The organism is Kitasatospora setae KM-6054 (genome assembly GCF_000269985.1).
Classification (GTDB): domain Bacteria; phylum Actinomycetota; class Actinomycetes; order Streptomycetales; family Streptomycetaceae; genus Kitasatospora; species Kitasatospora setae.
Genome location: NC_016109.1, coordinates 230,686 through 287,125, shown reverse-complemented (window position 1 = coordinate 287,125; position 56,440 = coordinate 230,686). Strand labels below are relative to the sequence as shown.

Sequence of the window (56,440 nt, the reverse complement as noted above, 5' to 3'; positions counted from 1 at the left end):
CGGCGAGCAGTGCCTCCCGGCCCTCCTCCGGCCGCGCCCACAGGTCGGCGTTCGGCTCGGCCGCGCCCGCCACCCACAGCCCCGGACCACCCTCGAACGGCCGGCCGAAGGCGGCGCCGAAGTACACCGCCTCCGCGCCGGTCAGGTGCTTGACCAGGCCCAGCAGGTTCGTTCCGGTCGGGGTCAGCGGCCGGCGGGCGTCGTACTCCGACAGGCCCGCCAGCTTCCACACCAGCGCGTCCCGGGCGTCCTGCAGGTAGAGCTTCAAGTCCCGCTTGGCGGTGGCGGATCCGTCCCGCGCCGCCGCCTCCGTGTGATGATCCGTCATGGCCGGATTCTGGGCGCCGCCCCGGGCCGCCGACAAACCGTTTTCGCCCCGCGAGCCCGCCCGGTACCGTGCCCGCCATGCCCATCGACCGCGTCCTGGTGGACGCCGCGATCGACCTCACCCGGCGCTGCTTCCCCGGCCAGGACCGGGGCGGCGCGGCCGCGCTGCGCCTGGACGACGGCACCGTCCTCACCAGCGCCGCGCCCCGCGCCGTCAACGGCGCCGTGCAGCTGTGCCACGAGACCGGCGCGCTCTGCGAGGCGTTCAAGCTCGGCCGCCGGGTCACCGCCTCGGTCTGCGTCACCGCCGCCGACGGCGACCGCGGCTTCTGGGTGCTCGCCCCCTGCGGCGTCTGCCAGGAGCGGCTGTTCGAGCACGGCCCGGACGTCGAGGTCGGCGTCCCCCGGCCGGAGGACCCGCGCCGCTGGCGCACCCTGCGGCTGCGGGACGTCCAACCGCACTGGTTCGCCCGGGTGTTCCCCGAGGACGGCATCTGGCCGTACGAAGGCGAGGAGTGAGTGGAGTCGAGGGGGAGTGAAGTGAGGGGGTGGTCGGCCGGGTTCAGGTGGTGACGGCGAAGACCAGCAGCCCCTCCGGCTGCTCCTCGATCACCTCGACGCCCTCGACCACCGCGCGGGACGGGCCGTGCCGAAGCCAGCCGACCACCTGCTCCACCGCGTCCGGGTCGCCCTCGACGACCGCCTCGACCCGGCCGTCCGGCAGGTTGCGCACCCAGCCCGCGACGCCCGCCTCGGCCGCCGCCCGGCGGCAGGAGTCGCGGAAGAAGACGCCCTGCACCGTGCCTGAGACCAACACCCGCCGCCGGATCACCCGTTGCCCGCCTCTCGTCGCCGCCTGCCGGTAGGTATACCGCAACCGGGCGGCGGCACGGCGGCACGGCACGAGGACCCGCCGGTCCGGGCCGCCACCTCCCCGCACCGGCGAACAGGACAGGACGCGAGGCCAACCGGCGCCCCGGCGACCGCGCACGCGGTTTTCCCGCTGGGGCCCCGGGGAAAGCCCCCCGTCAGGCCGGTCCGGTGGGCCCGTCCGCCACCCAGACCATGCCGCGGCCGGACTCCGCCGGGGCCCGGACGCCGTCCGGCTCGATCCGGTCCAGCCGGTAGCCGAGCCGGCGGGCCACCGCCGCGCTGCGCAGATTGGCCTCGTCGCAGTGGATCTCGACCCGCCGCACGGTCGGCAGGCCGGTCAGCAGCCCGGTCAGCGCCCGGGCCGCCCGGGTCGCCACGCCCCGACCGAGGTGGTCGGCGTGGCACCAGTAGCCGATCTCCACCGCGCCGCCGCCCAGGTTGTCGTGCAGCCCCGCCATGCCGAGCAGCGCCCGGTCGTCGGCCGCGAAGACGCCGAAGGAGTAGCTGCCCCCGGCGTCCGGCCAAGCCAGCGCCCGGGCGAACCGCTGCGCGTGCTCCCGCTCGGACGGCAGCCGCGCCGCCCACCCCATCCACCGGTGCAGGTGCGCGAACGAGGCCGTGATCGCCGCGTACCGCACCCCCGCCTCCTCGGCCCGGAACCGGCGCAGCACCAGCCCCTCGGCGTCCAGGCGCTCCGGGACGTCGCCCGGCCGGAGGACGGGAGCGGGGGGAGCGGAGGGGACGGGGGGAGGGGAGGTGCTCATGGGGCGGATGATCTCCGACGGCCGGCCCGGGCGTCCATCGGATTTCGGCCGATCGCGGCCGTCACCCGGGCGTAACGCGGGCGCAGCGGCGACGACAAGAGCCGCGGCTACGGTCGGGGGGCGGACGGCCACGAGGTGAGGAGTTCCCACGAACAGGCCCACGAACAGCAGGCGTACGGACCGGCAGGCGGACCGGCGGCAGGCGCGGCCCGCCTGGCTGACCCACCCGCTGCGCTGGCAGCGCGGACCGGTGCCCTGGGCGGCGACCGTCCGCGGCGCCGCCGGGATGGCGGTGCCGCTCGGCCTCGCGGTCGCCGCCGGACGGCCCGCCGAGGGCGTGCTGGCCGGGCTCGGCGCGATGTTCGCGGGCGTCAACGACCGCCCCGCCGGACGGCGCACCGGCACCCTGCAGCAGGCGCTGCCCGCGCTGGCCGGCGCCCTCGGCCTGCTGATCGGCGCCGCCGGCGGCTGGTGGGCGGTCCCGCTGCTCGGCGCGGTCGGCCTGCTCGGCGGCGCGATCAGCGTCACCGGGCCGATCGCCTCCGCGGCCGCCGTCCAACTCGTGGTGCTCACCGTGCTCGGCTGCGGCATGCCCGTCCCGCTGCCCGGCTGGGCCAAGGCCGGCTGCTACCTGGCCGGCGCCGGATGGCTCCTGCTGCTCCGCCAACTCACCACCCACCCAAGGCCGTTGCACGTCGAACGGCAGGCCGTCGCGGACGTCTTCGACGCCCTCGCCGAAGCCCTCGCCGCCACCGGCACCGACCGCGCCGAGACCGCCCGCCGCCGCCTCACCGCCGCCCTCGACCGGGCCGGCGAACAGCTCCGCACCGACCACGACCACACCCTGCGCACCCGGCTCGCCGCCGCCTCCGCCCTCTGCGAGGCGAGCGTCGCCCTGCTCCGCGACGCCCGCCCGCTGCCCGCCCGGCTCGCCGCCGGCCCCCGCCGACTGGCCGCCGCCGTCCGCGCCGACCGGCTGCCCGGACCGCTGCCGGTGCCCGCCGCCGAGAGCCCCGCCACGGCGGCCTTCGACCGCGCCGTCCTGCACGCGGCCCTCGCCTTCGGCGAGCGGTCGGCACCCCTGCCGGACGGGCGGGGACACGGCCGCGGCCACGAGGTGCGACCGCTGCTGGCGGCCGCGCGGCGGCGGCTCGCCCGCTGGGTGCTGGGGGTGCGCGGCCGGGGCCCGGCCGGGCGCGGGCTGCGGCCGTGGGGACGGGCCGGACGGGCCTACGGGCTGCGGGTGGGGGTGTGCGTGGCGGCCAGCGCGGCACTCGCGCTGGGGCTGCGGGCCGGGCACTGGTACTGGCTGCCCGTCACCGCCGCGTTCCTGGTCAAGCCCGACCTGGGGCCGCTGTTCTCCCGGGTGGTCAACCGGTTCGCCGGGACGGTCGCCGGGGTGCTGCTGGTCGGCGCGCTCGCGCCCGTCCTGCCCGGGGCGTGGTGGCCGGTCGCCGCGGTCGCCGCGACCGGGGCGCTGATACCCGTCGCCCAGCGGCACTTCGCCGCGCAGACCGCCGTCGTCACCGTCACCGTGCTGGCGTTCGTCACCGCCGGCGGCGACCCGGGCGCCGCGCCCGGACGGCTCGCCGACACCGCGCTGGCCTGCGCGCTGGTCCTGCTGGTGGGCCACCTGCCCGGACTCGCCGACACCCGGGCCCGGGTCGGCCAGCGCGCCGCGCACGCCCTGCGGCACACCCAGCGCTACCTCGACCACGTCCTGCGCAGCGAACCCGCCGGGCCCGCCGGGACGGCCGCGCACCGCGCCGAACTGCGCCGCACCGCCTACCGCACCCTCGCGCAGGCCCGCGCCGCCGCCGAGACCGCCGCCGCCGAACTCCGCCCCGGCGGCCCGGCCGGACCCGACTGGCTGCGGCTGACCGTGCACGCCGAACGCCTCGCCGACGCCGCCACCGCGTACGCCGTCGAACGCGACCACGGCGCCCCCGCCCCCACCACCCCCGCCGCCCGCACCCTCACCCGCACCCTGGCCGCCGCTGCCGACGCCCTCGACCGCCCCGGGCCGGTCCCGGCGGTGTCGCTTGAGGGTGCCGGGCTGCCGCCGGAGCTGGACGGGGTGGCCGCCGAGGTGCGGCGGATCCGGGTGCTGGCGACGGGCTGAGGCGGGGTGGGCGGAAGCGTGCCGGCGGTGCTGCCAGGGGACGGTGGTCCAGGCGGTGGTGAGCAGGGTGGCGAGCGTGGTGCCGCCGCTGACGCCCTCGATCGTCCCGGCCTGGTCCCGGTGGTGCCGTCGGCGAGTGCGGGGCTGCCGCCGGAGCTGGACGGGGTGGCCGCCGAGGTGCGGCGGATCCGGGTGCTGGCGACGGGCTGAGGCGGGGTGGGCGGAAGCGCGGTTGGCGGCGCGGGTCAGAGGGGTTGCCAGGGGACGGTGGCCCAGGCGGTGGTGAGCAGGGCGGCGAGTTCGGGGTCGGCGAGCGCGGTGCCGTCGACGGCGGCCAGCGGCTGGGCCGGGCAGTGCGAGTTGACGGCGGCGGCGGCCCGCAGCGCGGGCAGGCCGGTGACGGGCAGCGGGGTGACGGACCAGGGGACGCCGGTGGCGGTCAGCGCGGCCCGCAGCAGTTGCATGGTGACGCCGGGCAGGACGGGCGCGGCCGGCCAGTGCACCCGTTCGCCGTCCCAGAACGCCGCGTTCCAGGTGGAGCCCTCGCGGACCAGCCCGTCCCGGCCGACGAACAGGACGTCGTCGTAGCCGGCCCGCCGGGCCGGCAGCGCCTGGTGGGTGAGTCCGAGCGTCGCGGCGTGCTTCAGGTGCGGCAGTTCGCGCTCGTACACCGCCGTGCGGACCCGCAGCGCGGGCCGGGGCAGGTCGGGGACGGGGTCGGAGACCGAGACCACCAGGTCCGTCCGGGTCGGCGATCCGGCGGACGGGACGACGCTCACCCGGACCGAGGCGTCGGCCCGGCCGGCCAGCGCCCGGCGGACCAGCGCGCGGATCCGGGCGCCGTCGTCCCCGGCCGCGTCCGGATCCGCGTCCGGGGCCGTCCCGAGGAGGTCGCCGAACAGTTCGCGCGAGGCGTCGGCCAGCCGCCGCAGGTGCAGGTCCAGGCCGCGGACGGCGCCGGCGCGGACCTGGAGCGAGGTGAAGTGCCCGTAGTTCCAGGTCGTCATCCGGTGGACGTCCTCGACGCCTGCGGGCCGTCCGTTGATCTCCACGTTCAGCATGCGGGCGATGCTGCCAGACGGCGGTGGCGGCGGGGGCGGGCGGCCCCGGAGAACTGCCCGCCCCGCCCGCCCGGTGCGGCAGGGGCGCTGGTCAGGCGCCGGCCTCCGCGAGCGTGGGGTAGTCGGTCAGGCCCTTGCCGTCGCCGCCGAACAGGGTGGCGAAGTCGGGCGCGTTGTAGGGGCCGCCCTGGGCGAGGCGGGCCGGCAGGTCGGGGTTGGCGAGGAACATCGCGCCGTAGGCGAGCAGGTCGGTGGTGCCGTCCTCGATCAGGGCGAGCTCGTCCGGGCCGGTGGGGGCCTCGCCGGTGAACGGGTTGAGGATGTAGGTGCCCGGCCAGCTCTTGCGGAGCTTGTCGGTCAGCTCGCGCTGCCCGGCGGCCTCCATCTGGTGCAGGTAGGCCAGGCCCAGCGGCGCGAGGGCCTCGACCAGCGCGGTGTAGGTGGCCTCGGTCTCGGCGGCGTCCGACTCGTCGATGTCGTTGAGCGGGTTGCCCGGCGAGAGGCGGAAGCCGACCTTGTCCCCGCCGACGGCCTCGGCCACGGCGCGGGCGGTCTCCACCGCGAACCGGATCCGCGCCTCGGGGCTGCCGCCCCACGCGTCGGTGCGCAGGTTGCTGTTCGGCGCCAGGAACTGGTGCACCAGGTAGCCGTTGGCGCCGTGGATCTCGACGCCGTCGAAGCCGGCCGCGATCGCGTGCCGGGCGGCGGCGGCGAAGTCGGCGACGGTGGCGTGGACCTCGTCGTCGGTCAACTCGCGCGGCACGTCCCGCTCCTGCGGGCCGGCGGCGGTGTAGACCTGGCCGACGGCGGTGACCGCGGACGGGCCGACCGGCTGCAGGCCGGCGATCGACACGTGCCCGGCCCGGCCGACGTGCATGATCTGCAGGAAGACCACGCCGCCCGCCGCGTGCACCGCGTCGGTCACCTGGCGCCACGCCTCGGACTGCTCGGCGGTGTGGATGCCCGGGGTGTCGGGGTAGCCCTGGCCGATCACGGACGGCTGGGCCGCCTCGGTGATGATCAGGCCGGCCGAAGCGCGCTGCGCGTAGTACTCCGCCATCAACGGAGTCGTCGTCTGACCGGCACCGTAGGCGCGGGCGCGGGTCATCGGCGCCATCACCAGACGGTTGGCCAGGCGCTTGCCGCCCAGCTCGTAGGGCTCGAAGGCCTTCGACATGCTCGTTGCTCCTGTGGGTGGAGGGGGCCGTGTCACGCGGCTGCGCGGTGCCCACGCTATCCATCCCGGTCTGAACAGAGAAGCGATTCCCTGATCTTTTCCACCGTCACATCCCTTGCCCCGCAAGAGTGTTGGGCCCGGTAAGCGAAGCGGGCACGGGAGGGCGAACGGCCGGCCGGCGGCAGGCGCCCGAGCATCCCGTCCCCGGACGACTCCGGGCCCGCTGACACCCCGGGGCGGTAACCTGCAGACTTCGAACAGCGCGCCGCCACCGCCCGCCCGGGCCCGTCGGCGCGGGAACCGGGCGGAGGGGGCGCAGGTGCAGCGGGACGCGGGGACGGGGAACCGGCGGCCGACCCTGGAGGCGGTCGCCGCGCACGCGGGGGTCGGGCGCGGCACGGCCTCCCGGGTGATCAACGGGTCGGACAAGGTCAGCGGCAAGGCCCGGGAGGCCGTGCTCCGGGCGGTCGCCGAACTCGGCTACGTGCCCAACAACCTGGCCCGCGGCCTGGTCCGGCGGCGCACCGACACCGTCGCCCTGGTGATGGCCGTCTCCGAGGACGCGGTCTGGGACGAGCCCTACTTCTCCGTCCTGGTGCGCGGCATCAAGCGCGGCCTCGCCGGCACCGGCCTGCAACTGCTGCTCGCCATCGCGCAGTCGCAGCCCGAGGAGGAGCAGCTGCTGCGCTACCTGACGGCCCAGCACGTCGACGGCGTCCTGCTGACCTCGCTGCGCGGCGACGACCCGCTGCCCCGCCGGCTGGAGGCCAGCGGCATCCCCACCGTGGTGATCGGCGCGCCCACCGGCTACGACCCCGTCCACTGCGTCGACGTCGACAACCGCGACGGCGCCCGCCGCGCCGTCCGCCACCTGATCGGCCAGGGCCGGCGGCGGATCGCCACCGTCACCGGCCCGCAGGACACCAGGGCGGGCGTGCAGCGGCTCCAGGGCTTCCAGGACGCCCTCGCCGAAGCCGGACTGACGCCCGGTCCGGTCGCCCACGGCGACTTCTCCGCCGACTCCGGCGTCCTCGCCACGGCCGACCTGCTCCAGCTCGACCCGGAGCTCGACGCCGTCTTCGCGGCCTCCGACAGCATGGCGATCGGCGCCATCCGGGTCCTGAAGGAGCACGGCCGCCGGATCCCCGAGGACGTGGCCGTGATCGGCTTCGACGACTCGCCGATCGCCGGCCACACCGACCCGCCGCTCACCTCCGTCCACCAGCCGCTGGAACGGATGGGCCGCGAGATGACCCGGATGCTGATCGCCCGGATCAACGGCGAACCGGTGGCCCGCCCGGTGGTCGTCTTCGAACCGCAGCTGGTGGTGCGGGACTCGGCCTGAACCGGCCGCCACCAGGAAACCGGAACGGGAAGAGGAAAGAACGTGCAGCACGTGGCAGAGGCCGGGATCGCGGACGCCGGCCACCTCCTGATCGCACCGGCCCGGCTGCGGGAGGACGAGACGGTCCGCCGGTTCCTCGGCACGGTCCTCACCCCGGAGCGGCTCGCCGCCGACCCGCCCGACCTGACCGGCCGGACCGTCTACCTCCACGGCGCCGAAGCGGCCGAGGCGGCCGAGGCGGCCGAGAAGTCGCTGCGCGCCGCCGAACGCGTCTACGCGGTACGGGAGTCCGACGAACCCGGCGACCCCGGTGACCCCGCCGGGCCCGGCGGGCCGCCCCGGGCGGTGATCGGCCCCGGCCGGGTGCCGCTGCGGGTGGGCGACGGCGCCGGCGTTTACTACCGGCGCTTCTTCGACCCCGCCGACGACCACTACGGGCGGATCCGCGCCGAACACGCCTTCCAGTCGCTGACCGAGTCCACCAAGCCCGGCAGCGCCCACCGCAGCGGCATCTACCTGACCCCCGTCACCCGGGACGGCGACGACCTGCACTTCCGCCTGCTGCGCTGCTCCACCAACCTCTCCGGCCCCACCGAGGGCTTCCGCGCCACCGACACCCGCATCGTCGACGCCCTCAACCGCGAGGCCGCCGCCGTCCTCCGCGGCCACGCGCCGCTGAACCACGTCCTCGCGCAGGTCTACCGCAACACCCGCGCCACGGCGGAGCGCAAGCAGGCCAAGGCCAGGATCTCCGCCCACGCCGACAAGACCAAGGACATGCCCGCCAACGGCGTCCTGGCCTTCTGCACCTTCTACGACCGCACCGAGGGCCTGCTGCCGCTCGCCGAGGACCCGTACGACCTCGGCGTGCGCGGCGTCAGCGCGCTGACCAGGCTGCGCTTCCGCCCCAAGGAGGAGCCCGCGGCGGGGACGGCCGGCGGCGGGTTCACCGTCACGCTGCACCCCGGCTCGGTGCTGCTGGTGCCGCTCTCCACCAACCGCCGCCACACGCACGAGATCCGCCCCTCCGCGCTGCCCGCCGACCTGCTGCCCACCCGCCTCGGCTACGTGGTCCGCTGCTCGGCCGCCGAGGCCGTCCACCGCGACGGCCGCACCTACCTCAAGACGCCCGCCGGCCCGGCCGAACTGCGACCGCCCACCCAGGACGGCATGGACGAGCTGCGCCGGCTGTACGCGGAGGAGAACCGCAGCACCGCCCCCGTCGACTACGGCGGCCGGTTCCCGTTCAGCATGAACGCCGGCGACTACACCGCCCCGAGGATCTGACCCGGTGGACGGCGTCCGCACCCACCACCTGCCGTCCGGCCGGGACCTGTTCGCCGAACTCGCCGCCGCCACCCGCTGGGAGGAGGTCGGCCCGGGCCGCCGGGCCGCCGTGCTGGTCCGGCCGGGGGCGGACGGGCGGGTGCCGCTGGTGCGCACCACCGCCCGGTACGCGCAACCGGCGCAGCGCTTCCGGCCGGTACACGCCCGGCTGGCCGACCGGATCCGCGAACTCGCGGGCCCCGGCGAGGAGTTCGACAACGCGCTGGCCGAGGTCTACACCCGCGCCTACACCCGGATGGGCGCGCACTCCGACCTGGCGCTCGACCTGGCCGAGGGCTCGTCCATCGCCGTCTTCTCCTGCTACCGGAACGGAGGCGCCGGGGCCACCAGGACGCTGGTCCTCGAACCGAAGGAGGGGCAGCCGGGGGAGCGGACGGCCGTCCCGCTGGTCCAGCACGGCGTGGTGGTGTTCTCGGTCGAGGCCAACCGGCGGATGCGGCACCGGATCCTGCTGGAGCCGCCCGCCCGGGCGGCCGACGACGAGTGGCTCGGGGTGACCTACCGGACCTCCCGCACCCGGCTGCGCCACCGCGACGGCCGGGCGCACCTCCCGCACGGCGAACTGACCGCCGCCACCGAGGAGCAGCAGCGCGAGTTCCACCGGCTGCGGCGCCGGGAGAACGCGGAACCGGACTTCCGCTACCCGCCGCTGTCCTACACCGTCAGCGCGAGCGACCTGCTGCCGCCGGTCTGAGCCGCCGCCCCGAGCCGCCCGTCGGCCCGCTGCCCGGCCCACCCGCCGGTTCGAGCCCGTCATCCGCGCGGATAGACTCGGCCCGCACTGACAACGTTGACATCGGGGGCGGCGGCGGATCGGTGCGCCCACCACGCCCACCACGCCCACCACGCCCACCACGCCACCGCCCCGACGGGAGTACCCGCATGCCACTGGCGCTCGTCGCCCTCGCCGTGACCGCCTTCGCGATCGGCACCACCGAGTTCTCCGCGATGGGCCTGCTGCCGCAGATCGCCGGCGACCTGGACCGGACCATCCCGCAGACCGGCTGGCTGATCTCGCTGTACGCGCTGGGCGTGGTGATCGGGGCGCCGCTGCTCACCGCCGTCGCCGCGAAACTGCCGCGCAAGACCGTGCTGATCGGCCTGGCCGGCCTGTTCACCCTCGGCAACCTGCTGTGCGCCCTCGCCCCGAACTTCGCCTTCCTCGCCGTCGCCCGGCTGATCACCGGCCTGCCGCACGGCGCGTTCTTCGGCGCCGGGGCGGTCGCCGCCGCCGAACTGGTCGCCCCGCACCTGCGGGCCCGCGCCGTCTCGGTGATGTTCTCCGGCCTGACGGTCGCCAACATCCTCGGCGTGCCCGCCGCGACCCTGCTCGGCCAGCACCTCGGCTGGCGCGCCGCGATGCTCGTGGTGGTCGCCACCGGCCTGCTCGGCGCCGCCGCCATCGCCCGCCTCGTCCCGCGACTGCCCAGCCACCCCGGCGCCGGACTGCGCAGCGAACTCGCCACCTTCCGCAGCGGACAGCTCTGGCTCGCCCTGGCCACCGTCGTGTTCGGCTGCGCCGGACTGTTCGCCTGCTACACCTACATCACCCCCGCCCTCACCGAGGTGGCCGGCTTCGCCGAGGGCTCCGTCACCTGGGTGCTCGCCCTGTTCGGCGTCGGCATGACCCTCGGCAACGCGATCGGCGGCTACGCGGCCGACCGGGCGCTGCGCCCGTCGATCTGCGCCGCGTTCCTGGCGATGACCGGCGCGCTCGGCCTGTTCGCGGTCACCGCGCACGAGCGCTGGGCCGCCGCCGCGACGGTGGTGCTGATCGGCCTGGCCGGCTTCGCGACCGTCCCGACCGTGCAGACCCTGGTGATCAGCAAGGCCCGCACCGCCCCCACGCTCGCCTCCGCGACCTTGCAGGGCGCCTTCAACCTGGCCAACGCGATGGGCGCCTGGCTCGGCGGCCTGGCCATCGACGCCGGGTACGGCTTCACCTCGCCCTCGCTGGTCGGCGCGGGTCTGTCGCTGATCGGCTTCGTGATCGCCGCGCTCTCCTGGACGGCGGACCGCCGCCGCGAGCTGCCCGTCGCCGACCACCCGGCCGCGCTGGAGCGCCCGGTCGCGGCGGGCTGAGCGACGCCCGGCCGACCCGTCCCCACCTTCCCCCCCCCCCACACACACAGGAGCGCTTCCCCATGACGCAGACCGCGCAGACCGTACAGAGCGTGCAGCCCGCGCAGCCGAGTGTCCCGTCCGGCCGGGTCGGCGTGCTGCTGCCCCGCGACCTGCCCGTGCGGCAGCTCCTGCCGTACGCGCGCCGGGCCGAGGAGCTGGGCTTCGACGAGCTGTGGGTGGTCGAGGACCTCGGCTGGCGCGGCGGCGTCGCCCAGGCCGCGAGCGTGCTCGCCGCGACCCGGCGGATCACCGTCGGCATCGGCATCCTGCCGGCCGGCGCCCGGAACGTCTGCTTCGCCGCGATGGAGCTCGCCACCCTCGCCCAGCTCCACCCCGGCCGCCTCACCGCCGGCATCGGCCACGGCATGCGCGCCTGGATGGAGGAGGCGGGCGGCGGCTGGCCGGCCAGCCCGCTCACCCTGCTGCGCGAGTACGCCACCGCGCTGCGCGCCCTGCTGCGCGGCGAGCCGGCGCCCGCCGACGGGCGGTACGTGCGCTGCGCGGGCGTCCGGCTCACCGAGACCCCCGAGACGGCGCCCCCCGTGCTGCTGGGCGTCCGCGGCCCGAAGTCGCAGGCGCTGGCGGGCGAGAGCGCCGACGGCCTGCTGCTCGCCGAACCCGCCCCGCCCGCCTACGTGGCCGCCTCGCTGCGGCGGCTCGGCCGGGCCGGCGCCGAGGTGGTCACGTACGACGTCGCGGCCGTCGACGAGGACGGGGACGCCGCCGTCGAACGGGTCAGGGCCGGGCTGGCCGCGATCGGCGAGCCCGACTGGGCGCCGCACCTCGCGCCGCTGCCGTTCGCGGCGGAGTTCCGCGCCCACCGGGCCGCGAGCGCGGACGGCGCGGAGTCCGCCCGGACGATGCCCGCCGCGTGGGTCCGCGAACTCGCCGTCGCGGGGACGCCCGCGCAGGCCCGCGCCGCGATCGCGGCCCGCTGGGCGGCCGGCGCGACCAGCGTGGTCCTCACCCCGGTCGGGGCGGATCCCCTCGGCGCACTGGAGTCGCTGGCCCGGGCCCTGCCGGGCGGGGACGAGTAGCCGGCCCTCCGCCGCCCGGGGCCGCCCGGACTCACCGGAGGCCCCCGGAGTCCACCACCGGGCCGGTGCCCGGGCCGGGGCGGTCGAGCCAGGACGCGGCCTGGGCGGAGAGGTCGACGGGTTCGTACCAGGAGTCGAGGCCGAGCAGCTTGCGGCCGAGTTCGGTGAGCCGGGCGGTGGGGTAGCGCTTCGACTCGTGCAGGACCGGGTCGCCGACCAGGGTGCGGTTCCAGTGCGGGGTGCGCAGGTGGCGCCAGGAGTCGACGCGGGACTCGCGCAGCCGCTCGTGCTCCTCCAGGGCGGGCATCATCGAGAGGTACTGGACGGCGCGCACGCCCTGCTCGGAGAGGTTGCGGGCGACGCCGTGGGCCAGCAGGCCGTTCCAGATCAGCAGGTCGCCGGGGTGCAGCTCGGGTCGGACCACCGGGAGTTCGGCCCGGTCGAGGTCGGGGCGGCGGGGGTCGCGGTCGGCGGGCTGGGCGAGCCGCCAGGCGTCGAAACGGCGGAAGAGCTCGGGGCTGCAGTGGAAGCCGCCGGTCTCCGGCGCGGTCTCGTTGAGCGCGATGATGCCCTGCACCCGCTGCGGGGGGACGCCGAGCGAGGTGTCGATGTCCCAGTGCAGGCGGACCTCGGTGCCGCGCTCGGCGGGGTCGACCAGGGCGCGGTCGCGGCTGCCGCGGTTGGGCGGGTTGAGGTTGAGCCGGTCGAGGGTGACCCACAGCTCCTCGCAGTCCCAGACGTCCACGAAGGCGTCGTAGACCCGCTGGTCCTGCCGGCTGTCCCAGAGCAGTTGGTGGTGGTACGCCTCGACGAAGCCGTAGACGTGCAGCCGCCGGTCCAGCTCGGAGCGGAACGGCCGGTCGACGAACCAGCCCGCCGGGTCGAGCGGGTCCAGGCCCTGGAACTGCCAGGCGAAGTCGAGCAGCCGGCGGGCGTGCTCGGCGGGCACCGCCTCGCGCACGACGACGTAGCCGTAGGTCTGCCAGTGCGCGAAGTCCTCCTCGGAGAGCACCCGCAGCGGGCGGGACTTGGTGAGTTCGCGCAGGGTGTGCTGGGCGAGGTACGTCTCGCCGTCGCCGCTGAAGTACGGGTGGTCGCCGGCGGCCCGGTAGAGGTGGGCGCGGCGGGGCGACACGGAGATCATGGGGGCGGCCCTCCAGGGCGGGAGCGGGTGGCCGACAGCCCGGCGGCGAACCGGTCGCCGCAGCCGCTCCGATGGCGTCAGATTGGTTCAGACCAAAACGTCTTGTCAAGTTCCTGACCGGCAACCGGACCTGGCGGCCGGTCAAGCCCGCCCCGGCCCCCTGCGCGTATCCGGGCCCCCGCGCGCGTCCGGGCCCCGGAAGTCCGTGCCACCCATGGCCCTGGACGCCCCGGGCCCGGCACACTGGGCCGATGCCCACCCCCCACTGGCCGCTGCCCGACCTGACCGCCCGCACCGGGCGCCTCGAACTGCGCCTGCCCACCGAACCCGAACTGCACGCCCTCGCCGACCTCGCCGCCGCCGGCGTCGTCGTCCCCGGCACCCGCCCGTTCCGCTCCGAGTGGGCCTACGCCGCGCCCGCCGAACGCGCCCGCGCCGTCCTGCGCGCGCACTGGCGGGCGCTCGCCCAGTGGAGCCCCGAGGACTGGAACCTGCCGCTGGCCGTCTTCGCCGACGGCCGGCCGGTCGGCGTCCAGTCCGTCCGGGCCAAGGAGTTCGCGCTGCGCCGCGAGATCCTCTCCGGCTCCTGGCTGGCCCTCCCGCACCAGGGCCGGGGCCTCGGCACGGAGGCCCGCGCCGCCATGCTCCACCTGGTCTTCGCCGGCCTCGGCGCCACCGACGCCACCTCCCACTCCTTCGCCGACAACGCCCCGTCCATCGCCGTCTCCCGCCGCCTCGGCTACCGCCCCGACGGCATCGAGCGCGACACCCGCCACGGCGAACCCGCCACCACCCTGCGCTTCCGCCTCACCCGCGAACAGTGGGACGCCACCGCCCGCACCGAGACCCGGCTGACCGGCGTGGACGCCTGCGCCGAGCTCTTCGGCAACTGAACGACCCGGCCCGCCGCCGCTCGACCGCGACCGCGGGTCGGTCAGGCGCGGGCGGCGGCGGTGATCGTCACCTTCAGGTGCTTCATGATCGGTTGGTCGCTCTGCGCGCTGTAGTCGCCGATCGCGCACAGCACGTTCATCTCCGGCATGTAGCCGGCCGCGCAGCCGCGCGGCAGGTCGTACGGGACGGCGAGGTAGCCGTACAGCGAACGGGTGGAGCCGTCGCGGGCGGTGGCGGTGACGTCGACGGGGGAGAACTCGTCGAGGTGGCGCTCGCGCATGTCCTGGCGGTTCATGAAGACCAGGGTGCGCAGGTTCCGCACGCCCCGGTAGCGGTCGTTGTCGGAGTAGATCGTGGTGTTCCACTGGTCGTGCGAGCGCATCGTGCCGAGCACCAGCGTGCCGGGCGCCGGGATGACGTCCGGCAGCGGGGCGGCCGAGAACTCGGCCCGGCCGGACGGGGTGAGGAAGACCAGCTCGCGGGCGGGCTGGCGGATCCGGAAGCCCAGCGGCAGCCGGACCCGCCGGTTGAAGTCCTCGAAGCCGTCCAGCACCTTCGCCATGGTGTCGCGGATCCGGTCGTAGTCCTCGACGTACCACTCCCACGGCGTCGCGCTGCCCGGCAGCGCCGCCCGGGCCAGCCCGGCGACGATGGCCGGTTCGGAGAGCAGCTGCCGGGACGCGGGCTTCTTCCGCATGCCCACCGACAGGTGCACCATGCTCATCGAGTCCTCCACCGAGGTGGCCTGCACCCCGCCGCGCTGCCGGTCCTGCTCGGTGCGCCCCAGGCAGGGCAGGATCAGCGCCCGCCGCCCGTGCACCAGATGGCTGCGGTTCAGCTTGGTCGACACGTGCACCGTCAACTCGCAGCGCGACAGCGCCTCGTACGTGTAGGCGGTGTCCGGCACGGCCAGCGCGAAGTTGCCGCCCATCCCGACGAACACCTTCACCTCGCCGCGCGCCATCGCCCCGATCACCCCGACGGTGTCCAGCCCGTGCGCGCGCGGCGCGTCGATGCCGCAGACCTCGGAGAGCCGGTCCAGGAACTCCGGCGCCGGACGGTGGTCGATCCCGCAGGTCCGGTTCCCCTGCACGTTCGAGTGCCCGCGCACCGGCGACGGGCCGGCCCCCTCCCGGCCCAGGTTGCCGCGCAGCAGCAGCACGTTGACGATCTCCCGGACGGTGTCCACCCCGTGCTCGTGCTGGGTGACGCCCAGGCACCAGGAGAAGATCGACCGGTCCGCCTCCCGGTACACCCGGGCCGCCCGCAGCAGCTGCGGCCGGCTCAGGCCGCTCTGCCGCTCCAACTCCTCCCAGGGCGTCTGCTCCACCAGCTTCCGGTACGCCGCGAAACCGGTGGTGTGCCGCTCGATGAACTCCTCGTCCAGCGCCCCCGGGTCGTGCGCCGACTGCTCCAGCACCGCCTTCGCGATGCCGCGCAGCAGCGCCAGGTCGCCGCCGATCCGCACCTGCAGGTTCAGCGCGGAGGTGGACGTCGCCCGCCCCAGCGCCATGTTCGCGAACTCGTGCGGCACGATGGTGCGGGTCGCCGCCGCCTCCACCAGCGGGTTCACGTGCACCACCCGCGCCCCGCGCCGGGTCGCGTCGGCCAGCGCCGTCAGCATCCGCGGCGCGTTGGACGCCGCGTTCACGCCCAGGACGAACAGCGCGTCCGCCGCCTCCCAGTCCCGCAGGTCGGCCGTCCCCTTGCCGGTCCCGAGCGAGGCCGTCAGCGCCCGGCCGGACGCCTCGTGGCACATGTTCGAACAGTCCGGCAGGTTGTTGGTGCCCAACTCCCGGGCCAGCAGCTGGTACAGGAACGTCGCCTCGTTGCCGAGCCGCCCCGAGGTGTAGAACGCCGCCTCGTTCGGGTCGTCCAGACCGCGCACCACCTCGCCGAACAGGTCGAACGCCCGCTGCCAGTCGATCGGCAGGTACCGGTCGGTGTCCGGGTCGTAGACCATCGGCTCGGTCAGCCGCCCCTGGTCCTCCAGCGCGAAGTCGCTCCACCCCGACAGCTCGGTGACGGTGTGCGCCGCGAAGAACTCCCGGCCGACCCGCTTGCCCGTCATCTCCCAGGTGACGTGCTTGATCCCGTTCTCGCAGATGTCCAGGTGCAGGCCCTTGTAGTCGTCCGGCCAGGCACAGCCCGGACAGTCGAAGCCCCCGTTCTCGTGGTTCATCCGCAGGACCGCCCGCGGCCCCTCCACCCACTCCCCGGTCGCCGCCAGCACCTTCGCCACGCTCTTCGCGGCCCCCCACCCCGCCGCCGGATGCCGGTACGGCTCGAACGACGGCGGCGCCGACGGCTCCGCCCCGACGCTCGGCTCCACCTGCGGTTCCTCTTCGGCAGCGGTCACGGCACGCCTCCCGGCTCTCGGGCACTTCCCCACGGCAACGGCACCCCCATCGTGCCCACCGCCCGGCCGTTCGCCCGCGAGCCGCGCCGGACGCCCGGGCCCGGTCGGCGGCGGTCGTGTGACGGAAGGCAATTGACAGGCCGTCAATCACGTAACACTCCCCGGTACACGCTGCACCCTCCGCCCCGACTGTGACCTGCCCCACACTGGGCCGACTCCGCCCCGTGCGGAACCCGACCCCCTCGCAGACCCTTCCTGGAGCAGCCCTTGTCCGTCGTCGAGCAGTCCACCGAGACCCACGGGCAGCCGCCCGTCCACCGCCTGAAGGCCGGCTCCGTCGGCCTGGTCGGCGTGATCTTCATGGCGCTGGCGACCGCCGCGCCCATCACCGCGATGACCGGCAACCTGCCGGTCATCATCGGCGGCGGCACCCGCACCGTCACCGCCGACCACACCATCCTCGCCGTCCCGCTGCCGATCCTCCAGCAGCACGTCGACCTCACCCCGCCCGCCCCCTTCACCGATGCCTCCAGCGCCTACACCCGCGACCTCGCCGACCGCCACCTCGCCCAGATCGACACCGTCTGGCCCGGCACCAGGGCCGCCTGGAACGGCCGCGCCACCCTCTCCGCCTGGCACCTCAACCCGTACTCGTACGGCGCCTACTCCTACTGGCCGGTCGGCTACCTCACCGGCTACGCCGGCTACGAGGGCACCGCTCAGGGCAACCTGCACTTCGCCGGCGAGCACTGCTCCTACGACTACCAGGGCTACATGAACGGCGGCGCCGTCGAAGGCGCCCGCGCCGCCGCGGAGGTCCTCACCGCCATCGGCGCCTGACCCCCCCCGCCCGGGTCCGAGCGCGAGACCCGGACCGGACCCGGCGGCACGGGCGTTTCAACGTTTCCACGCAAGGAGCCGACCGTCCTACTGGAGGGGGAACATCCGGATCTGTTGACTGTGACCACCCAGCACATCCACCTGCGAAGACAGGACACACACGATGCGCACACTGTCACGCCTCGCCGTCACCGCCGTGCTCGCCGCCGGTTCGCTCGGTCTGGGCCTCGGCTCCGCCTCCGCCGCGCCGGGCACGGTGAGCTGTAGCGGCCAGCAGACCCAGACCTTCACCCCCGGCCTCACCCTGACCACCCGCCAGATCGCCTTCGCCGCCGACGCCACCCTCGGGACGTGCGCCTCCACCCACGGCGACGGAATCACCTCGGGGGCCTTCCACATCGAGGGAGGCGGCCCGGGCTCGTGCACCGCGGCCTCGTTCTACAGCGAGCTCACCCTGACCTGGAACACCGGTGAGACCAGCAGGATCGGCCTGAACACGCCCGCCGACCTCAAGCCCCTCGGCCAGACCGTCGCCACCTCCTACGGCCAGGTCCTCTCCGGCAAGTACACGGGCGGCACCGTCGTCGAGGTCCTCGAACTGACCCCGGACTCCCTCGCCCTGACCAAGTGCCTGACCCCGGAGGGCCTGCGCGACTCCAGCGGCACGCTCTCGCTGACCATCCAGAACCTCACCTGACCGTCCCCGCGATCCGGCCCCCGCCCGCCCCGACCACCCGCCCGGTGGCGGGGGTCGGGGCGGGCGGGGGCCGGACGCGACTCCGGGGCTGCGACAATGGGCTGCGACGATCTTCGTATCGACGCGTCAGATGCGGCAGACAGACAGTGAGGTTGCCTTGTCCAAGGTCAAGCTGAGCACCAATCACGGCGACATCGTGGTCCGGCTGGACGCCGAGAAGGCCCCGGCGACGGTCGAGAACTTCCTGCGGTACGTCCAGGACGGCTTCTACAGCGGCACCGTGTTCCACCGGGTCATCGACGACTTCATGGTGCAGGGCGGCGGCATGGAGCCCGGCCTGCGCCGCAAGGAGACCCGCCCGCCGATCCAGAACGAGGCCGACAACGGCCTGAAGAACCTCCGCTACACCGTGGCGATGGCCCGCACCGCGGACCCGCACTCGGCCACCGCGCAGTTCTTCATCAACGTCGCGGACAACGCCTTCCTCGACCACACCGCGAAGAGCGGCCCGGGCTGGGGCTACGCCGTGTTCGGCGAGGTCGTCGAGGGCCGGGAGGTGGTCGACGAGATCAAGTCCGTCGCCACCGGCTCCAAGGGCGGCCACGCGGACGTCCCGAAGGAGGACGTGCTGCTGGTCTCCGCCGAGGTCGTGGAGTAGCGGCCGGGAAGACCGACGGGGCCCGCTCCCTCCCCGGGAGGCGGGCCCCGCGGCTGTGTCAGGCCCCGACCGGGAGGGCCGCCGCCAGCGGGAGCTCGCCGCTGTGCGGGCCGACGTGCAGGACGAAGGTGCCCGGCTCGGTGCGCCAGGCCCGGTCCTCGACCGACCAGTGCTGCAACGCCCGCTGCGGCAGCCGCAGTTCGACCTCCACCCGCTCGCCGGGGCCCGCCTCGACGGCGCCGAAGCCGGCCAGCCAGCGCACCGGCCGGTCCAGCTCCGAGTCCGGCCGGGACAGGTAGAGCTGCACGGTCTCCCGGGAGCGGCGCGGCCCGTCGTTGCGCAGCGCCACCCGGACGGTGCGCGAGCCGTCCGCCGCCGGGGCGGACGGCTCGCCGAGCGCCAGGTAGCACCACTCGCCCCAGCCCAGGCCGTGCCCGAACCAGTACGCGGGGGTGCGGCCGGCGCGCAGCCAGCCGCGGTGGCCCAGGTGCGGGCCCTCCGCGTAGGCGAGCCGCCCGCCGCTCGGCGCCGTCGCGTACACCGGGCAGTCGGCCTCGGCGTCCGGCCAGGTGGTGGGCAGCCGCCCGCCCGGCTCGGCCCGGCCGAGCAGCACCTCGGCCAGCGCGCCGCCGCCCTCCTGCCCGGGGAACCAGCAGGTCAGCACCGCGCCGACCCGCTCCCGCCAGGGCAGCAGCACCGGGCTGCCGGTGTTCACCACCACCACCGTGCGCGGGTTGACCGCCGCGACGGCCTCCACCAGCTCGTCCTGCCGGCCCGGCAGCCGCAGTCCGGCCCGGTCGAAGCCCTCGCTCTCGTGCTCGTCGGTGGTGCCGACCACCACCACCGCGACGTCCGCCGCCGCGGCCAGCTCCACCGCGTGCGCGAACTCCCGCTCCAGCTCGGCGGCCGGCCGGTCGGCGGCCAGCACCAGCACCCGCCCGTGCTCCGGCTCCACCGTCCGCCGGGCCAGCAGGTCGACGCCCTGCCCGGCCGCCAGCTCCAGCTCCACCTGCCGGAACGAGGGCGCCACGTGCAGGTACGTCGGGTCGTCCGAGAGCGGCGCGACGTACTCGTCCAGCAGCACCGCGCCGTCCGCCTCCAGGCGCAGCGCGCCCAGGCCCACCACGCCCAGGCGCCAGCGGCCCGCGCTCGGCGCGGTGAACCGGGACGCCACCTCGATGGTGCGCACCGCCGTCAGGTCGACGTCCGCGGACGGCTCCAGCACCCGGCCGGTCGCCCGCGCCTCGGTGTGCAGCGGCGAACCGTCCGCCGCCAGGTAGCGCACCAGCACGCCCGGGCCCGAACCGTCCGGAAGCACGCAGTCCGCGGCCGCCAGCGGCGTCGGGCGCAGCTCGGTGCGGACCCCCGGCGCGTGGGTGACCTCGACGGACGGGTCGAGCGCGGCGCGCAGCCCGTTCAGCGGCGAGACCGGCGCGGCCGGGAACACCGAGGCGCTGCCGCCGCCCTGCACCCGGGCGGTCGCCGCGTTCGGGCCGAGCACCGCGACCCGGCGCAGCGCCGGCTCGTCCAGCGGCAGCAGCCGGTCCGGGTTGTGCAGCAGCACCGTGCCCGCGACGGCCGCGGCCCGCAGCGCGCCCCGGGTCGCCGGGTCGGCGGGCACCGGCGCCCGGCCGGCCGGCGGCGGGTCGAACGCGCCGACCCGGCCGGCCAGCCGCAGCAGCCGCTCCACCTTGTCGTCCAGCGCCGCCGCCGGCACCCGCCCGGCCCGCACCGCGGCCGCCAGCGCCGGGCCCCAGGCCGGGTTCGGCCCGGGCATCGACAGGTCGCAGGCCGCCGCGCCCGGGCCGTCCGCCTCGCGCACCGACCCCCAGTCGGACACCACCAGGCCGTCGAAACCCCACTCGCCCTTCAACGGCTCGGCCAGCAGCGGGTGTTCGACCATCGAGGTGCCGTTGACCCGGTTGTACGCGGACATCACCGCCCACACCCCGGCCCGCACCGCCGCCTCGAACGGCGCCAGGTACACCTCGCGCAGCGTCCGCTCGTCGACCCGGGCGTCCACGGTCAGCCGCTCGGTCTCCGAGTCGTTCGCCACGTAGTGCTTGGCGGTCGCCGCGACGCCGAGCGCCTGCACGCCGCCGATGTACGCGGCCCCGATCCGGGCGGTCAGCAGCGGGTCCTCCGAGAAGCACTCGAAGTTCCGCCCGCCCAGCGGGGAGCGGTGCAGGTTCAGCGTCGGGGCCAGCACCACGTGCACCCCCTTGCGCCGGGCCTCGGCCGCCAGCAGCCCGCCCATCCGGGCCACCAGTTCCTCGTCCCAGGACGCCGCCAGCGCGGTCGCGCACGGCAGCAGCAGCGCGGTGTCCGCCTCGTCCCACCGCTCGCCGCGGACCCCGACCGGGCCGTCCGAGCAGACGATCGGGAACAGGCCGAGCGCGGGTTCCGGGCTGGTCCGGAAGGTGTCCCCGCCGGAGACCAGCCGGGCCTTCCGCTCCAGGTCGAGCACCCGGTGGTCGGTTCCGCTCGCGGGGGTGGTGAGTGAGGAGGGCATGGAGAGCTGGGTCATCCTTTCGTGGCTCCTTGCATGATGCCGTCGATGATCTGGCGGCCCATCAGGAGGAAGGCGACGAGGACGGGCGCACTGGCGACCAGGGCGCCCGTGAGGACCAGCGAGTAGTCCTTGATGTAGCCGCTGGCGAGTTCGGAGAGGGTGAGCTGGACGGTCGGGTTCTGCTGGGTCATCACGACCTTGGGCCAGTAGAAGTCGTTCCAGCTGGCCATGAAGGTGAGCATGCCCAGGACGCTCATCGCCGGGCGGGCGGCCGGCAGCACGACGTGCCAGACCAGGCCGCGGGTGGTGCAGCCGTCCATCCGGCCGGCGTCCAGGAGTTCGTCGGGGACGGCGCCGAGCAGGTACTGGCGCATGAAGAACAGGCCGAAGGCGTTGGCGGCGGCCGGGACGATCAGCGCCTGCAGGTGGTCGGCCCAGTGGAACCAGTTCGCCATCATGATGTAGAGCGGGATGATGCCCAGCTGGGTGGGGACCATCATGGTGGCCACCACCGAGGCCAGCAGCGGGCCCCGGCCGCGGAAGCGCAGCTTGGCGAAGGCGAAGCCGCCCAGGGTGCTGGTCAGCACCACGCTCGCGGTGACGGTGCCGGCCACGACCAGTGAGTTGACCATCGCCAGCCGCAGGTCGGTCTGCGCGAACACCTGGGTGACGTTGTGCCAGAGCCGGCCGCCGGGCAGCAGTACCGGCGGCATCCGGTGGATCTCGGTGTTGGAGCGGGAGGCCGCCACCAGCGTCCAGTACAGCGGGAAGAGCGAGAGCAGCACGGCGACGCCGAGGACGGCGTAGACGCCGCGCCCGGCGGTCAGCTGCCGGGTGGTACGGGAACGCCCGCGGCTCATTCGGCGCCCCGCATCCGGCGCGCGGCCAGGAAGTTGACGGCGGCGACCAGCACGATCAGCAGGAACATCGCCCACGAGACCGCCGCGCCGTAGCCGTACTTGAAGCGGCCCCAGAACTGGTTGTACGAGTACAGCGCCAGGGTCTGGAACTGGTGCTGGGAGCCGCCGGTGGTCGGGTCCTGCTGCTGGCTGAACAGCATCGGCTCGCCGAACAGCTGCAGCGCGCCGATCGTCGAGACGATGACGGTGAACAGGATGGTCGGGCGCAGCATCGGGACGGTGATCGAGCGGAACTGCCGCCAGCGGCTCGCCCCGTCCAGCGCCGCGGCCTCGTACAGCTCGAACGGGACGGACTGCATCGCGGCCAGGTAGAGCAGCGCGTTGTAGCCCGTCCAGCGCCAGGTGACGATCGCGGCGATCGCCGACCAGGAGGAGAGGGTGCCGGCCTGCCAGTCGACGTGGTCGACGCCGAACAGCGACAGGAACCAGTTGACCAGGCCGAAGTCGCGGCCGAACAACTGGACGAAGATCAGCGTGACGGCGGCCACCGAGGTGACGTTCGGCAGCAGCACGCCCAGCCGCAGCAGGGTGCGGCCGCGCATCCGGTAGTTCAGCAGGTGGGCCAGGCCGAGCGCGAGCAGCAGCTGCGGGAGGGTGGCGAGGACGCCGATGCCCAGGGTGTTCTTGACGGCGTTCCAGAAGAACGGGTCGTCCAGCAGCCTGCGGTAGTTCTCGAAGCCGACCCACCGGCCCTGGCTGCCCGGGCGGTCGGCCCGCCAGGCGGTGAACGAGACGTAGCCGGTGTACAGCATCGGGAACAGGCCGAAGACGCCGAAGACCAGGAAGAACGGCGAGAGGTACAGGTAGGGCGAGACGGTGCGGTCGAGCCGGTGCCAGCGGTGGCCCGCGGTGCGGGCGGGGGCCGGGGCGGGTGCGGGGGCGGGGGCGCGGGCGCCGCGGGCGGCGGCGGTCGATGCGGCCAAGGGGAGCTCCCTGGGGCGGAGGCGGGGCGGAGGGAGGGGCGGGGGAGCGCGGTGCCGGTGCGGCGTCAGGTCCGCACCGGCACCGCGGGACTGGGGGAGCGGCGACGTCAGTCGACGATGTTGCCGACGTCCTTGAGGGCCTGCTTCCAGGCGCCCGCCGGGTCGGCCTTGCCCTGCTCGACCGAGGTCAGCGCGTTGCCGAGGGCGGTGCCGATCTCGGCGCCGTGCGCGCCGAGCGGCTGCGGGTTCAGGTCGCGGGCCGACTGGGAGAAGATCCTGCCGGTCGGCGCGTTGTTGAACAGCGGGTCGGTGTGCTCGGCGATGTCGGGCTGGGTCCAGAGCGCCTGGTCGGAGGGGAAGTAGCCCTTCTCCTTGAAGAGCCGGGCCTCCTGCGCGGGCGCGGTCAGCCACTTGGCCAGCTCGGCGGCGGCCTTGGTGTGCTTGCCGGACTTCGGCACGGTCAGGTACGAGCCGCCCCAGTTGCCGCCGCCGCCGGGGATCCGGGCGATGTCCCAGGTGCCGCCGTCGGCCGGCGGGTTGGCCTTGAACTCGTAGCTCATCCAGGCCGGGCAGGCGACGGTGGCGAACTGGCTCTTCTGGAAGCCGGTGTCCCAGGCCGGGGTGAACGCCTGGATGCCCGCCGACTGGCCGTCCTTGATCGCGCCTGCCACCAGGTCGAAGGACTGCTTGACGGCCGGGTTGCCCTCCACCACGACCTTGCCCTGGGCGTCGTAGACGCCCTGCGGGGCCTGGGCCAGGATCGCGCTGAACAGGTTGCCGCCGCTGTCGAACCAGCGGGCGTCCTTGTTCGGGCTGTCGGCCAGGAACCGCTTGCCGGCGGCCAGGTAGGACGGCCAGTCCTTCATCAGCGCGGCGACCTGCTCGCGGTCGGTCGGCAGGCCCGCCGCCTTGAACAGGTCGCTGCGGTAGCAGAGCGCCATGCCGCCCATGTCGGTGCCCAGGCCGAACAGCACCTTGCCGTCCGGGCTGGACGCGGGGGCGGTCTTGGACGGCACCCACTGGTTCTTGTCGACGCCGTTCTCCAGGAAGTCGAGGAACTTCCCGGCCTCCGGCTGGAACCCGGCGACCTGCCCGATCTCGACCGCCTCGATGTCGGCGGTGCCCGAGCCGGCCAGCAGGTGGGCGTGCAGGTTCTGGTGGTGGGCGCCCAGGTCGGCGCGGTTCTCCTTGATGGTGATGTTCGGGTGCGCCTGCTCGTACTCCTTGTAGAGGTCCGCGTAGCCGAAGTCGGAGAACAGGTTCACCGTGAGGGTGATCCTGGCGTTGGGGTCCTCGTCCGCGGACGAGCCGCCGCCGCTGCTGCTGCCGCTGGAGCAGGAGGCCACGGCGGTCAGGGCCAGCACCAGCAGCGCCGAGGTGGCGAGCAGGCGGCCTCTCAGGCCGGTGGGACCGGTGCGGGGCAGGGAAACGGGCATGGGACGGCTCCTCGCGGGGGGATGGCTGTGGGGCCCAGGGGAACGCGGTATTGGAGAGCGCTCTCCCGAGGTGGCAACCGGAGCTTCGTCGCTCCGGCGCCCCGCCGTCAAGGGGTCCGGCAGCGAAAAATCGCTGCCACAGGGGGTCTTGGGTGAAGTTTCGCCGACGAACGGCTGGTTGCCACCCTTGACACGGATGAAACAACGGGGCAACCATCACTGGCGTAGTGAGAGAGCGCTCTCCCTGATCCGGGCACCGGCCCTCGACGGTGCCGCCCCCACCCCACCCGATCGGGAGCACCCATGCCCGCCCCACCCCCGCGCCCGCCCCGGCCCGTGCAGCCGGCCCGTACCGTGAGCCGTACCGCCAGCCCCGCCGTGACCCGTACCGCGAGCTCCGCCGCCCCCCGCACGCTGGCCGCCGCCCTGGCCGCCGCGCTCGTCGCGGCCCTGGTCCTGCTGCTGCCCGCCGGCCGGGCCGAGGCCGCGCCCGTCCTGCTCTCGCAGGGCAAGACCGCGACCGCCTCCAGCACCGAGAACTACGGCACCCCCGCGTCCAACGCGGTCGACGGCGACACCGGCACCCGCTGGTCCAGCGCCGCCGCCGACCCGCAGTGGCTGCAGGTCGACCTCGGCGCGCCCGCCGCGCTCAGCTCCGTCACGCTGCGCTGGGAGGCGGCGTACGCCAAGGGCTACCAGATCCAGCTGTCCACCGACGGCACCAGCTGGAGCACCGCGTACACCACCGCCAACGGCGCGGGCGGCACCGAGACCGTCCCCGTCACCGGCACCGCCCGCTACGTCCGGCTGTACGGCACCGCCCGGGCCACCGGGTACGGCTACTCGCTCTGGGAGTTCCAGGTCTACGGCGCCACCGGCGGCGGCGACCAGGGCTGCGGCACCGCGAACGCCGCCCAGGGCAAGACCGCGACCGCCTCCAGCACCGAGAACTACGGCACCCCCGCGTCCAACGCGGTCGACGGCGACACCGGCACCCGCTGGTCCAGCGCCGCCGCCGACCCGCAGTGGCTGCAGGTCGACCTCGGCTCCGCGCAGAACGTCTGCGGCACCTCGGTGACCTGGGAGAGCGCCTACGCCAAGGCGTACCGGATCCAGCTCTCCACCGACGCCGCCACCTGGACCGACGCCTGGAGCACCGCCAACGGCACCGGCGGCACCGAGACCGCCCCCGTCACCGGCACCGCCCGCTACGTCCGGCTGTACGGCACCGCCCGGGCCACCGGATACGGGTACTCCGTCTGGGAGTTCAAGGTCTTCACCAGCGGCGGGGCCGCCGGCAGCCCGACCCCGACCCCCAGCCCGACTCCCAGCCCGTCGCCGACCGGCACCACCCCGCCCGGCAACTGGACCACCGTGTTCAGCGACGACTTCGCGGGCGGCGCCGGCAGCGCCCCGTCCGCCGGCAACTGGACGGTCCGCACCGGCACCTCGGAGCCCGGCGGCGCCGCCAACTGGGGCACCGGCGAGATCCAGAACGACACCGCCGACCCGGCCAACGTCGCGATCGACGGCAACCACCACCTCAACCTGACCGCCGTCCGCGACGGCGCCGGCAACTGGACCTCCGGCCGGGTGGAGAGCAAGCGCGGCGACTTCGCCGCCCCCGCCGGCGGACAACTGCTGATCTCCGCCCAGGTCAAGCAGCCCGGCGTCGCCGACGGCACCGGCTACTGGCCGTCGTTCCGCGCCGTCGGGGCGAACGACCGCAGCGGCGGCTGGCCCGGCACCGGCGAGAGCGACATCCTGGAGGACGTCAACGGCCGCAGCCAGACCTCCGCGACCCTGCACTGCGGCACCGCCCCCGGCGGCAACTGCGCCGAGTACAACGGCATGACCAGCGGACTCGCCTCCTGCCCCGGCTGCCAGAGCGACTACCACACCTACAGCCAGGTCATCGACCGCACCGTCAGCGACGAGCAGATCCGCTGGTACCTCGACGGCCGGCAGATCTGGCAGGTCAACGAGTCGCAGGTCGGCACCGCCGACTGGAAGAACGCCGTCGACCACGGCTTCAAGCTGGTCTTCAACCTCGCCATCGGCGGCTCCTACCCGGACAGCGTCTGCGGCTGCACCACGCCGACCGCCGCCACCAGCTCCGGCGGCGCGCTCTCCATCGGCACCGTCACCGTCGCCACCACCACCGGCCCCGCCCCCGCGGCGCTCGCCGATCCGGCCGTCCCCACCGGAAAGAGCACCGTCAAGGTCACCGGCGGCCAGGGCAACTGGGCGCTGAGCGTCAACGGCCAGCCCTACCAGCTCAAGGGCGTCACCTGGGGCCCGGCCCAGTCCACCGCCGACGCGCACATGCGCGACCTGAAGGCGATGGGCGTCAACACCCTGCGCACCTGGGGCACCGACGCCGCCAGCAAGCCGCTGCTGGACGCCGCCGCCGCGTACGGGCTCAAAGTGGTCAACGGCTTCTGGCTCAACCAGGGCGCCGACTACGTCAACGACACCGCCTACAAGACCAGCACCCTCGACTCGATCAAGCAGTGGGTGACCACCTACAAGGACCACCCCGGCACCCTGATGTGGGACGTCGGCAACGAGGTCATCCTCACCACCCAGGACCACGCCTACAACGGCGCCACGGTGGAGCAGGAGCGCGTCGCCTACGCCCGGTTCGTCGAACAGGTCACCCAGGCCATCCACGCGATCGACCCCGACCACCCGGTCACCTCCACCGACGCCTACACCGGCGCCTGGACGTACTACAAGCAGTACGCCCCCAGCCTCGACCTGCTGGCCGTCAACTCCTACGGCGCGGTCTGCAACGTCAAGCAGGACTGGATCAACGGCGGCTACACCAAGCCGTACATCGTCACCGAGTCCGGCGACGCCGGCGAGTGGGAGGTCCCCAACGACGCCAACGGCGTCCCGACCCAGCCCACCGACACCCAGAAGCGCGACGGCTACACCAGCGCCTGGAACTGCGTCGCCGGCCACACCGGCGTCTCGCTCGGCGCCACCATGTTCAACTACGGCACCGAGAACGACTTCGGCGGCACCTGGTTCAACCTGATCCCCGGCGGCTGGAAGCAACCCGCCTACTACTCCGTCGCCACGTCGTACGGCGGCGCCGCGCGCGGCGGCAACACCCCGCCGGTGATGCCGAACACCACGCTGAGCCGGACCGCCGACGTCCCGGCCGGGGGCACCTTCACCATCAGCTCGCCCGCCACCGACCCCGACGGCGACCTGGTCCGCTACCAGCTCTACTACAGCTCCAAGTACGTGGACGGCGGCACCGGGTTCGCCCAGGTCCGCTTCACCCAGACCGGCGACGGCCAGTTCACCGCCACCGCGCCCAGGACGCTCGGCGTCTGGAAGGTCTACGTCTACGCCTACGACGGACACGGCAACGTCGGCATCGAGTCGAAGTCCTTCCGCACGGTCGCCCCCACCCCGAGCGGCACCAACGTCGCCAAGGGCAAGCCCACCACCGCCTCGACCTACCAGGCCGCCGGCAACGGCGCGCCCTACCCGCCGTCCAACACCACCGACGGCAACTGGTCCACCCGGTGGGCCAGCGAGTGGGCCGACCCGCAGTGGCTCCAGGTCGACCTGGGCCAGACCACCTCGTTCAAGCACGTGCAGCTCGGCTGGGAGTCCGCGTACGGCAAGGCGTACCAGATCCAGACCTCCAACGACGGCACCAACTGGACGACCGTCCACACCCAGGCCAACGGCACCGGCGGCATCGAGGACATCGACGTCAACGGCAGCGGGCGCTACGTCCGGGTCGCCATGACCCAGCGCGGCACCGCCTACGGCTACTCGATGTACGAGTTCGGCGTCTACACGTGACGCGTGACGTGTCATCAAGTGACGCGTCATCAAATGACCGGGCATCGATGACACGACATGGATGACGCGACGTCGATGACGTGGCACTGATGTCGCGTCATCGATGACGCGACACGGATGACGTGGCACCGATGACGCGACAACGGTTGTCCGGGCATCAGTTGACGCGACACCGATCAGCCAGCGGAGGGCGCCCGGCCCGTTCCACCGGACCGGACGCCCCCGCCCCCCACAGACCCCCGGTGCCGCGCGGCAGGGAGCGCCGCGCGGCACCGGGTCCCCACCCACCCTTCCTCTTCCGGAGGTCCGATGAAACACCGCATGTCGCGCGGGGCGCCCCACCGCTCCGCGCTCGCCGGCACCGCCGCCGCGATCCTCGCGGCCGGCGCCCTCACCGGCGGCGTCCTCACCCAGCAGGCCGCCGCCGCCTCCGACCCGCTGATCAGCCAGTCCAAGCCGGTCACCGCCTCGTCCGTGGAGAACGCGAGCTTCCCCGCGGCGGCCGTCGCCGACAACAACCTCGCCACCCGCTGGGCCAGCGCCTGGACCGACAGCCAGTGGATCCAGATCGACCTCGGCGGCACCGCGAGCATCAGCCACGTCGAGCTGGACTGGGAGGCCGCGTACGCCAGCGGCTACCAGTTGCAGACCAGCGCCGACGCCGCCAACTGGACCACCGTCTACACCAAGGCCAACGGCACCGGCGGCACCGAGCAGATCGACCTGAACGGCAGCGGGCGCTACCTCAGGCTCAACCTCACCAAGCGGGCCACCGGCTACGGCTACTCGCTGGAGGAGTTCAAGGTCTACGGCCAGGTCGCCACCGCCACCACCGGCTACGTCCTGGCCAACCCGCAGGTCACCGGGGCCACCCCGGCCACCGGCAACCCGGCGCACGCCTACTTCCACGAGTTCCAGGCGAACTGCACCGCCACCCACGACCTGCCCGACGACCCGATCGTCTACCCGGGCAAGCCCGGCGCCTCCCACATGCACACCTTCATGGGCGCCACCAACACCAACGCCAACTCCACGCTGGAGAGCCTCCAGGCGAGCAGCACCAGCTGCCTCGCCCCCGGCGACAAGTCCGGCTACTGGATGCCCACCATGTACGACGGCAACACGCCCGTCGACCCGGTCGGCCTGCAGACCATCTACTACAAGAGCTCGATCAACGACTACACCGCGGTCCGCCCCTTCCCGGCCGGCCTGCGGTTCGTCGTCGCCAGCCCCACCGACAGCGCCACCGACTTCACCACCCACCCCGGGTACGTGGCCGGCTGGGAGTGCGGCAACAGCTACCGCACCTCCGACCTGCCCACCGACTGCCCCGGCGGCGGCCAGATCAACATCCGCTTCCAGGCCCCCAGCTGCTGGAACGGCCTCTACCTGGACACCCCCGACCACAAGAGCCACATGGCCTACCCGATCGAGGGCGTCTGCCCGGCCGACCACCCGGTCGCGCTGCCGATGATCGAGTTCAAGATGGCCTTCCCGGCCAACCTGGACCACCTCGCCCAGCTCCACCTCTCCAGCGGGCGGGGCTTCTCCTTCCACTACGACTTCTTCAACGCCTGGGACGCGCCCACCCTGGCCGCACTGGTCGACCACTGCATCGTCGGCGGCCTCCAGTGCAACGCCCGCGGCTACGACGAGACCCAGCCCGGTAGGGGCGCCGCGCTCAACGAGCAGTACCTTCTGCCGTAGGACCGGCCTCCCCCCACCGGCAGGCGCGGGTCCTGAGCCACCAGCCCGCACGCGGAACACCGGCCCCGCCGCCACGGACCCCACATCCGGCGGCGGGGCCGGCCCGCACCCCCACCCCCACGGAGGACCACCGATGAGGCTTCGCCGCACCGCCGCGCCGCTCCTGCTGCTGCTCGCCGCTGTCGGATGTGGAACCGGCACCGCCCCCGTCCCCGCCGCACCGAACGCCGCTCCCCCGGCCGCGAGTTCGCCCGCGAGCCCGCCTGCCGCGAGCCCGTCCGCCGCCCGGTCGTCCGGCGCGCCCGACCGGCCCTCCGACGCCACCTCGATGATCTGCAACCCGTACTTCCGGCAGGAACTCGCCGGCGCGCTCGGCACCGACATCGTCCAACCGCTCGCCCCCACCTGGGAGAAGCGCGTCTACAGCTGCGAGTACCGGTACGCCGGCGGCAGTATGACGCTCTCCGTCAAGGAACTGCCCGACACCGCCACCGCCCTCGCCCAGTACGACGGCCTGCGCGGCAGTGCCGGCGCCGTCACCGACCTGAACGGCCTCGGCGAGGCCGCCTACAAGCGCGCCGACGGCACCACCGTGGTCCGCAAGGACAGCTTCGTGCTGACCGTCGACGTCGCCAGACTGCCCGAGACCTTCGGCACCCCGGCGCGCAGCCGCGCCGACGTCGCCGTGATGACCGCCACCACCGTGATGATCTGCTGGGAGGAGCACAGTTCGTGACCCGGTGGCGGGGGAGCGCGCGGCCGGGGGGACCCCGGTCGCGCGCCCCGGCCTGCCCGCGCGCGGGCAGGCCGACCAGCTCGCGGAACGCACTGGGAGAGCGCTCTCCGAGCGTGCTATAAAGGGCCACATGAGCAGCGAAGCCCTCAAGCGCGCCAGCACCCTGGAGGACGTGGCGCGGGTCGCGGGCGTCTCCCGGGCCACCGTCTCCCGCGTCATCAACGGCGTCCGGAACGTCGACCCCGCCATCCAGGAAGCCGTCCGCCAAGCCATCAGCCGCACCGGCTACGTCCCCAACAGCGCCGCCCGCTCGCTGGTCACCCGCCGCACCGGCGCCCTCGCCCTGGTCATCTCCGGCAGCGACGCCCCCGAGACCCCCGACCACCACGTCGGCGGCGAGATCTTCGCCGACCCGTTCTTCGGACGCGTCGTCAGCGGCGTCTTCACCGGCCTGCGCCCGCTCGACCTGCACCCCGTGCTGATGCTCGCCGACAGCGCCGAAGCCCGCGACAAGGCCCTCACCTACCTGCGGCAGGGCAACGCCGACGGCGCGATGGTCGTCTCCACCCACAGCCGCGACCCGCTGCCCGCCCAACTGCTCGCCGCCGGCATCCCCACCGTCCTGTTCGGCCGCCCCCCGACGCCGCTCTCGCTCTCCTGCGTCGACCTCGACAACCGCGAGGGCGGCCGGATCGCCGCCGACCACCTCACCGCCCGCGGCCGCCACCGGGTCGCCGCGATCTCCGGCCCGCTCGGCGTCCGCGCCGCCCGCGACCGGCTGTCCGGCTTCCGGGAGGCGATGGCCGACCGGGGCATCCACCAACTCCCGCACGTCGAAGGCGACTTCACCCGCGAGGACGGCGAGCGCGCGATGGCCTCGCTGCTCCGCCGCTACCCCGACCTGGACGGCGTCTTCGCCGCCAACGACCTGATGGCCCAGGGCGCCCTCGCCGTCCTCGCCGAACACCACCGCCGCGTCCCCGAGGACGTCGCCGTGATCGGCTTCGACGACTCCTCCGCCGCGACGGCCGGCCGCCCGCACCTCACCACCGTCCGCCAGCCGGTCGAGGAGATGGCCGCCGAGATGACCCGCGTCCTGCTCGACCACCTGGCCCGCCCCGGCCGCGCCGCGACCACCGTCCTGTTCGAACCCACCCTGGTCGAACGCCGCTCCGCCTGACCGGCCGCCCAGGCCGTCCCGGTGGCGGTCGGTGGCGGTCGGTGGCGGTCAGGGGCGGGTGCAGGCGGTCGGAGGCGGGCGCGGGCGAGTGTGGGCGCGGTGCGGAGGGACGGCTTGCGGCGGCGCCTCAGCTGTCGGAGGGCGGTTCCTGCTTGGTGGCGGGGCCGTACTCGCCCAGGGTCAGCGTCGACTTGAACCGGTAGCCGTCGCCGAAGGCGGCGCAGTCCACTTCGAGCTCCGCGAGCCGGCCGGCGGTGTCGACGAGCAGGTCCGTCGCGCAGTCGGCGACGGCGTGCTCGGTCAGCCGCCCGGAGACGCGGTGGGCCTGGCCGCCGCTCCTGGTCCGCAGCCGCTCCGTTCCCCGGTAGGAGGCCGGGGCGGCCGCCAACAGTGCCCGCACCAGCGGCCGGTGGTCCGGTACCGGATCGGCCACCCGCTTCGTCCGCACCCACCGGCCGCTGGTGCGGGCGGAGGTACGCGGCCTCGCGGGTCAGGGTCAGGGCCACGATGGAGAGCGTGCCGTCGTCCAGCGAGGTGGTGGACAGCGAACCCGTCTGCACGTCCGCCAGGGTGACGGTGCCGTTGATCCTCGCGTCTGAGTCGCTGTCCGAGATCCGCGCGGTCAGCGTGGCGGAGAACGGCGCCGTCCGCGCCGCCATCAGCGCCTCCAGCTCCGCCGCCCCCGGCGCCCCCGGCGCGGCCCCGCTGTCGGAGTCGGTCGGCGAGGCGGGGGCCGGCCGGTCGCCTTCGGCGGCGGGGCCGCCCGAGCAGCCCGTCAGGGCCGCCAGGGCGACTCCGGCCGTCCAGCCCCGGAACTTCGAAATCGACACCGGCATCCTCCGCGCAACAATCCGTGCATACGATCGACGGTGGAGATGTTTTCGCAGGTCATCGGCGCAAGGCAAGGTGGTTTGGTGACGAATGGAGAGCGATTGTCTGATGATCATTTAGGGCGGCTCGCACGGAGGCGTTCCCGATGGCCGCCGAGTGGTAAACCGCCATCTGACCAGTTCGGGACGGAGCCTTCCGGACCCGGGCGCGGCGCGGCGGCGGGGGTCGGCGATCATCGGGGTGTGGACGTTCTCGACGTACTGGAGCGCGCGGGCCTGCCGACCGCCGGGGCCTACGACCTGCTGGCCCACGGCGACGACTGGGAGACCGGGCTGGCGCTGCTGGAGGAGGCGGGCGGCGGCCGGCCGCTCCCGGCTGCGGTCTGGGGTGAACTCACCACCGCCGCAGAGCAGTTGTACCTCCCCCGCAGCGCTGCCTGGTGCCGGTGGCGCCACGGCGAGGCCCGGAGTGACCTCGTGGTCCGGGCCGAGCTGGCCCTCCCGCCGGCCGGGGAGGGGCGGCGCGGGACGGCCTTCGACGGGGCCGGGGTGCTGCGCCCGCTGTGGGACATCGGCGACCGGACGCCCGAGGGCGGGCCGGACCTCGCCGTCGCCGCCCTCTGGGTGGAGGGCCGGCCCGCCCTGGGGCCGGGCGAGCTCGCCACCGTCCGCCTGGCCCCGCTGAGCCCCGAACGCTGGCGCGGGCTGCGCCCCGGACAGGTCGTCACCATGCACGAGGGCCGCCCGGTCGGCGGCACGGCCGTCGTCCTGGAGGCGCGCCGCCACGGGTGAGCGGTGCTCAGCCGTCGAGCGAGGCGAGCAGCGCCAGCACCTCGGGCCAGCCGGCGGCCCTGGCGGCGGCGTCGCCCGCGCGGGTGCCGCCGAGCTGGAGCGGCTGGCCGGAGACCGGCTGGACCGGCCGGGTGCCCTCCGGCACGTACGGGTAGGTGCCGACGCCGTGGCCGGAGCCGGGGAAGACCAGCGCCCGGTGCGGGTACGGGTTGTGGGCGTCGTCCAGCTCCCGGGCGATCTGCCGGGCCCAGTCGGGCGAGCGCCACAGCTGGTCGTCGGCGCCGGCCAGGGCCAGCACGGGGCCGCTGACCCGGTCCAGCGGTACCGGGCCGGGCGGGACGGCCCGGCCGTCCTTCGTCCAGGCCGCGCCGCCGTACGGGAAACCCGGGTTGACCTGGGCCGACGGGGCGTAGACGATCGCGCCGTGGACGAGGTCGGGGTAGTCCTCGGCCAGCAGCAGGGCCGCCTCGCTGCCGCGCGAGTAGCCCAGCGCCAGCAGGTGGCCGGGATCGGTGCCCGGCTGGGCGGCCAGCAGGCGGGCCGCGCCGGCGAAGTACTCCAGCGGGACGTCCTTCAGGCCGTCCGGGAGGCCGGGCAGCCCGAAGTAGCCCAGGGCCAGGGCCGGGTAGCCGTGCGAGGCGAGCAGGGCGGCGGTGCTCGCCAGGCCGTTGCCGCCCTCCGAGCCGCCGAAGAGCAGCACCGCCGGGCGGCGCGGGGTGCCGGGCGCGGGGAGGAACAGCATGCCGGAGACGCCGTCCGCCTCCGGGAGCAGCACCCGGCCGGTCACGCCCGGGCCGTACCACTGGCGGGTCAGCACCAGGTCCGCGGACCGGCGGCCGGGCGCCGAGGCGGTGAGCGTGAGGCGGTAGGCGTGGTCCGCCGAGAGCGGCGGGGTGAAGGACAGCCGCTCCGGGTCGCCGTCCGCCGGGGCCATCGACCAGAACAGGCCCATCCCGTCCGCCTCCTGGTAGCTGCCGGAGCGCGGGACGGCGGTGTCCAGCGCCACCAGCCCGCCGCCGTCCGCCCGGAGGACCGCCCGCCCGCTCCAGACGCGGCCCTGGTCGTCCAGCGCCCGCGTGCCGACGGTGACCTCCTCGCCGGGCCGCAGTCCGCCGATCCGGACGTGCACCGCCTGGTCGGCGAGGGCCGTCGGCGCGTCCACCTCGATCACGGGCGGGGCCTCCGGGGCGTGCGCGCAGCCGGTCGCCCCCGTCCCGAGCAGCGCGAGCGCCGCCGCCGCGGCGCCCGCTCGGGCCCCGATCCGTCCCCCCATGGCCCCGCCCCTCTCCAGGAGCCTCCAGTGCACCGCCCCGGGGGGCGGATGTCCAGGGCCGTGCGGCCGTGACGGCGCCAGGGGGCAGGGCCAGGGGGCGCGTCCGGGGCGGGGCCCGGGGGTGGGGTGGGGGCGAAGCCCGGGGCCGGGGCCCGGGGTCAGTGCTCGGCGGCGACCAGTTCCACCTCGAAGCCGTCACCGTTCTCCAGGTAGGCCGCGTAGTGCCGCTCGCCCCCGGCGTGCGGGTGCCGGTCGGCGAAGAGCAGGCGCCAGCCGTGCCGGACCGCCTCGGCGGCCAGCTCCTCGACCGCCGCGGCGCTCTCGACGTGGAAGGCCAGGTGGTTCAGGCCGGGGCGGTGGCGGTCGTGCCGGTCGGCGCTGAGGGCCGGTGACTGCTCCAGGACGAGGTACGTCGGCCCGAGCCGCCAGCTGCGGCCGCCCTCCCAGCGCTGCGAGACGGTGTGGCCGAGCGCCTCCAGCAGCCAGCCGAGCGAGCCGAGCGCCCGCTCGAAGTCGGGCACCCAGAGCTCGACGTGGTGCAGCGATCCGCGCGGGGCGCGGCCCGGTCGGTCGTCAGGGGGGACGGGGGTGGGGGTGTGGGTGGACACGTGCGGCGCCTCTCCGTTCCGTCCCCCGGCCCGAACACCGGGGGACGGAACGGAGCGTAGCCGGGGGCGGGCCCGGCGGTGTCACCGAGCAGCGGCGCCCGGCGGTGTCGCGTGGGCGGTGTCGCGTGGGCGGTGTCACCAGACGGGGGCGACCAGTTCCCCGGTGGCGGCGTCGCGGACGGTGATGGCCTCGACCGGGCACATCTCCGCCGCCTCGGTCAGCTCCTCGGACGGCTCGCTGTCCGGACGGGCGGGCGCGGAGCGGCCGTCGGGGCCGAGGACGAGGTCGGCGGGGGCGGTGCGGGCGCACAGGCCGCTGCCGATGCAGCGGGCCCGGTCGACCGCGACCAGCAGCCGGGGGGCGTCGCTCACCAGGCCACCTCCAGCCGCAGCGGGCTGCGGGTGAGCAGGCCGGTGCGCCACTCCAGCCGGTCGGCGGGGGTGGCCAGGCGCAGCTCGGGCAGGGCGCGGGCGAGGTGGTGCAGGCCGAGTTCGAGCTCCATTCGGGCCAGCCAGGCGCCCAGGCAGTGGTGCGGACCTGCGCCGAAGGTCAGCGAGGGGGTGCCGAGCGGCGCGAACAGGTCGAGCGGGCCCGGCGGGTAGACCTCCGGGTCGGCGTTGGCGGCGGTGCTGTCGGCCGCGATGATCGCGCCTGCCGGGATGGTCACCCCGCCGATCTCCAGGTCGGCGGTGGCCCGGCGGAGCTGGCCCGGCGCGGTGGTGCGGTCGCCGAGCGGGATGGTGCGCAGGATCTGCTCGGTCGCCGCCGTCGCCGCCGAGAGGTCCTCGCCGATCCGCCGCCACGCCCCGGCGTGCTGCTCGTCCAGCAGGTAGACCAGGGCGTTGCCGAAACTGGTCATGGTGGTCTCGTGCCCGGCGATCACCAGTCCGATGGTGAGCGAGGTGATCTGCTCCTCCGTCATGCCGCCGGTCTGGTCGGCGGCCCGCACCAGCGAGCTGACCAGGTCGTCGCCCGGGTCCTTCCGCCGCCGCTGCACCAGCCGGTACCCGAACTCGCCGAACTCGCGGATCGCCGCCCCGATCTCCTCGGCGCTGTACGCCGTGGTGGACAGCGCGTGGTCGCTCCAGTAGCCGAGCCGGTCGGTGTCCAGGCCCTCCAGCTCCATCAGCCGGCTGATCACCCGCACCGGCAGCGGCTTGGTGAGCGCCTCGACCGCGTCGACCGGCGGGCCCGCCGCGACCAGGTCGCCGACCAGCTCCCGCACCACCCCGTCCACCCAGGGCCGCCAGCGCTCGATCGCGCGTGGCGTGAAAGCGCGCTGCACGGTGCGGCGGATCGCCTGGTGCGCGGGCCCGTCGCTGTTCAGGATCGAGGACGGGTCGTCCAGGATGTTCGGCGTCAGCACGGTCGGCGGCGCGTCCGGCGCGTACAGCGCGGCCCGGCCCAGGTCCGGGTGGGCGAGCGCCTGCCGGACGTCCGCGTGCCGGGTCAGCACCCAGACCGGCGTCCCGGTCGGCAGCGCGGCCAGCCGGGGCGGCCCGGCCTCGGCCCGCAGCAGGCAGTGCAGCGGCACCAGCGGCTGCGCGGCGGGGGCCCCGGTGGTCGTCCCGGCGGCCGCGTCCGTGGTGGTCCCGGTGGTCGCGTCGGTGGTCATCCGTCCTCCTGGCAAGACACCTGCGGTACGGGGGGCTGCCGGGCGGCAGCCCCCACCCCCGACCGTAAGCGGCCGACCCCGCCCGCGAGTAGCACCCAAACCAGCCACCGGCCGACCCGCCGATTCGATCCAACTGGCGTTCGATCGGCGGGCGTTGGTGCGGGTGGCGGGCGGTCCGGGTCAGGCCGCGGTGATGGCCAGCGCCTCGATCTCGATCAGCACGTCCGGCCGGAACAGCGCGGCCACCTGGACGGCCGAACTCGCCGGCAGCCGCGCGGTGTCCACGTACGCGTCGCGCGCCTTGCGGACGGCGGGCAGGAAGGCGATGTCGGTGACGAAGACGGTGAACTTCACCACGTCCGAGAAGTCCGCCCCGCCGGCCGCCAGGCAGCGCCGCAGGTTCTCGAACACCTGCCGGGCCTGCGCCTCCGGGTCGCCCGCGCCGACCAGTTCGCCCCGCTCGTCGAAGGCGACCTGCCCGGAGACCTGGACCAACCGGCCCGCCCCGGTGACCACCTGGGTGTAGCCGGTGCCCGGAGCGACGCCCGGCGGCTCGGTGATGTGCGTGAGATGAGAGCTCATGGCAGCCATCCTCGCCCACCACGGCCCCGGCCGCACCGAGGTTTCCCCTCGGGCGGACCGGATTTCCCCCGGGCGGACGGGACTTCCCCGGCCGCCCCCGGCCGGCGGCGGCGGTCCTCAGTCGGTGACGGTCGGCAGCGGGCGGAGGAACGGCCGGTCGGCGGGCGGGAGTTCGGCCAGCGGGCCGGCCGCGCGCAGCACCACCTCCAGGACGGCGTCCGAGTCGCAGGCGTAACCGCCGCTCGCCCAGGCCGCGTTGGCCTCGACGACCGCCCAACCCCGGTCGCTGCGACCGAGATCGACCACCACCGCGCTCGGCAGCGCGGCCGGGCCGGTGGCGGCGGACAGCACGTCGGCGGCGAAGGCCAGCAGCTCCGGTGCATCCGACTCCGGTACGGCGACCGCGAGTTCACCGTTCACCGCGTAGCGGGAGGCGGCCCGGACGACGCCGTCCAGGACGAACAGCCGGTACTCGACGGCGAACCTCACCGGCTCGCTGACCAGCACCGCCGTGTCGCCGTCCAGCAGTTCGGGCCCGGGCAGCGCGGCGCCGTCCGGATACACCCGGGCGGCGAAGTGCTTGTCCGCCGGGGGCTTCACGAACGCCCGGCCGCGCAGCCTGCGCGCCTGCGCGAGTGTCGTCAACTCGACCCGGCGGCCGGTCACTTCGCGCGGCAACGCGGTCAGCCAGCCGTTCCCCGGCTCGACCGGGCCGACCCCCAGCTCCCGCCCGACCGCGTCCGCGAACAGCGGCCCCCCGTACAGGTGCACCCGCTCGCCCACCAGCTCGCGCGGCGTCCGCCAGGACACCGCCGTGTGCGCCCGCAGGCCGCGCCGGCCGGCGGCGGTGCGCAGTCGGAGACCGGTCTCGTTGACCCGGGGAGCGAGCAGCAGGATGGCGCTGCTGAGGGCGGAATCGGTGGCCATGCCCGCGATCATGCCCCGTCGTGGGCGGGTCAGACCATGGTATTTCCGGACGGTGGTGGCAGCCCGTGCGATCCGGCTGGGGGCCGGTGCCGGTGCCGTCGTCGATCCGGCCCCGGCCGATCCAGCGGCACGCGGCCCCGCTGCTCGGTCACCCCCCCCGGGCCCGGAGCGGTCTCGCGGCGGCCCTGCGGTCGGACGGCGGTCGGACGGCCGCATCAGAGCGCGCGGCGCATCGCCAGGCGCGGCCAGCGGTCCAGGCCGAGCGCCGCCTCGTGGGCGCGGACCTCGCGCAGGCCCGGCCCCAGGTCGGCCTCCGGCACCGGGCGGAAGCCGCAGCGGGCGTAGTACGGGGCGTTCCACGGCACTTCGGTGAAGGTGGTCAGGGTCAGCGCGCCCACGCCCTCGGCGGCGGCCACCCCGGCCAGGTGCTCCAGCAGGGCGCGCCCGACACCCCGGCGGGCGTACGAGGGGTGCACCGAGACCTGCTCGACGTGCAGCGCGCCGTCGATCCGGGCCGCGATCAGGTAGGCGACCGGCCGGTCGGCGCCGTGCTCGGCCGCGTCGCCGTCTGCTGCGTCGTCCACCGAGACCCAGGCCAGGCCCGCTGTCACGAACGGGGTCAACTCCTCGACGGACAGCGGCTCGTCGTCCGCGATCAGCTCCATCCCGACTTCGCGGAAGCGGTGTCCGGCCGCCCGCTCGATCTCCTGGAGCAGCGGCAGTTCCCCGATCCGGGCCTCACGAATGCGCATCACCCCATTGTGCGGGACGGGAGCGGGCGTGCCGTGATCGCCGCCGTGGCGGCGAGCCGCGCCCGCCGCCACGGCACCCGGCGGCGGGAAGCCGGGCCGCGAGTAGCCGAATTCGCCTTCTCAAACACTAATTGACGAGGCGTCAGCTCTCGGTCCCGGCGTGGATCCGTTCGATCACCCGGGCCGGGAGGTCGGCCGGGACGTCCCGGCCGGAGACCAGGATCACGTACCGCTCGCCCGCCCAGACGCAGAACGCGGTCCGGGTCGGGGCGGTGCCCGCGGCCGCCGCCTCCTCCGTCCGGCAGCCCATCGTGCCGGGCAGCGAGCTGGAGACCCGGTCCAGGCCGTCGCCCGTCACGTACTTGCGGAGCGCCGGGTCGTCGGCGCCGGCGATCTGCACGAACCACTTCGGGGCCCGGCCGTCGCCGTCGAACCCCTCCGGACCGGACGTGCCGTCGAGCGCCCCGTACGCGGCCAGGTGCAGGTCCTGCGCGCCCTTCGCGGCCGCCTCGCCGAGCGCCCCCCGCCACGCGGTGGGGCCGCCGCTGCCGTTGTCGGAGCTCGCCCGGAGCGCCGCGCCCTCCACGCTCTTCGGCAGTCGCGGCGGGTGCTGCCCGGCGGGGTCCTTCCCGTCGTCGGCACCGCCGGGCAGGCAGCCGCCCAGCAGCAGGGCCAGTCCGCCCGCCACCACGACGGCGCCGACGGCTCGCCCGCGCCGATGCCCGCGCCCGTCCCCGGGCGGCGGTTCCGACGGTTCCGGCGGGGCCGTCGGCGCCGTCGTGGGTGCCAGGGGCTGTTCCCCGTCGTGTGCTGTCATCGCCGATCCCTCGCCGTGGTCCGCCAGCCGGGTGTCCCCGGCCGACGGGGTCAGTGCTCGCTGTTGCCGTGGACGCGCTCCAGGACCCGGGGCACCAGGTTCTCGTCCACGCCGGTGCCCGCGACGACGATCATGTAATCGTCGTCCGCCCAGACGCAGGTGATGGTCTCCCTGGCGCGCTCCGTCGGGCTGTCGTCCGGGTCGTAGGAGTCGCAGTACAGCGTGCCGTCCAGCGAGGACTTGACCACGTGCGGGGCGCTGCCGGAGTCCGAACGCGCGGCCAACTGCGCCAGTTTGCGCCGGAAGTCCGGGCTGGACGTGCCGATGACCACGTTCCAGCGCGGATCCCGCTTGCTGGACGAAGAACTGCTCGACGTCTTCGGGACCACGCCGTACGTGGCGCCCTGGAGGTTCCGCGCGCCGACCTCGGTCATGCTGCTGTTCATGTCCTCCCAGTCAGGGAAGTCGCCCTTCGCGGAGCTGTTCCGCAACGCGTCGCCCTCCACCGACTTCGGCAGGCTCGGCGCGCTCCCCCCGCCGAACAGGTAACTGCCCAGCGCGACCAGGCCCCCCGCCACCACGGCCGCCCCCACGCCCAGGACGATCCGCTTCCGCTTGGCCGCCAGCGCCACCGCCGGTTCGACCGGCCCGGCCGGCGGGAGCGGGGGAGCGAACGCGGGAGCGGGCGGAGCCGACGGCGGCGCGGGCGGTGCGGACGGGACGGGCGGCGGGCCCGGTACGGCGTCCTGCGGGGCGGTCGGCGGGGCCGGGGGAGCGGCGGGCGCCTTCTCGAAAGCCGTTGCCGTTGCCGGGGTGGTGGCCTGGGCCGTCTCCAGGTCGAGCCCGAGCGACTGCGCCAGCGCCGAGTTGAAGGTGAGCACCTCGTCGACGGCCTCGACCAGCGCCGCCCGGACCGCCGCGTCCTGCGGCGCCGCCTCGGCGTCCGCCAGCGCCTGCCGCCAGCGCGGCAGGCGCTGCAGCTCGTGCCGGACGCGTGCCAGTGCCTCCGCATCCGGCACGGGAGCGGGAGCGGCCGGACCTGCGGTCCCGTCCTCCCGCTGCTGCACCAGTGCGTCGGCCACGACCGCCGCCGCCGAAGCGGTTCCGTCCCCCGAGACCATCGTCAATCTCCCGTTCGAGCTGCTGAGTTCGACCACCAATGTGGCAGCGTCGCGGTGTTCGGCGCGACGGCGCACGGGAATGGAGACGGAACCGCAACCAGGACGGTTGCGGTTCCGTTCCGGCAGTCCGGTCAGGTCAAGCCAGGTCGGGTGCGGGCTTCAGGCGCCCGGCGCGGGCTCCGCGGCGAGCCGGCCGGTGCGGACCGCGGTGACCAGTGCCGCGTGGTCGGCCTCCGACTGGTCGGCGTACGCGACCGCGAACCGGGCGATCGCGTCGTCCAGCCGCTCGTCCTTGCCGCAGTAGCCGGCGATCAGCGCCGCGTCCGCGGTGTGGGCGTGCGCGCGGGCGAGCAGCGCGCCGGTCAGCCGCCCGTAGTCGTCGAGCTGCGCGGGGGTCAGCGCGGCCGGGTCGACGCTGCCCTTGCGGTTGCGGAACTGCCGTACCTGGTAAGGGAGTCCGGCGACGCTCGTCCAGCCCATCAGCGGATCGGAGACCACCTGCATGCGCTTCTGCCCGAGCACCACCCGGCGCCCCTCGTGCTCGCCCTCGGCCGGCACCGGGAACCCGGCCCGCACCAGGTGCGGCAGCAGCACCGAGGGCCGGGCCTCCTTCACCTGCAGCACCAGCGGCCCGCCCTTGCGGTCGGTCAGCAGCACCACGTACGAGCGGGTGCCGACGCTGCCGGTGCCGACCACCCGGAACGCCACGTCCTGCACCCGGAAGCGGGCCAGCAGCGGGTGCAGCTCCGTCGGGACGGTGTGCCGGTAGGACGACAACGAGCCAGCCACCAGCTCGGCCTGACGGTCCGTCATCTCACTGAGGATCGGCGGAGCGGCGACGAAGCGCCAACCCTCGTCCTCGGTGCGGACGGTGGAGCGCGCCGCGAACTTCGCCCCGGTGTTGCGCAGTGCCTTCGCCGAGACCGCCGCCAGCAGCCCGCTCAGCTCGTGCGCGCCCGCGAACTCCACCAACTGGTGGTCCGCGATGGCGTCCCAGGCGTTCCAGGCGTCCAGCGCCGGGAGCTTCGCCAACTGCCGGACCGTCCGCCGGTACGTCGCCACCGCGTCGAACGCCGCCTGGCGGCAGGCCGTTTCGTCCGCGCCGGCCTGCCGGCCCGCCAGTACCAGGCTGGCCGCCAGCCGCTTCAGGTCCCACTCCCACGGGCCCGAGACGGTCTCGTCGAAGTCGTTCAGGTCCAGCGCCAGCCGGCCCCTCGCGTCGCCGTACAGGCCGAAGTTGGCGGCGTGCGCGTCCCCGCACAGCTGCGCCGCGACACCGCTGACCGGGGTGGTCGCCAGGTCGTGCGCCATCAGGCCGGCCGAGCCGCGCAGGAACGCGAACGGCGAGGCCGCCATCCGGCCGACCCGCAGCGGCACCAGGTGCGGCAGTCGGCCCGCGTTCGCCGCCTCCACCGCCGCGACCACCTCCGGGCGGGACGCCGAGAGCACCAGCCGCTCGTGCGACTCGAGCGGCACCCGCTCGCGCAGCAGCTTGCCGCGCCGCTTCGGGCTGTCCGCGAGTGCGAGCCCCTCCAGCTCCAGCAGCGCCACCGACGGGCGGGCCGGGGCCGCGGCCGCGTCCCCGGCGAACCCGTCGACCGCGAACTCCCTTGACAGTGGCAGAAGTTCAGCCGCCCCCGCCGTCTCCGGACCATCCGCCCAGACCTCGACCGCCGACACCCGCTGCTCCCTCCGACCACGGCGGGGGCCACCCCCACCAGCGGTGACGCTACCGGGCCCGGCTTTCGCGGAGGCGCCCGGGGCGGATCCGACCGGTGTCCGCGCGGCGTCCGGGCAGTGGCCGGGCAGCGCCCGGGTGGTGGCCGAGCGGTGGCCGGGCACCCGGCGGATGTCCGGGGAGAGAGGAGAAGGGAGAAGCGGCGGACCGGCGCCGGTCGGCGACCGGTAGCCGGAGAAAACACGCTGTTCACAGCCCTGTCGCAATGTTTCGGCCTGGCCGAAAATCCGTTCGGGACGGCCCATCCGGACTAGGGTTTCCCAGGTCGCCGGCAGCAGGCCGGCGGTGGTCCGCGCCCGTCCCTGCCCGCTTCCGGGCGCCGCCCGCGCGCGACCGGCCACGCGTCCCCGGAGGTCCCCGCAGTGAGCAACGCCGCCCCCACCGTCCTGATCACCGGCACCTCGTCCGGCATCGGCCTGGCCGCCGCGGTCGCCGCCGCCTCGGCGGGCCTGCGGGTGGTCGCCACCCTGCGCGACACCGCGAAGGCGGGCCCGCTGCTCGCGGCCGCCGAGGCGGCCGGCGTCGCCGAACTCGTCAAGGTGAAGCAGCTCGACGTCACCGACCCGGCCTCGATCGCCGTCGCCGTCGACGAAGTGCTCGCCGAGTACGGCCGGTTGGACGCGGTGGTGCACAACGCCGGTGCGGGCGCGGTCGGCACGGTCGAGCAGGCCGGCACCGAGCTGTTCCGCCAGGCGCTGGAGGTGAACTTCCTCGGCGTGGTCGAGCTCACCCGGGTGGCCCTGCCGCACCTGCGGGCGTCCGGTGGCCGGCTGATCGCGGTCAGCAGCGTCGGCGGCGTGATCGGCCAGCCGTTCAACGAGGCGTACTGCGCCTCGAAGTTCGCCCTGGAGGGCTTCCTGGAGTCGCTCGCGCCGGTCGCGGCCGCCACCGGCGTCACCGTCGCGGTCGTCGAACCCGGCGCGGTGGCCAGCGAGTTCGTCGCCAACCTGCAGCTCGACGTGCCCGCCCTGCTGGCCGCCGCCGGACCGTACGAGCCCGCCCTGAAGGGCTACCTCGCCACCACCTTCGCCGCCTTCGAGGACGCGCAGAGCTCCGCCGGAGCCGCCGAGACGATCGTGCACGCGCTGACCGCCGAGCAGGTCCCGTTCCGCCTGCAGACCTCCGAGGCCGCCACCGCCTTCGTCGCCGCCAAGCTCGCCGACGCCGACGGCGCCGTCGTCCAGGGCCTCACCTCGTCCTGGCTCGCCGCGTCCTGACCCTCCGGGACCGGACCACCACCGGACCACCACCGAGCGGCCTTCGCCCGGTGCGGCGCCGCGTCGGGCGAAGGCCGCCCGACGCGGCGTTAGCATGCGGCCATGGCACACGACATCCACCACCTCGACCCGGCCTACCTCGCGTTCTGGCGCGAGTACCAGCTGTGCACCCTCACCACGCTGCGCCCCGACGGCACTCCGCACGTCGTCCCGGTCGGGGCGACCTTCGACCCGGAGACCGGCATCGCCCGGGTGATCAGCAGCCGGGAGAGCCGCAAGGTCCGCAACGTGCTCGCCGCCGGCGAGGCGGGGCAGCGGGTCGCGCTCTGCCAGGTCGACCGGGCCCGGTGGGCCACCCTGGAGGGGCGGGCGGTGATCCGGCAGGACGCCGCCTCGGTCGCGGACGCCGAGCGGCGCTACGCCGAGCGCTACCGGCAGCCCCGGGAGAACCCCGAGCGGGTGGTGATCGAGATCACCGTGCTCCGCGCCCTCGGCCGGGCCTGACGGCTCGCCGGGTAGAGCGGAAGGAACAGCAGGTCAGGGGCGGGTGCCCGGGGCACCCGCCCCTTTCGCATGCCCTTGCTCCGACAACTCTCTTGTGGCAACTGGTCTGTGATGCAAAGCTGACTGCATGACAGACGCCTCGGTGCCGCTGCCCGGCACCCCTCGTGAAGTCCTTTCCGGCCTCGGCGAGTTGACCAGGCGGGTGCGGGCCGCCCAGCGCGACGCGTGGATCCCGCTGCTGCTGTTCGGCCTGCTCACCCTGGGCGCGGTCGTCGTCGGCCGGCTGACCTTCCGGCAGCAGGACGTGCCCTGCCCCGGCGCCCCGGCCGCCCCCGGCGAGACCTGCACCGCGATGCACCAGGGCTCGCCCGCGTACTGGACGGTCGGCCTGCTCGCCGCGTACGCCGCCACCGCCTGGTGGTACCTGCGCCGCTCCCGGCAGCGCGGGGTCGGCAGCCCCGTCCGCCCGTACGCGCTGGCCGGGGTCGCGGCCGTCGCCGCGCTCGCCGCCACCGCCTGGTGGGGGGCCGGCCAGCCCGCCCCCGGCGCCGACCTGCGGCTCTGGGGCCTGCAGTTCACCGCGAACGCGACCGGCACCCTGCTGCTCCAGCACTTCCTCGGCGGCGCCGCCGCGATCGGCGTGCCGCTGCTGGTGCTGGCCCGGATCGAACGGAACGGGCCGCTGGCCCTGTTCGCCCTCGGCTACCTGCTGCTCGAACTGCTGCCCGTCACCTTCGGCTGGTGGGGCGCGGCCGCCGGGCCCTGGTCCGGCCTGGCCCGGTACGGCGTCTCCGGGCTCTACCTGCTGGCCGGCGCGCTGCTGTTCGCCCGCGCCGCCCACCGCACCCGCCCGCAGGCGGACGCGTGACCCCGGCCGAGGCCGCAGCCGAGGCCGCGGCCGAAGCGACCGCACCGGACGAGCACCCCGCCAAGGCCCTCGACGACACCGTCCACCAGCGCGTCCGGCTCGGCATCCTCACCGTCGCCCACCAGGCCCGCCGGGCCGAGTTCGGCTTCCTGCGCACCACCCTCGACCTGACCGCCGGCAACCTCGGCCAGCACCTCACCGTCCTGGAGAAGGCCGGCCTGGTCGCCATCGAGAAGGGCTACGAGGGCCGCCGCCCCCGCACCTGGGTCACCCTCACCCCGGCCGGCGAACAGGCCCTGCGCGACGAGGTCGCCCAGCTCAAACGCCTGATCCGGCAGATCGAGGACGCGGTCGGCAGCCCCTGACCCCCGCCGGCACCCCCTGGCCCCCGCCGGACCGCCCGCCCCCGCCCGTCCCGCCGTTCGCTGTCCCGGGCCCGCCGCCAGGCGAACGTGCCCGGCGCCCCGGGCGGGCGGTGCGCCCGGGGAGGCAACGGGGGTTGACCAGCCGCCGATAGTCAACCTAAGTTGCTCACATGCCGCCCGCCGACACCCCGCTCCCACCGGACCCGGCCGACAGCCTGGCCGCCGTCGCCGCCCTGCGCCGACTCGCCGACCGGCTGGAGGACGCCGCCGTCGAACAGGCGATGCGGGCCGGCTGGAGCTGGCCGCAGGTCTCCGAGGCGCTCGGCGTCACCCGGCAGGCCGTCCACAAGAAGCACGCCAAGCGGCTGATCGCGGGCGGCGTCACGCTGAGGAGGCGCGGCGAATGAGCGCGTTCGACCGGTACCTGCAAGCGCTCCTGGACCGGGCCGCGGACGAGGCGCGGTCGGACGGGTCGGCCACCGTCGACGCCCACCACCTGCTGCTCGCCCTCGCCGCCGCGCCCACCACCGCGTTCGACGGCGCGCCCGCCACCGCGTTCGACGACCTGTCCGATGACGACGACGCCGCCCGCCGGGTGCTGGCCGCCGCCGGACTCGACCGCGACGCCGTGCGGGCCGCGCTGGACCGGGAGTTCGCGCACAGCCTGCGCGCCGTCGGCGTCTCCCCGGACACCGACCGGCTGCCCCCGCCCAGCCCCGGCACCGAGCGGCCCCGGCTGGGCGCCTCCACCCGGCTCGCGCTCGAACGGAGCTTCGGCGCGGCCCGCAAGAAGGACCAGACCTCCGCCCACCTGCTGTCCGGCATCCTGGCCGCCGAGGTCGGCACCGTGCCGCGCGCCCTCGCGCTGTCCGGCGTCGACCGCGAACGCCTGGCCGGGCGGGCCCGGGCGGCCGCCGACCGCCGGCACGCCTGACCGCATCCGAACAGGGGGACGACACCGTGCAGCACGCCGACAGCGCCGACAGCGCCGACAACGCCGACCGCGCCGACAGCACCGACAGCGCCGACAGCGCCGACAGCGCCGGCCGGCCGGAACTCCGGCGGCTCCTCGACCGGGCCGTCACCCGGGGCGGCGTCCCCGGCGTGGTGGTCGAGGTCCGGGAGTGCGGACAGGTCTGGCGGGCCGCCGCCGGAGTCGCCGACACCGCCACCGGCCGGGAGCGCACGATCGCGGACCGGTTCCGGATCGGCAGCATCACCAAGCCCTTCGTCGCCACCGTCGTCCTGCAACTCGCCGCCGAGGGCCGGATCGGCCTGGACGATCCGCTGGCCGCCCAACTCCCTTGCCCCGGAGTCGAGTCGGCGGCCGGGGCGACCGTCCGGGAGCTGCTGAACCACACCAGCGGCGTCCCCAGCCACACCGACGACCCGGCCGCGCTGAACGCCCACGCCACCCACCCGCCCGCGACGCTGCTGCGGGTCGCCGCCGCCCGGCCGCGCGCCTTCGCCCCGGGCGCAGGCTGGGCGTACTCGAACACCAACTACGTCCTGGCCGGCCTGCTGGTCGAGCACGTCACCGGCCGCACCCTGGCCGCCGAGGTCGACCGGCGGATCAGCCGCCCGCTCGGCCTCACCGGCACCCGCCTGCCGTCCGCCGCCGACCACGGCCTGCCCGCACCGCACGCCCGCCACTACACCAAGCTGTTCCGCACCGACCCGGACGCGCCCGTCCTGGACGCCACCACGCTCGACCCCGCCCCGTTCTGGGCCTCCGGCGACATGGTCTCCACCGTCGGCGACCTGAACCGCTTCCTCGCCGCGCTGCTCGCCGGCCGCCTCCTGCCGCCCGACCGGCAGCGCGACCTGCTGCTCACCGTCCCCACCCGGGACTGGCTCCCGGGCGCCGCCTACGGCCTCGGCGTCTGCGCGCTCCCGCTGCCCGGCGGCACCGGGACCCGCTGGGGCATGGGCGGCGCCACCATCGGCTCCTGGACGTACGCCTTCGCCACCCCCGACGGCAGCCGCCTGCTCGCCGTCAACACCAACGCCGACTGGACCGACCCGGCGAGCGGCTGGGCCGATCCGATCGGCCTGTTCACCGAGCTGCTCGAAACGGCGCTCGCCGACTGACGGCCCTCGCGGACAGGGCCGCCACCCGCCGACCGGCCGACCGCCCGCCGACCGGCCCGCCGCCCGCCTCAGGCCCGGGCCGTCACCACGTGGAAGGTCACGGCCGCCAGGAAGGGGCCGGTGGCCAGGTGGGTCAGCCAGCGGTCGGCGTCGGCGGGGGAGAAGTAGCCGGCCGCCACCGCGCGGTGGGTGACCCGTTGCAGGCCCAGCACCCGGTCCGCGCCGGCGACCTCGCGGAAGACCGGGGTGAGCGGGTGCACGTCCAGCACCTCCAGGCCCGCCTCGGCGGCCAGCCGCGGGAGTTGGCTGCCGATCCGGGCGTTGCGCACCGCCTGGTCGGTGACGTACCGGGTGTACGCGGCGGTCAGCGCGCCGTCCGGGTGGTCGACGGTCAGCGTGCCCCAGTCCGGCTCGCCCAGCACCAGCAGGCCGCCCGGCCGCAGCACCCGGCGCGCCTCGCGCAGCGCCAGCGCCGGGTCGGCGACGTGCTGCAGCACCCGGTCGGTCCTGGCCCGGTCGCAACCGCCGTCCGCCAGCGGCAGTTCGTGCAGGTCGCCCAGCCGGACGTCCACCCCCGGCAGGTGCGCGGTCCGCTCGGCGGCCGCGTCCACCGCCTCCCGGTCGTGGTCCACGCCCAGCACGCTGCCCGCCGGGCCGGTCGCGGCGGCCAGCGCCGGCAGGTCGGTGCCCGGCCCGCAGCCCAGGTCGACCACCGTCTGCCCGGGCTCGACCGCCAGCGCCGCCAGCATCACCGACTTGTACTCCCGGCCGAGTTCGGAGACGGCCAGCCGGTCCAGGTAGGCGATCGGATCGGGCGGCACGGACTCGAACACACGGGAGGTCATGACCGGCAGTCAACCAAACCGGCACCCCGGCAGGGAAGATCCCGGCATATCCCGGGGGCACGACAAGGGGCGTACGCCGGGCCCGGCGGCGCACTCCCGCTCGCCGCCCGGCCGACCCGCCCGCCCGGCGCGGAAACCCCGGCGCGACGGCGCACCCCGTCCGGCAGGACGCGCTCCGCCGACGAACCAACAGGAACCACCGACGTCCTCGCCGTCCTGCCCCCACTGCCGGAGCCGGCGTCGGCGTCGCCCGCAGCGTACCCCGAGGCCGGCGCGGACCGGGCCGCCGCCACCGCCTCAGGACACCAGCGGCCCGTCCGCCGACTCGGTGAGCGTCACCGTGCACAGCCCGCCGCGCTCGGCGACCACGTCCGTCACGGTCAGCCGGGTGCCCGGCAGCAGGATGTACTCCTCCTCGCCGGTGAACGCGGAGAACTCCTGGATGCCCACCGCCCGGGCCGGTCGCACCTCGAACAGCGTCCGCCGGCCCCGGCCACCCAGGAACGAGCGGGCCACCGCCGGGCGCGAGGTGCACGAGGAGACGCCCCACCAGGTCACCGTCCGACCCAGCGGGTACTGCGCCCGCAGGTCCAGCGCCACGCCCCGCCAGAGCGGCTCCGGGCGCACCGGCAGCCGGCCCACCGCGTCGAACAGCAGCCGCAGGTACGGCAGGTAGGGGGTCAGCCGGGCCCGGTCCGGGTGGCGCAGCGCCGCGTTCAGCTCCCGGTAGAACGCCGACTCGCAGGTGTACAGGTGCAGCGCCGCCACCGCCTCGGCGTCCAGCACGCCGCCCGCCGGGGCGTCCGCGTGCCGCTTGCCGAACTCGTGCGCCGAGCCGACGTGCCGCTCCAGGCCGCGCAGCAGTGCGGCGACCGGCTCCACCGCCTCCCGGAAGCCGACCCGCTCCAGGTCGAACACGCCGGTGACCGGCGGGAGTTCGAGGCCCTCGTCCTTCACCGAGGCGAGCCGCTCCAGGTACAGCTGGTGCAGCTCCATGGTGGAGGCGATGAACGCGCCCATCCGGGAGGCGGTGCCCGCGTCGGTGCGGCCCTCGGCCGCCGCCGCGGCCTGCCAGCCCGCGCTGGGCAGCCAGTCCACCGGGTCGGCGCCCAGGCCCTCCAGGGCCGCGTTCACGGTCGCGAAGTGCTCGCCGTCGCAGAAGACGTCGCCCTGCGCCGCCGGGTTGGCGTGGTCGAGGTGCCGCACCCGCACGTCCGGGTACTTCTTCTCCAACCGCTGGACCAGCGACTTCAGCGACCGCGCGTGCGCCCCCCACCAGGCGAACACCACGCCGCGGTCCTCCTCCGGCCCGTCCTGCTTGGCCCGCAGCACCTCCTCGACGATCCGCTCCGCCACCGGCTTCCAGAACGCGGTGTGCGCGGCCGGGGACGTCGAACCGTCGCCGCTCGCCGTCAGCGCCGCGTTCAGCAGCAGCACGCCCTGGGTCAGCATCGCCTGGAACCACTCCGGCGGCTGCACCGTGCCGTGCTGCGCCAGCAGCGCCCGCAGGTCGGCGATCGGGGTCTTCTTCGGGATCCCGTACTTCCACATCGCCGCCGCCTTGATGAGGCAGCGGATGCTCACCACCCGGCCGAACTGGCTGTCCTTCCAGTCGTGGAAGGTGTTGTCGAACATCGCGATGCCGGTCGCGCTCTCCGGCCGCGGGTACGGGTTCTGCCCGAACACCACCACCTTCCACTTGCCCGGCGGGTTCGGCTTCAGCGCCTGGAACGTCAACTCCCGCACCGGCACGACGTCCTGCGGCCGGCCCGGACCGATGAACGCCGCCGCGTCCGGCCGGGCCGCGATCACCGGGCCCAGCACCGGCAGCCACGACTCGCCACCGCCGCCGAACAGTTCGGCGAGCGCCAGCGGGTCGGCCGCGGCGACGGCGGACGAGGGGGCATCGGTCATGGCGGACTCCAAGCGGTCGGGGGCGAACTGGTGATCCACGGTAGGCACCGCCACCGACAGACCGTCAGACCGGCACTGTCGGTGCCCGCCGCTAGCGTCGGGACCGACCAGCCAGCCCCGGCCGAACGGAGCCCCCACCCATGACCGCCAAGCACGCCCCGAAGCCGCTGCGCGTGGTGCTCACCGACCTCAACGCCGAGGTGGTGGCCGCCTGGCGCACCGCGTTCGCCGGCACCCCGGGCGTCGAGATCCGCACCGGCTCGATCCTCGACGTCGACGCCGACGCCTGGGTCAGCCCCACCAACTCCCGCGGCCGGATGGACGGCGGCCTCGACGCGGTGGTCAGGCGCCACCTCGGCGCCGGCATCCAACTGCGCGTCCAGCGCGCCATCCGGGACGGCCACGGCGGCGAACTGGAGGTCGGCAGCGCCGTCTGCGTGCCCTCCGGCGCCGCCGTCCCGCGCTTCCTGATCTCCACCCCCACCATGCGCGCCTCCGCCCAGGACGTCAGCCAGACCCTCAACGTCGCCCTCGCCTGCGCCGCCGCCTTCCAGGCCGTCCACCGGCAGAACGCCGCCACCCCCGGCAGCATCGCCTCGGTCGCCCTGGTCGGCCTCGGCGCGCAGACCGGCCAGGTCCCCGCCCAGGTCTGCGCCAACCTGATGTGGACCGGCCACTCGCTCTTCCAGGACCACGAGTTCACCGACGACGACGAACTCCGCCGCACCGTCACCGACCAGCTGACCGACCTGCTCGCCGCCCCCGCCGACCGCCCCGTCCGCCTCGCCGTCCCCGCCCGCACCGGCCGCACCGCCCGCCGCTGATCACCGAACCCGCCTGCCCCGCAAGGGGGTTGGGCCGCCTCCGGAACGGACATCCTCACCCGGGGGAGTCCCCCCGGAAGCCAGGGGGCCGACATGGGCGTGTGGCAGACCGTCAGTCTGGTGTTCATGCCGGTGCTCGCCGGGTGGTCCGCGCTGCGGATCCTCGCCCGGCAGGGGCAGCGCCTCCTCGACTACTTCTCCGCGCTGCTCTGGTCGGGCGCCGCGATCGGCCTCGGCCTCGGCGACGGACCAGGCTGGCTGCTGGCCGCCGGCTGCGTCACCCTGGCCGCGACCCTGCTCGCCCACCTGCTGGTGGTCGCCGCCCGCCGGATGAACCAGCCGCTCCGCGAGGTCGACCCCGCCGCGTTCCGCGCCCGCCTGCTGGAGGTCTGCACCACCGACCCCTCCCCGCCGGCCTTCCTGGCCGGCGTCGGCCCCGACGGCACCATCACCGTCTGGGGCCTGGAAGAAGCCGGCATCCCCCGCGACCGCCACCGCCCCGGCGCCACCTGCGGCAGCTGCCTGCTGGAGGACGTCGTCACCGAACTCGCCGTCAACGGCGAGGACGTCGTCGCCTCCTACCGCACGATGCTGAGCCGCCGCGCCAACCAGCTCTTCGTCCTGCGCCGCGGCGTCATCTCCGGCGACTGGGAGGCCGAACTCCGCCCCGTCCAGGGCCTCAAGGCCCCGTACGCGCACGCCCCCTGCCAGGTCCACCGGTACGGTCGGCCGTAGGGACGGGCCACCCGGCGGGCCGGCTGGGCGCCGCTCACGGCTCCCAGGCGCGCGGCCGCTCCAGGGCCTCCCACTCCGGGCGGAGCAGGGAGAGGACCGCGAGGTCGTAGTGGCGGCCCCGGTGCCGACAGGCGGCGCGCTCGACGCCCTCGCGGGTGAAGCCGGCCCGCTCCAGCAGGGCGAGGGCCGGGGCGTTGCCGGTGTGCGGGCGGGCGGCGAGCCGGTGGAACGGGAGTTCGCCGAAGGCGAGGTCGGTGAGCGCGTCGAGCGCGGCGCGCCCGTGGCCGCGGCCACGGTGCTCCGGGGCGGTCAGGATCCGGACGCCGGCGGTGCCGTCCGCCAGGCTCTGCCCGGTCAGCTCGGCCAGGCCGACCGGTTCGCCGTCCGGGCGCAGCACCAGGAAGGCGTCGTCGTCGCCGTCCGCGATGTCCCGCTCGATCCGCTCGCGCAGCGCCGAGAGCGGGCGCGGCCACCAGCCCAGCTCGTGCGCGGCCACCGGGTCGGCCAGCCAGCCGTGCAGCAGTTCGGCGTCGTCGGTGTCGAGCGGGGTGAGCGTGACGGCAGGGGTGGTGCGCGCGGGGGTCATGGGCCGGGATGCTAGGCCGCCGATCCGCCTCCCGGCCAGGGGTTTTCCGGCCGGTGCCCGTCGTGCGCGGGCCGGTGGCGGGCGGTCAGCAGGCCGAGCAGCCGGGTGAGTTCGGCCCGCTCGGCGGGGGCGAGCGGGGCGAGCAGGTCCTGCTGGGCGGCGGTGACCAGGGCGTCCAGCCGGTGCAGGTGGGCGCGGCCGGCGGGGGTGAGGGTGATGACGTTGCGGCGGCGGTCGACCGGGTCGGGGTCGCGGACGAGGTGTCCGGCGTCGGCGAGCTCGTTGAGGACGGCGACCATGTCGCTGCGGTAGACGCCGGTGCGGCGGCTGAGCTCGGCCTGGCTGGCGGGGCCGGTCTCGGCGAGGGCGACCAGCACCGCGAAGTGCCACTTGCGGGCGCCCGCGGTGGCCAGCCGCTCGTTCACCAGCCGGTCGGCGGCCGCGGCGGCGCCCGCGAGCAGGCGGCTGGGGATGGCGCGCAGCCGCTCGGGGGTGGCGTCCGCGGGGGTGGCGTCCGCGGGGGTGGGGCTCATCGGCGGGGTCTCCAGGGGTCGGGTCCGGGCATTGCGTTAGTCGCACTAACAGTCTACCTTCGTTAGTGCGACGAACGTTTGTCGCACTAACGACTGAGGCACGCCACGCCCAGGGGGAACCCGATGATCCAGCCCTTCCACGTCCACGTTCCGCAGGCCGACCTCGACGACCTCGCCGACCGCCTCGCCCGCACCCGCTGGCCCAACGAGATCGACGGCGCCGGCTGGGACTACGGCTTCCCGCTGGCCCGCCTGCGCGAGCTCGCCGAGCACTGGCGCACCCGCTACGACTGGCGCGCCCACGAGGCCGGGATCAACGCGATCCCGCAGTACACCACCGAGATCGACGGCCAGCGGATCCACTTCCTGCACCTGCGCGCCGACGACCCCGACGCCCTCCCGCTGATCCTCACCCACGGCTGGCCCGGCTCGTTCCTGGAGTTCCTGGACGTCCTCGAACCGCTGCGCCGCGACTTCCACCTGGTGGTCCCGTCCATCCCCGGCTTCGGCTTCTCCGGCCCCACCCGCGAGCGCGGCTGGGACGTCCCCCGGGTCGCCCGGGCCTGGGCCGAGCTGATGCGCCGCCTCGGGTACGAGCGCTACGGCGCGCAGGGCGGCGACTTCGGCGCGGGCATCTCCACCGCCCTCGGCGCGCACGCCCCCGACCGGGTGGTCGGCGTCCACGTCAACTACCTGCCGCTGCCGCCCGATCCGGCGGCCGGCCCGCTCTCCGCCGAGGACGAGGCCCGGCTCGACGGGGTCCGCGCGCTGCAGGCCGCCCGCCCCCCGTACCAGATGCTGCAGGCCACCACCCCGCAGACCCTCGGCTACGCGCTCACCGACTCCCCGGTCGGCCAACTCGCCTGGATCGCCGAACGGTTCGCGCACTGGACCGACCCGGCCACCCCCGTCGACGACGAACGCCTGCTGACCGACGTCACGCTGTACTGGCTGACCGCCACCGCCGCCTCCTCCGCCCGGCTCTCCCGGGAGACCCCGCGCGGCGCCATCCCCTGCCCGGTGCCGCTGGGCGTCGCGGTCTTCGCCCGCGACATCACCCGCGCGGTGCGTCCGCTCGCCGAGCGGCGCTTCGACGTCCGGCACTGGTCGGAGTTCGACCGGGGCGGGCACTTCGCCGGGATGGAGGTGCCCGACCTGTTCGCCCGCGACGTCCGGGAGTTCTTCACCGCGCTCCCCGGCCCCGCCGCCACCGCCACCGCCGCCGCTACCGGCGCAGCGGCCTGAGCCTGCCGCGCAGCTGCTCGTAGTGCGGCGCGTCGTCCGCGAAGTGCGGCAGGGCCCGCGCCGCGACCGCGTCCACCGCCGCGAGCAGGGCGTCCAGCTCGGCCGCCGTGCCGGCCAGCTTCCCGGCGGCGACGGTCGCCGCGCCGACGTCCTTGAGCAGTTCGAGGTCCAGCCGCCGCAGCGGCTGCCGCTGCGGCTCGGGCAGCTGGGCGACGTCGGCGGCGTGGGTCGCGACCAGCCGCCAGCGGACGGCGATGTCGGCCAGCACGGCGCGCGGGAGGCCCTGCGCCAGGGCGTCCCACTGCCCGGGGGCGGTGGCCACGGCGGGCAGCCGGCCGAGGGCGTCCAGCAGCGGCGTCAGGGCCGCCTTCTCCTGCGGGCGGTCGTTGTACCGCAGCCAGTCGACGATGTCGCGCAGCCGGGTGGCGTACTTCGGCACGACGAGGCCGCTCGGGGCGACGACCGCCAGCAGCGCCTCCAGGATCCGTTCGCCGAGCTGCACCGGGGTGTCCGCGGCGACGCCGCGCGACACCAGCAGCGTCCCGGAGGAGGCGTCCAGGGAGACGTGCCGGCCGTCGGTGGTCAACGGCACCACCACCAGCCGGGAGAGCAGCTGCTTCGCCTCGGTCAGGCGCTCCGCGATCTCCCCGACCACCCACCGGTCGGTGAGGCCGAGCCGGTTGGTCCCGAACCGCGAGAACCTGGCATCGACGATCTGCGCGCTGACCAGCCGCTCCTCGAAGGCCACCAGGGCCCTGAACTCGGCGTCCGCCTTCCAGTCGGCCTTCCGCCGCTCCAGCTCGGTGTCCTCGACCTCGACGAGCGCGTGCGCGTACGCGCCGAAGGCGCGGATCCAGGCCCGGTTCAGCACCAGGTCGACCCAGGCCAGCGCCGCCCCCAGGACGCTCCGCCCGGCCTCGCCCCGCAGGTACTCGCGCTGGGCGGGCAGCGGGCCGTACTTGCCGTAGCGGCCCGGCCGCTGCGCCTCGTCCTCGGCGATCCGGGCCGCCAGTTCGGCGTAGCTGTCCGCGTTGACGGCGCTCAGCGCGGGCGTCAGGTAGCCCCAGGCCCACTCCGTCCGGTAGGCGTAGTCCTTGACCGGGAAGACCGCGCCCTCCTGGAGGCTGTGGGTGAGCTCGTGCAGCACCTTCAGGGTGTTCGCGTAGCCGGACGAGACGGACTCCACCAGCCTCGGCTGCAGCTCCATCCCGAGCAGCCGCGGATTCTCCCCCTGGGTGGTGGACACCTTGGCCCCCACCGCCGTCGACAGCCCGGCGTCCGTCCGCACCTGGTCGCCCAGGCCGGTCAGCCGCCCGGCCAGGGCCCGGAACCGGCGCGTCATGTCGACCTCCGCCTCCCCGCCGGGGGGCGCGCCGGGGAGCACCGACCGCACCACGGCCGGGGTCAGCCGGCCGACCAGATTGGTGATCTTGGCGTCGATGTCCTGGACGACCAGGCTCTGCTCGGGGGACAGCTTCTCGGGCACGGGGGAGTCCTTCGCTGCTCGGCGTGGCGCGGCCTGGTGCGGTACGGCATGGCGTGGTGCGCGGTGGCGGCACAGTCTCGCGCGCGGCGATGGATGTTCGATGAACGCGGTCCGCGCGGTGCGCGGTGCGCGGGCCGGCGACCGGCGCACCGCGCGGACC

General features: G+C 75.2%; 54 protein-coding genes and 2 pseudogenes (1 of these 56 cut by a window edge). 29 read left to right on the top strand and 27 right to left on the bottom strand.

Annotation, left to right across the window (positions count from 1 at the left end):
* On the bottom strand, positions 1-328 hold the 5' portion of the coding sequence (locus KSE_RS01235; protein WP_014133426.1) for a DinB family protein. 314 nt of this gene lie to the left of the window's left edge; only the first 328 of its 642 coding nucleotides appear in the window; the start codon lies at positions 326-328; its stop codon lies beyond the left edge, outside the window.
* 77 nt (positions 329-405) lie between these two features.
* Between KSE_RS01235 and KSE_RS01230 the strand changes: the two genes are divergently transcribed.
* On the top strand, positions 406-846 hold the full coding sequence (locus KSE_RS01230) for a cytidine deaminase (protein WP_014133425.1): 441 nt from the start codon (positions 406-408) through the stop codon (positions 844-846).
* Between the two features lie 43 nt (positions 847-889).
* On the opposite strand, the gene KSE_RS01225 is transcribed toward KSE_RS01230, so the two are convergent.
* Both KSE_RS01225 and KSE_RS01220 read right to left on the bottom strand, forming a co-directional pair.
* Positions 890-1,141: an acylphosphatase gene (locus KSE_RS01225; RefSeq protein ID WP_033259838.1), complete on the bottom strand. Its 252-nt coding sequence runs from the start codon at positions 1,139-1,141 to the stop codon at positions 890-892.
* Positions 1,142-1,355: 214 nt separating this feature from the next.
* On the bottom strand, positions 1,356-1,964 hold the full coding sequence (locus KSE_RS01220; RefSeq protein WP_014133423.1) for a GNAT family N-acetyltransferase: 609 nt from the start codon (positions 1,962-1,964) through the stop codon (positions 1,356-1,358).
* Between the two features lie 250 nt (positions 1,965-2,214).
* Between KSE_RS01220 and KSE_RS45550 the strand changes: the two genes are divergently transcribed.
* Together KSE_RS45550 and KSE_RS41890 are read left to right on the top strand one after the other, a co-directional pair.
* On the top strand, positions 2,215-4,086 hold the full coding sequence (locus KSE_RS45550) for an FUSC family protein (protein WP_014133422.1): 1,872 nt from the start codon (positions 2,215-2,217) through the stop codon (positions 4,084-4,086).
* A gap of 27 nt (positions 4,087-4,113) precedes the next feature.
* Positions 4,114-4,296: a hypothetical protein gene (locus KSE_RS41890; protein ID WP_148283046.1), complete on the top strand. Its 183-nt coding sequence runs from the start codon at positions 4,114-4,116 to the stop codon at positions 4,294-4,296.
* A gap of 35 nt (positions 4,297-4,331) precedes the next feature.
* On the opposite strand, the gene KSE_RS01210 is transcribed toward KSE_RS41890, so the two are convergent.
* Together KSE_RS01210 and KSE_RS01205 are read right to left on the bottom strand one after the other, a co-directional pair.
* The gene (locus tag KSE_RS01210; RefSeq protein WP_014133421.1) at positions 4,332-5,147 is read right to left on the bottom strand and encodes an aminotransferase class IV; all 816 of its coding nucleotides are present in this window, start codon (positions 5,145-5,147) and stop codon (positions 4,332-4,334) included.
* 91 nt (positions 5,148-5,238) lie between these two features.
* Positions 5,239-6,324: an alkene reductase gene (locus KSE_RS01205; protein ID WP_014133420.1), complete on the bottom strand. Its 1,086-nt coding sequence runs from the start codon at positions 6,322-6,324 to the stop codon at positions 5,239-5,241.
* A 319-nt stretch (positions 6,325-6,643) separates the two neighbouring features.
* On the opposite strand from KSE_RS01205, the gene KSE_RS01200 reads away from it, so the two are divergent.
* The 5 genes from KSE_RS01200 to KSE_RS01180 all read left to right on the top strand — a co-directional run bounded on the left by KSE_RS01200 (position 6,644) and on the right by KSE_RS01180 (position 12,177).
* Positions 6,644-7,669 (top strand): LacI family DNA-binding transcriptional regulator, encoded by a 1,026-nt coding sequence (locus KSE_RS01200; RefSeq protein ID WP_014133419.1) that lies wholly within the window; start codon positions 6,644-6,646, stop codon positions 7,667-7,669.
* Positions 7,670-7,711: 42 nt separating this feature from the next.
* Positions 7,712-8,956 (top strand): hypothetical protein, encoded by a 1,245-nt coding sequence (locus KSE_RS01195; protein ID WP_014133418.1) that lies wholly within the window; start codon positions 7,712-7,714, stop codon positions 8,954-8,956.
* Positions 8,957-8,960: 4 nt separating this feature from the next.
* Positions 8,961-9,710: an alpha-ketoglutarate-dependent dioxygenase AlkB family protein gene (locus tag KSE_RS01190; protein WP_014133417.1), complete on the top strand. Its 750-nt coding sequence runs from the start codon at positions 8,961-8,963 to the stop codon at positions 9,708-9,710.
* A gap of 188 nt (positions 9,711-9,898) precedes the next feature.
* Positions 9,899-11,098: an MFS transporter gene (locus KSE_RS01185; protein WP_014133416.1), complete on the top strand. Its 1,200-nt coding sequence runs from the start codon at positions 9,899-9,901 to the stop codon at positions 11,096-11,098.
* Positions 11,099-11,160: 62 nt separating this feature from the next.
* The gene (locus KSE_RS01180) at positions 11,161-12,177 is read left to right on the top strand and encodes an LLM class flavin-dependent oxidoreductase (protein ID WP_014133415.1); all 1,017 of its coding nucleotides are present in this window, start codon (positions 11,161-11,163) and stop codon (positions 12,175-12,177) included.
* Positions 12,178-12,208: 31 nt separating this feature from the next.
* On the opposite strand, the gene KSE_RS01175 is transcribed toward KSE_RS01180, so the two are convergent.
* Entirely contained in the window at positions 12,209-13,321 is a 1,113-nt protein-coding gene (locus KSE_RS01175) for a phytanoyl-CoA dioxygenase family protein (RefSeq protein ID WP_014133414.1), read from the bottom strand.
* A 251-nt stretch (positions 13,322-13,572) separates the two neighbouring features.
* On the opposite strand from KSE_RS01175, the gene KSE_RS01170 reads away from it, so the two are divergent.
* Positions 13,573-14,214: a GNAT family N-acetyltransferase gene (locus tag KSE_RS01170; RefSeq protein WP_014133413.1), complete on the top strand. Its 642-nt coding sequence runs from the start codon at positions 13,573-13,575 to the stop codon at positions 14,212-14,214.
* 41 nt (positions 14,215-14,255) lie between these two features.
* On the opposite strand, the gene KSE_RS01165 is transcribed toward KSE_RS01170, so the two are convergent.
* A complete protein-coding gene (locus KSE_RS01165) occupies positions 14,256-16,547 on the bottom strand; it encodes an FdhF/YdeP family oxidoreductase (RefSeq protein ID WP_014133412.1) in 2,292 nt (763 codons plus the stop codon).
* Positions 16,548-16,979: 432 nt separating this feature from the next.
* Here KSE_RS01165 and KSE_RS01160 point away from each other — a divergent pair, with 432 nt between their 5' ends.
* From KSE_RS01160 to KSE_RS01150, 3 genes are all read left to right on the top strand, one after another.
* Positions 16,980-17,414: an FAD-dependent oxidoreductase gene (locus KSE_RS01160; protein ID WP_407927465.1), complete on the top strand. Its 435-nt coding sequence runs from the start codon at positions 16,980-16,982 to the stop codon at positions 17,412-17,414.
* A 163-nt stretch (positions 17,415-17,577) separates the two neighbouring features.
* A complete protein-coding gene (locus KSE_RS01155; protein ID WP_014133410.1) occupies positions 17,578-18,111 on the top strand; it encodes a hypothetical protein in 534 nt (177 codons plus the stop codon).
* A gap of 157 nt (positions 18,112-18,268) precedes the next feature.
* Entirely contained in the window at positions 18,269-18,769 is a 501-nt protein-coding gene (locus tag KSE_RS01150; protein ID WP_014133409.1) for a peptidylprolyl isomerase, read from the top strand.
* 58 nt (positions 18,770-18,827) lie between these two features.
* Here KSE_RS01150 and KSE_RS01145 read toward each other — a convergent pair whose 3' ends face one another.
* The 4 genes from KSE_RS01145 to KSE_RS01130 form a co-directional block, all read right to left on the bottom strand.
* Complete coding sequence (locus tag KSE_RS01145) at positions 18,828-21,296, bottom strand: glycoside hydrolase family 3 C-terminal domain-containing protein (protein ID WP_014133408.1); 2,469 nt, start codon at positions 21,294-21,296, stop codon at positions 18,828-18,830.
* The gene (locus KSE_RS01140) at positions 21,293-22,141 is read right to left on the bottom strand and encodes a carbohydrate ABC transporter permease (RefSeq protein ID WP_014133407.1); all 849 of its coding nucleotides are present in this window, start codon (positions 22,139-22,141) and stop codon (positions 21,293-21,295) included. The genes KSE_RS01145 and KSE_RS01140 overlap by 4 nt, the downstream gene beginning before the upstream one ends.
* Positions 22,138-23,124 (bottom strand): carbohydrate ABC transporter permease, encoded by a 987-nt coding sequence (locus KSE_RS01135; protein WP_014133406.1) that lies wholly within the window; start codon positions 23,122-23,124, stop codon positions 22,138-22,140. The genes KSE_RS01140 and KSE_RS01135 overlap by 4 nt, the downstream gene beginning before the upstream one ends.
* Positions 23,125-23,231: 107 nt before the next feature.
* Positions 23,232-24,560: an ABC transporter substrate-binding protein gene (locus KSE_RS01130; RefSeq protein ID WP_014133405.1), complete on the bottom strand. Its 1,329-nt coding sequence runs from the start codon at positions 24,558-24,560 to the stop codon at positions 23,232-23,234.
* A gap of 378 nt (positions 24,561-24,938) precedes the next feature.
* Here KSE_RS01130 and KSE_RS44040 point away from each other — a divergent pair, with 378 nt between their 5' ends.
* The 5 genes and pseudogenes from KSE_RS44040 to KSE_RS01110 all read left to right on the top strand — a co-directional run bounded on the left by KSE_RS44040 (position 24,939) and on the right by KSE_RS01110 (position 32,011).
* Positions 24,939-28,388 (top strand): discoidin domain-containing protein, encoded by a 3,450-nt coding sequence (locus KSE_RS44040; protein WP_014133404.1) that lies wholly within the window; start codon positions 24,939-24,941, stop codon positions 28,386-28,388.
* Between the two features lie 309 nt (positions 28,389-28,697).
* Positions 28,698-29,120: pseudogene (locus KSE_RS46175) on the top strand (discoidin domain-containing protein); the annotation flags it as partial.
* 102 nt (positions 29,121-29,222) lie between these two features.
* Positions 29,223-30,095, top strand: a pseudogene (locus KSE_RS46170) (DUF1996 domain-containing protein); the annotation flags it as partial.
* A 133-nt stretch (positions 30,096-30,228) separates the two neighbouring features.
* Positions 30,229-30,831 (top strand): hypothetical protein, encoded by a 603-nt coding sequence (locus KSE_RS01115; protein WP_014133402.1) that lies wholly within the window; start codon positions 30,229-30,231, stop codon positions 30,829-30,831.
* 130 nt (positions 30,832-30,961) lie between these two features.
* Complete coding sequence (locus tag KSE_RS01110; protein WP_014133401.1) at positions 30,962-32,011, top strand: LacI family DNA-binding transcriptional regulator; 1,050 nt, start codon at positions 30,962-30,964, stop codon at positions 32,009-32,011.
* Positions 32,012-32,138: 127 nt separating this feature from the next.
* Here the strand turns inward: KSE_RS01110 and KSE_RS01105 are convergent, their stop codons facing one another.
* Positions 32,139-32,444 (bottom strand): hypothetical protein, encoded by a 306-nt coding sequence (locus KSE_RS01105; protein ID WP_014133400.1) that lies wholly within the window; start codon positions 32,442-32,444, stop codon positions 32,139-32,141.
* An 83-nt stretch (positions 32,445-32,527) separates the two neighbouring features.
* Between KSE_RS01105 and KSE_RS01100 the strand changes: the two genes are divergently transcribed.
* A complete protein-coding gene (locus tag KSE_RS01100) occupies positions 32,528-32,929 on the top strand; it encodes a hypothetical protein (protein WP_014133399.1) in 402 nt (133 codons plus the stop codon).
* A gap of 155 nt (positions 32,930-33,084) precedes the next feature.
* Positions 33,085-33,633: a hypothetical protein gene (locus KSE_RS01095; RefSeq protein WP_014133398.1), complete on the top strand. Its 549-nt coding sequence runs from the start codon at positions 33,085-33,087 to the stop codon at positions 33,631-33,633.
* Between the two features lie 7 nt (positions 33,634-33,640).
* On the opposite strand, the gene KSE_RS01090 is transcribed toward KSE_RS01095, so the two are convergent.
* The 10 genes from KSE_RS01090 to KSE_RS01045 form a co-directional block, all read right to left on the bottom strand.
* Positions 33,641-34,906: an acyl-CoA thioesterase/BAAT N-terminal domain-containing protein gene (locus KSE_RS01090; protein ID WP_014133397.1), complete on the bottom strand. Its 1,266-nt coding sequence runs from the start codon at positions 34,904-34,906 to the stop codon at positions 33,641-33,643.
* A gap of 158 nt (positions 34,907-35,064) precedes the next feature.
* A complete protein-coding gene (locus KSE_RS01085) occupies positions 35,065-35,514 on the bottom strand; it encodes a VOC family protein (protein ID WP_014133396.1) in 450 nt (149 codons plus the stop codon).
* A 135-nt stretch (positions 35,515-35,649) separates the two neighbouring features.
* The gene (locus KSE_RS01080; RefSeq protein ID WP_014133395.1) at positions 35,650-35,886 is read right to left on the bottom strand and encodes a ferredoxin; all 237 of its coding nucleotides are present in this window, start codon (positions 35,884-35,886) and stop codon (positions 35,650-35,652) included.
* On the bottom strand, positions 35,883-37,130 hold the full coding sequence (locus KSE_RS01075; protein ID WP_014133394.1) for a cytochrome P450: 1,248 nt from the start codon (positions 37,128-37,130) through the stop codon (positions 35,883-35,885). Before KSE_RS01075 ends, KSE_RS01080 begins: the two co-directional genes overlap by 4 nt.
* Positions 37,131-37,310: 180 nt before the next feature.
* Positions 37,311-37,712: a RidA family protein gene (locus KSE_RS01070; RefSeq protein ID WP_014133393.1), complete on the bottom strand. Its 402-nt coding sequence runs from the start codon at positions 37,710-37,712 to the stop codon at positions 37,311-37,313.
* Positions 37,713-37,829: 117 nt separating this feature from the next.
* Positions 37,830-38,639 carry an ATP-grasp domain-containing protein gene (locus KSE_RS01065; RefSeq protein ID WP_051055614.1) on the bottom strand — a complete coding sequence of 270 codons (810 nt, stop codon included), beginning with the start codon at positions 38,637-38,639 and terminating at the stop codon, positions 37,830-37,832.
* A gap of 215 nt (positions 38,640-38,854) precedes the next feature.
* Positions 38,855-39,391, bottom strand: a complete 537-nt coding sequence (locus tag KSE_RS01060) for a GNAT family N-acetyltransferase (protein WP_014133391.1) — start codon at positions 39,389-39,391, stop codon at positions 38,855-38,857.
* A 142-nt stretch (positions 39,392-39,533) separates the two neighbouring features.
* On the bottom strand, positions 39,534-40,079 hold the full coding sequence (locus KSE_RS38000; RefSeq protein ID WP_148283045.1) for a hypothetical protein: 546 nt from the start codon (positions 40,077-40,079) through the stop codon (positions 39,534-39,536).
* A gap of 179 nt (positions 40,080-40,258) precedes the next feature.
* Positions 40,259-41,290 carry a hypothetical protein gene (locus KSE_RS42580; RefSeq protein WP_157850100.1) on the bottom strand — a complete coding sequence of 344 codons (1,032 nt, stop codon included), beginning with the start codon at positions 41,288-41,290 and terminating at the stop codon, positions 40,259-40,261.
* Positions 41,291-41,488: 198 nt separating this feature from the next.
* Positions 41,489-43,009: a DUF2252 domain-containing protein gene (locus KSE_RS01045; protein ID WP_014133388.1), complete on the bottom strand. Its 1,521-nt coding sequence runs from the start codon at positions 43,007-43,009 to the stop codon at positions 41,489-41,491.
* A 420-nt stretch (positions 43,010-43,429) separates the two neighbouring features.
* Here KSE_RS01045 and KSE_RS01040 point away from each other — a divergent pair, with 420 nt between their 5' ends.
* The 7 genes from KSE_RS01040 to KSE_RS01010 all read left to right on the top strand — a co-directional run bounded on the left by KSE_RS01040 (position 43,430) and on the right by KSE_RS01010 (position 48,112).
* Positions 43,430-44,284 carry an SDR family NAD(P)-dependent oxidoreductase gene (locus tag KSE_RS01040; protein WP_014133387.1) on the top strand — a complete coding sequence of 285 codons (855 nt, stop codon included), beginning with the start codon at positions 43,430-43,432 and terminating at the stop codon, positions 44,282-44,284.
* Between the two features lie 102 nt (positions 44,285-44,386).
* Positions 44,387-44,788 carry a pyridoxamine 5'-phosphate oxidase family protein gene (locus KSE_RS01035; protein WP_014133386.1) on the top strand — a complete coding sequence of 134 codons (402 nt, stop codon included), beginning with the start codon at positions 44,387-44,389 and terminating at the stop codon, positions 44,786-44,788.
* 127 nt (positions 44,789-44,915) lie between these two features.
* Positions 44,916-45,656: a hypothetical protein gene (locus tag KSE_RS01030; protein ID WP_148283043.1), complete on the top strand. Its 741-nt coding sequence runs from the start codon at positions 44,916-44,918 to the stop codon at positions 45,654-45,656.
* A complete protein-coding gene (locus tag KSE_RS01025) occupies positions 45,653-46,021 on the top strand; it encodes a winged helix-turn-helix domain-containing protein (protein ID WP_014133384.1) in 369 nt (122 codons plus the stop codon). The genes KSE_RS01030 and KSE_RS01025 overlap by 4 nt, the downstream gene beginning before the upstream one ends.
* Before the next feature lie 170 nt (positions 46,022-46,191).
* Positions 46,192-46,428, top strand: a complete 237-nt coding sequence (locus KSE_RS01020) for a hypothetical protein (RefSeq protein WP_014133383.1) — start codon at positions 46,192-46,194, stop codon at positions 46,426-46,428.
* Positions 46,425-46,955: a Clp protease N-terminal domain-containing protein gene (locus KSE_RS45540; RefSeq protein WP_014133382.1), complete on the top strand. Its 531-nt coding sequence runs from the start codon at positions 46,425-46,427 to the stop codon at positions 46,953-46,955. The genes KSE_RS01020 and KSE_RS45540 overlap by 4 nt, the downstream gene beginning before the upstream one ends.
* 26 nt (positions 46,956-46,981) lie before the next feature.
* Positions 46,982-48,112 carry a serine hydrolase domain-containing protein gene (locus KSE_RS01010; protein WP_014133381.1) on the top strand — a complete coding sequence of 377 codons (1,131 nt, stop codon included), beginning with the start codon at positions 46,982-46,984 and terminating at the stop codon, positions 48,110-48,112.
* A 68-nt stretch (positions 48,113-48,180) separates the two neighbouring features.
* On the opposite strand, the gene KSE_RS01005 is transcribed toward KSE_RS01010, so the two are convergent.
* Positions 48,181-48,957, bottom strand: a complete 777-nt coding sequence (locus KSE_RS01005) for a methyltransferase domain-containing protein (RefSeq protein ID WP_033260052.1) — start codon at positions 48,955-48,957, stop codon at positions 48,181-48,183.
* Positions 48,958-49,254: 297 nt separating this feature from the next.
* Positions 49,255-50,871, bottom strand: coding sequence for an ADP-ribosyltransferase domain-containing protein (locus KSE_RS01000; RefSeq protein WP_033260069.1), 1,617 nt, complete (start codon positions 50,869-50,871; stop codon positions 49,255-49,257).
* Positions 50,872-51,011: 140 nt separating this feature from the next.
* Here KSE_RS01000 and KSE_RS00995 point away from each other — a divergent pair, with 140 nt between their 5' ends.
* The gene (locus tag KSE_RS00995) at positions 51,012-51,695 is read left to right on the top strand and encodes a macro domain-containing protein (protein WP_014133378.1); all 684 of its coding nucleotides are present in this window, start codon (positions 51,012-51,014) and stop codon (positions 51,693-51,695) included.
* A gap of 93 nt (positions 51,696-51,788) precedes the next feature.
* The gene (locus tag KSE_RS00990; protein WP_014133377.1) at positions 51,789-52,430 is read left to right on the top strand and encodes a hypothetical protein; all 642 of its coding nucleotides are present in this window, start codon (positions 51,789-51,791) and stop codon (positions 52,428-52,430) included.
* Positions 52,431-52,464: 34 nt separating this feature from the next.
* Here KSE_RS00990 and KSE_RS00985 read toward each other — a convergent pair whose 3' ends face one another.
* Both KSE_RS00985 and KSE_RS00980 read right to left on the bottom strand, forming a co-directional pair.
* Positions 52,465-53,016, bottom strand: coding sequence for a GNAT family N-acetyltransferase (locus tag KSE_RS00985; RefSeq protein ID WP_014133376.1), 552 nt, complete (start codon positions 53,014-53,016; stop codon positions 52,465-52,467).
* 11 nt (positions 53,017-53,027) lie between these two features.
* A complete protein-coding gene (locus KSE_RS00980; protein WP_014133375.1) occupies positions 53,028-53,549 on the bottom strand; it encodes a MarR family winged helix-turn-helix transcriptional regulator in 522 nt (173 codons plus the stop codon).
* Positions 53,550-53,672: 123 nt separating this feature from the next.
* Between KSE_RS00980 and KSE_RS00975 the strand changes: the two genes are divergently transcribed.
* Positions 53,673-54,794, top strand: coding sequence for an epoxide hydrolase family protein (locus KSE_RS00975; RefSeq protein ID WP_014133374.1), 1,122 nt, complete (start codon positions 53,673-53,675; stop codon positions 54,792-54,794).
* Here the strand turns inward: KSE_RS00975 and KSE_RS00970 are convergent.
* Complete coding sequence (locus KSE_RS00970) at positions 54,775-56,280, bottom strand: hypothetical protein (RefSeq protein ID WP_014133373.1); 1,506 nt, start codon at positions 56,278-56,280, stop codon at positions 54,775-54,777. The two genes, KSE_RS00975 and KSE_RS00970, sit on opposite strands and share 20 nt — an antisense overlap.
* Positions 56,281-56,440: the final 160 nt, after the last annotated feature.

Coding starts and splice junctions, on each gene's coding strand:
- KSE_RS01140 (WP_014133407.1), bottom strand. CDS start 22,141: ATGAGCCGCGGGCGTTCCCGTACCACCCGGCAGCTGACCGCCGGGCGC.
- KSE_RS01115 (WP_014133402.1), top strand. CDS start 30,229: ATGAGGCTTCGCCGCACCGCCGCGCCGCTCCTGCTGCTGCTCGCCGCT.
- KSE_RS01035 (WP_014133386.1), top strand. CDS start 44,387: ATGGCACACGACATCCACCACCTCGACCCGGCCTACCTCGCGTTCTGG.
- KSE_RS01060 (WP_014133391.1), bottom strand. CDS start 39,391: ATGCGCATTCGTGAGGCCCGGATCGGGGAACTGCCGCTGCTCCAGGAG.
- KSE_RS01205 (WP_014133420.1), bottom strand. CDS start 6,324: ATGTCGAAGGCCTTCGAGCCCTACGAGCTGGGCGGCAAGCGCCTGGCC.
- KSE_RS01090 (WP_014133397.1), bottom strand. CDS start 34,906: ATGGGGGGACGGATCGGGGCCCGAGCGGGCGCCGCGGCGGCGGCGCTC.
- KSE_RS01155 (WP_014133410.1), top strand. CDS start 17,578: ATGCGCACACTGTCACGCCTCGCCGTCACCGCCGTGCTCGCCGCCGGT.
- KSE_RS01230 (WP_014133425.1), top strand. CDS start 406: ATGCCCATCGACCGCGTCCTGGTGGACGCCGCGATCGACCTCACCCGG.
- KSE_RS45540 (WP_014133382.1), top strand. CDS start 46,425: ATGAGCGCGTTCGACCGGTACCTGCAAGCGCTCCTGGACCGGGCCGCG.
- KSE_RS00975 (WP_014133374.1), top strand. CDS start 53,673: ATGATCCAGCCCTTCCACGTCCACGTTCCGCAGGCCGACCTCGACGAC.
- KSE_RS01065 (WP_051055614.1), bottom strand. CDS start 38,639: ATGGCCACCGATTCCGCCCTCAGCAGCGCCATCCTGCTGCTCGCTCCC.
- KSE_RS01020 (WP_014133383.1), top strand. CDS start 46,192: ATGCCGCCCGCCGACACCCCGCTCCCACCGGACCCGGCCGACAGCCTG.
- KSE_RS01130 (WP_014133405.1), bottom strand. CDS start 24,560: ATGCCCGTTTCCCTGCCCCGCACCGGTCCCACCGGCCTGAGAGGCCGC.
- KSE_RS01110 (WP_014133401.1), top strand. CDS start 30,962: ATGAGCAGCGAAGCCCTCAAGCGCGCCAGCACCCTGGAGGACGTGGCG.
- KSE_RS01005 (WP_033260052.1), bottom strand. CDS start 48,957: ATGACCTCCCGTGTGTTCGAGTCCGTGCCGCCCGATCCGATCGCCTAC.
- KSE_RS01145 (WP_014133408.1), bottom strand. CDS start 21,296: ATGACCCAGCTCTCCATGCCCTCCTCACTCACCACCCCCGCGAGCGGA.
- KSE_RS01070 (WP_014133393.1), bottom strand. CDS start 37,712: ATGAGCTCTCATCTCACGCACATCACCGAGCCGCCGGGCGTCGCTCCG.
- KSE_RS01000 (WP_033260069.1), bottom strand. CDS start 50,871: ATGACCGATGCCCCCTCGTCCGCCGTCGCCGCGGCCGACCCGCTGGCG.
- KSE_RS01175 (WP_014133414.1), bottom strand. CDS start 13,321: ATGATCTCCGTGTCGCCCCGCCGCGCCCACCTCTACCGGGCCGCCGGC.
- KSE_RS01180 (WP_014133415.1), top strand. CDS start 11,161: ATGACGCAGACCGCGCAGACCGTACAGAGCGTGCAGCCCGCGCAGCCG.
- KSE_RS00995 (WP_014133378.1), top strand. CDS start 51,012: ATGACCGCCAAGCACGCCCCGAAGCCGCTGCGCGTGGTGCTCACCGAC.
- KSE_RS01185 (WP_014133416.1), top strand. CDS start 9,899: ATGCCACTGGCGCTCGTCGCCCTCGCCGTGACCGCCTTCGCGATCGGC.
- KSE_RS00990 (WP_014133377.1), top strand. CDS start 51,789: ATGGGCGTGTGGCAGACCGTCAGTCTGGTGTTCATGCCGGTGCTCGCC.
- KSE_RS00980 (WP_014133375.1), bottom strand. CDS start 53,549: ATGAGCCCCACCCCCGCGGACGCCACCCCCGCGGACGCCACCCCCGAG.
- KSE_RS01170 (WP_014133413.1), top strand. CDS start 13,573: ATGCCCACCCCCCACTGGCCGCTGCCCGACCTGACCGCCCGCACCGGG.
- KSE_RS01220 (WP_014133423.1), bottom strand. CDS start 1,964: ATGAGCACCTCCCCTCCCCCCGTCCCCTCCGCTCCCCCCGCTCCCGTC.
- KSE_RS00985 (WP_014133376.1), bottom strand. CDS start 53,016: ATGACCCCCGCGCGCACCACCCCTGCCGTCACGCTCACCCCGCTCGAC.
- KSE_RS01075 (WP_014133394.1), bottom strand. CDS start 37,130: ATGACCACCGACGCGACCACCGGGACCACCACGGACGCGGCCGCCGGG.
- KSE_RS01030 (WP_148283043.1), top strand. CDS start 44,916: ATGACAGACGCCTCGGTGCCGCTGCCCGGCACCCCTCGTGAAGTCCTT.
- KSE_RS01210 (WP_014133421.1), bottom strand. CDS start 5,147: ATGCTGAACGTGGAGATCAACGGACGGCCCGCAGGCGTCGAGGACGTC.